Here is a 55,697-nt window from a genome sequence, read left to right on the forward strand (position 1 = left end):
GCCCTGGAGGAGTCCATCCGGCGCGCCCGTCTCGTCCACCGCGAGCAGCGCCGTACGACCCACACGACCCAGGTCGTGCCGGGCGGGACCGTGACCGAGAAGTGGGTCCCCGTCGACCGGGTCGGGCTGTACGCGCCCGGCGGGCGGGCCGTCTACCCGTCCTCCGTGATCATGAACGTGGTCCCGGCCCAGGAGGCCGGCGTCGAGTCGCTCGCCCTCGCCTCCCCGGCGCAGGCCGAGTTCGGCGGGCTGCCGCACCCGACGATCCTCGCCGCCTGCGCGCTGCTCGGCGTGGACGAGGTGTACGCCGCCGGTGGCGCGACCGCCGTCGCGATGTTCGCGTACGGCACCGAGTCCTGCCCGCCCACCGACATGGTCACCGGCCCCGGCAACATCTGGGTCGCCGCCGCCAAGCGCTACTTCACCGGCAAGATCGGCATCGACGCCGAGGCCGGCCCGACCGAGATCGCGATCCTCGCGGACGACACCGCCGACCCGGTGCACGTGGCCGCCGACCTGATCAGCCAGGCCGAGCACGACCCGCTCGCGGCGGCCGTCCTGGTCACCGACTCCGTGGCGCTCGCCGACGCGGTCGAGAAGGAACTGGAGCCGCAGGTCGCGGCCAGCAAGCACGTCGAGGACCGGATCCGCCCCGCCCTCGCGGGCCGGCAGTCCGCGATCGTCCTGGTCGACGGCGTCGAGGAGGGGTTGCGGGTCGTCAACGCCTACGGCGCCGAGCACCTGGAGATCCAGACGGCCGACGCGGCCGCCCTGGCCGACCGGGTGCGCAACGCCGGCGCGATCTTCATCGGCCCCTGGGCGCCGGTCTCCCTCGGCGACTACGCCGCCGGGTCCAACCACGTCCTGCCCACCGGCGGCTGCGCCTGCCACTCCTCCGGACTGTCCGTGCAGTCCTTCCTGCGCGGCATCCACATCGTCGACTACACCGAGGACGCGCTGGCGGACGTCGCGCACCACGTGGTGACGCTGGCCGACGCGGAGGACCTGCCGGCGCACGGCGCGGCGATCAAGGCCCGGTTCGGCTGGAAGGTGCCCGGCAAGTGACCTTCGGTATCGACGATCTCCCCGTACGGGACGAGCTGCGCGGCAAGTCCCCCTACGGCGCGCCCCAGTTGGACGTCCCCGTACGGCTGAACACCAACGAGAACCCCTACCCGCTGCCCGAGCCGCTGGTCGAGCGGATCGCCGAGCGGGTCCGTGAGGCCGCCCGCACCCTCAACCGCTACCCGGACAGGGACGCGGTCGAACTGCGCACACGGCTCGCCGCGTACCTGACGGACACCACCGGTCACCACGTCGGGCTCGCCAACGTCTGGGCCGCGAACGGCTCCAACGAGGTCCTCCAGCAGCTGCTCCAGACCTTCGGCGGACCCGGGCGCAGGGCGATCGGCTTCGAGCCGTCGTACTCCATGCACGCGCTCATCTCGCGCGGCACGGGCACGGGCTGGATCTCCGGCCCGCGGGGCGAGGACTTCACCATCGACCTGCCCGCGGCCGAGAAGGCGATCGCCGAGGAGCGGCCCGACGTCGTCTTCGTGACCACCCCCAACAACCCCACCGGCACCGCGGTCCCCGCCGAGACGGTCCTCGCCCTGTACGAGGCCGCGCAGGCGGCGAAACCCTCGCTGGTCGTGGTCGACGAGGCGTACATCGAGTTCAGCCACGGCGCCTCGCTGCTGCCGCTCATCGAGGGCCGGCCCAACCTCGTCGTCTCCCGGACCATGTCGAAGGCGTTCGGCGCGGCCGGACTGCGCCTCGGCTACCTCGCCGCGCACCCGGCGGTCGTGGACGCCGTCCAGCTCGTACGGCTGCCCTACCACCTCTCCGCGATCACCCAGGCGACCGCGCTGGCCGCCCTGGAGCACACCGACACGCTGCTGAAGTACGTCGAGCAGCTGAAGTCGGAGCGGGACCGGCTGGTCACCGCGCTGCGGGAGACCGGCTACGCGGTGGTGGAGTCCGACGCGAACTTCGTGCAGTTCGGGCTGTTCGAGGACTCCCACGCCGTCTGGCGGCAGATCCTCGACCGGGGCGTCCTGGTCCGGGACAACGGCATCCCGGGCTGGCTGCGGGTCACCGCCGGAACCCCCGAAGAGAACGACGCGTTCCTCGACGCGGTCCGTGACATCAAGAAGGAGCAGAGCGCATGAGCCGCGTAGGACGTGTGGAGCGCGTCACGAAGGAGACCTCCGTGCTCGTCGAGATCGATCTCGACGGCAGCGGCAAGGTCGACGTGTCGACAGGGGTCGGCTTCTACGACCACATGCTCGACCAGCTCGGCCGGCACGGCCTGTTCGACCTCACCGTGAAGACCGAGGGCGACCTGCACATCGACTCGCACCACACCATCGAGGACACCGCCCTCGCCCTCGGCGCCGCCTTCAAGCAGGCGCTCGGCGACAAGGTCGGCATCTACCGCTTCGGCAACTGCACGGTCCCGCTGGACGAGTCCCTCGCCCAGGTCACCGTGGACCTGTCCGGCCGCCCCTACCTCGTGCACACCGAGCCCGAGAAGATGGCGCCGATGATCGGCGAGTACGACACCACGATGACCCGGCACATCCTGGAGTCCTTCGTCGCCCAGGCCCAGATCGCGCTGCACGTGCACGTGCCCTACGGCCGCAACGCCCACCACATCGTGGAGTGCCAGTTCAAGGCCCTGGCCCGCGCCCTGAGGTACGCCTCCGAGCGCGACCCGCGCGCGGCCGGCATCCTCCCGTCCACGAAGGGCGCGCTGTGAACGGCCTGTCGACCGTCCTGATCGTCGTCGGCCTCTTCCTGGTCGGCGGGATCATCTCCTTCGTCAAGCAGGGCATGCCCAAGCAGCTCATCGTGCTGCTCTCCGTCGGCGCCGCGATGTGTCTCGTCGCCGGCGTCCTGAGGCTGGAGGTGTGGAATTGAGCGCGACGTCCGGCAAGAAGGTCGTCGTCTTCGACTACGGCTTCGGGAACGTGCGGTCCGCCGAACGCGCCCTCGCCCGTACCGGCGCCGACGTCGAGATCACGCGTGACTTCGACAGGGCCATGAACGCCGACGGACTGCTGGTGCCGGGCGTCGGCGCCTTCGCCGCCTGCATGAACGGCCTCAAGCAGGCGCGCGGCGACTGGATCATCGACCGCCGGCTCGCCGGCGGGCGCCCGGTCCTGGGCATCTGCGTCGGCATGCAGATCCTCTTCGCGCGCGGCATCGAGCACGGCGTGGAGACCGAGGGCCTCGACGAGTGGCCCGGCTCGGTCGAGCCGCTCCAGGCCGAGATCGTGCCCCACATGGGCTGGAACACCGTGGACGCGCCGGCCGGCTCCGAGCTGTTCGCCGGCCTGGACGCGGACGCCCGCTTCTACTTCGTGCACTCCTACGCCGTCCACGACTGGAACCTGGAGACCGCGAACCCCGCGATGCAGGCCCCGCTCGTGACCTGGTCCACGCACGGCAAGCCGTTCGTGGCCGCCGTGGAGAACGGCACCCTGTGGGCCACGCAGTTCCACCCCGAGAAGTCCGGCGACGCCGGTGCGCAGCTGCTGAACAACTGGATCGGAACCCTCTGATGCCCGCCACGCTTGAACTGCTCCCCGCCGTCGACGTCCGCGACGGCCAGGCCGTCCGCCTCGTGCACGGCGAGTCCGGTACCGAGACCTCGTACGGCTCCCCGCTCCAGGCCGCGCTCGCCTGGCAGTCGGCGGGTGCCGAGTGGCTGCACCTGGTCGACCTGGACGCGGCCTTCGGCACCGGCGACAACCGGGACCTGGTCCGCCAGGTCACCGAGGCGATGGACATCAAGGTCGAGCTGTCCGGCGGCATCCGCGACGACGCCTCCCTGGCGGCCGCCCTCGCCACCGGCTGCACCCGGGTGAACCTCGGCACGGCCGCCCTGGAGAGCCCGGAGTGGGTCGCCAAGGTCATCGCCGAGCACGGCGACAAGATCGCGGTGGGCCTCGACGTCCGGGGCACGACCCTCAAGGGCCGCGGCTGGACCAGTGAGGGCGGCGACCTCTACGAGGCGCTGGAGCGGCTCGACAAGGAGGGCTGCGCGCGGTACGTCGTCACCGACATCGCCAAGGACGGCACGCTCCAGGGCCCCAACCTGGAGCTGCTGCGCAACGTCTGCGCGGCGACCGACCGCCCGGTGGTCGCCTCCGGCGGGGTGTCCTCGCTGGACGACCTGCGGGCCATCGCCGAGCTGGTCCCCCTCGGTGTCGAGGGCTCCATCGTCGGGAAGGCGCTGTACGCGAAGGCGTTCACCCTGGAAGAGGCTTTGGAGGCGGTGGCTCAGTGAGTGATCTGCGACGCGTCGCGACCGGTGCGCCCTGGGAGGAGACCTTCGGGTACTCCCGCGCGGTCGAGCTGCCGAACGGCCTGGTGCTGGTCTCCGGCTGCACCTCGGTGGTGGACGGCGAGATCGCCGCGGGCGACCCGTACGAGCAGACGGTCAACGCCTTCAACGTCGCGTTCGCGGCACTGAAGGAGCTGGGGCTCGGCCGGGACGACGTGGTGCGCACGCGGCTTTACATCACCCACGCCCGGGACGTCGACGAGATCGGACGCGCTCACAAGGAGCTGTTCGACACCGTCCGGCCCGCCGCATCCATGATCATCGTCTCCGGCTTCGTGGACCCCAGCCTGGTCGTCGAGGTCGAGGTGGAGGCGTTCCGAGGAGACACCCCAGCATGACCCTCGCCGTACGAGTCATCCCCTGCCTGGACGTGGACAACGGCCGGGTCGTCAAGGGCGTCAACTTCCAGAACCTGCGGGACGCGGGCGACCCCGTCGAGATGGCCAAGGTCTACGACGCCGAGGGCGCCGACGAGCTGACGTTCCTGGACATCACCGCCTCCTCGGGCAACCGCGAGACCACGTACGACGTGGTGCGCCGCACCGCCGAGCAGGTCTTCATCCCGCTGACGGTCGGCGGCGGCGTGCGCACCGCCGAGGACGTGGACAAGTTGCTGCGGGCCGGCGCGGACAAGGTCGGCGTCAACACCGCCGCCATCGCCCGCCCCGACCTGATCCGCGAGATCGCCGAGCGGTTCGGCCGCCAGGTCCTGGTCCTGTCGGTGGACGCGCGGCGCACCGAGTCGGGTTCCTTCGAGGTCACCACCCACGGCGGCCGCCAGGGCACCGGCATCGACGCCGTCGAGTGGGCCCACCGGGCCGCCGAGCTGGGCGCGGGCGAGATCCTGCTCAACTCGATGGACGCGGACGGCACGAAGGACGGCTACGACCTGGAGATGATCGCCGCCGTCCGCAAGCACGTGACGGTCCCGGTGATCGCCTCCGGCGGCGCCGGCCGTCTGGCCGACTTCGCCCCGGCCATCGAGGCAGGCGCCGACGCGGTCCTCGCCGCCTCGGTCTTCCACTTCGGCGACCTGCGGATCGGCGAGGTCAAGGACACCCTGCGGAGGGCCGGGCACCCCGTGCGGTGACGTGTGCGAGACGTCGGGACAAGCCCCGGGCACTTGGTGCCCGGGGCTTGCTCATGGGTGGATGCGAAAGGAAAGTTGCGCAAAACTAATTGCGCAATGTTTCTTTCGCATCTACGGTGACGGTATGACAGGCAAAGAACGGGACCGCCGGATCACCGACCTGGGCACCCTCAAGGCGCTCGCGCACCCGTTGCGGATGAGGCTGTACCGGAACCTGACCCTGGCCCGGGTCGCCACCGCCTCGCAGCTGGCCGAGACGGTCGACGAGGCCGTCTCCCTCGTCAGCTACCACCTCCGCAAGCTCGCCGAGCACGGCCTGATCGAAGAGGCCCGGCCGCAGAGCGCGGACGGCCGGGAGAGATGGTGGCAGCCCGCCTCGCACGGCGTGAGCATCCGCGACGAGGACTTCCGCGACGCCCCCGAGGAAGCGGCCGCGCACACCGCGGCCAGCAGGCTCTTCGCCGAGCAGCGCATGGACATGTACCGCCGCTGGCTCGACGAACGCGCCCACTGGGGCCGCGAGTGGAACCGGACGGCCGAGTCCTCCGAGGCCGCACTGCGCCTCACCGCCGACGAACTGGCCGAGTTCAACCAGGAGATGCTCGCGCTGCTGCACAAGTACGACGAGCAGGGCCGGGCCGCCGACGCCGCAGGAGACACCGAGGGCCGCGAGAACGTCGCGGTCCACACGTACGCGTTCCCGTTCCGCGCCTGAGAGGACCCGGTCCCGTGCCCGCCACCCTGCTGTCCCCGCCCGGCACCACCCCTCGCCCCGCCCACCGCGACGGCAACGTCCTGCGCTGGCTCGCCGCCTACACCTCCTCGATGGTCGGCGACAGCGTGTACTACATCGCCCTGTCCTGGGCCGCCGTACAGGCCGGCAGCCCCACGCAGGCCGGCCTCGTGATGTCGGCGAGCGCGCTGCCGAGGGCCGTGCTGATGCTGGGCGGGGGAGTGATCGCCGACCGGTTCGGGCCACGCAGGGTGGTCATCGCGAGTGACGTGGTGCGCTGCGCGGCGGTGCTCGCGGTGGCGGCGCTGCTGTTCCTCGTCGGCCCGGGCCTGTGGCCGCTGGCCGTGCTCGCCCTGGTCTTCGGCGCCGTCGACGCCGTGTTCGTGCCGGCCGTCGGCGCCCTCCCCGCGCGCGTGACGTCACGCGACCAGCTCGCGCGCGTGCAGGGCCTGCGAGGTCTGGGCATCCGCTTCGCGAGTGTCGTCGGCGGACCGCTCGGCGGGTTCGCCGTGGCGTTCGGCGGCTCGGCGGCGGCCTTCGGCGTCGCGGGACTGCTGATCGCGATGTCCGTGCCCCTGCTGGTCCGTGTACGCCTACGGGAGGTGCCCGCCGACGACAGGGCGCCCGGGGTCCGGGGCACCGCCTGGAGCGACCTGACGGCCGGTCTGCGCCACATCCGCGGTCACCGGGTCCTCGCCCCGCTGATGTTGGCCATCGCCCTCGGCGACCTCGGCTTCGTGGGCCCCCTGAACGTCGGGCTGACGCTCCTGGCCGACGAGCGCGGCTGGGGCGCGGCGGGGATGGGTTCGATGCTCGCCGGGTTCGGTGTCGGCGCGGGTGCCGCGTCCCTGCTGCTGGCGGTGCGCGGACGGCTGCCGCACGCGGGGCGGGTGGCGGCGGTCACGATCATCGCAGGCTCGATCGCGATCGGGGCCCTCGCCCAGGCGCCGAGCATCGCCGTCGCCGTCGGCACGGCCCTGCTGGTCGGGCTGCTCGCCGGGCTCAGCGGCGCGATGTGCGCGGCCCTGCTCCAGACGCAGGCCGAGCCCGCCTACCTGGGCCGGGTCACCGCCGTGGCCAGTCTGGTGAGTCTGGGGCTCGCCCCGCTGAGCATGCCGCTGTCCGCCGCGGCCGTCTCGGCGTGGGGGACCGGCCCCGTGTTCGCCGTGAGCGCGGCGGTCTGCGGGCTCGGCGGGGTCGTGGCCCTGTGCGCACGGGACCTGCGCCGCGCCGAGCTCCCGACGTAGCCCCTAGATCCCCAGCTCCTTCGCCTCGTACAGCCGGGCGATCGCGTCCTTCTCGCCGTCCAGGTCCACCTTCGCGGCGCTGTGGCGGCCGTACAGGAACAGCAGCAGCTCCGAGGGTTCGCCGGTGGCGGTGACGACCGGAGTGCCTCGGTGGGCCACCGCAGTCTGGCCGTCCGGGCGGCGCAGGACGAGGCCGGTGGGGACGCCCCGGCCCATGAGGCGGGCGGTGCGCTCCAGGCGGCTCCACAGGGCGTCCTGGAAGACGGGGTCGAGCTCGCGCGGGGTCCAGTCGGGCTGGGCGCGGCGGACGTCCTCGGTGTGGACGTAGAACTCGACCGTGTTGGACGCCTCGTCGATCTGCTTGAGGGAGAACGGGGAGAAGCGCGGCGGGCCGGTACGGATCAGCTGGATCAGTTCCTCGTACGGCTTGGCCGCGAACTCCTCCATCGCCTTGTCCAGGCGGGCGGAGAGCTGCTTGATGAGCAGCCCCGCGGAGGCGTCGGGCCGGCGCTCGCGCACCACCACGTGCGCGGCGAGGTCACGGGTGCGCCAGCCCTCGCACAGCGTCGGCCCCTCCGGGCCGGCGGTCTCCAGAAGGTCGGCGAGCAGAAGTCGTTCACGCTTGGCGAAAGTCGACATGCCGTCAGCCTACGACCGCGGCGGCGGTCCGCACAGTGGACACCGCGCCGGTCCTGTCAGTGGCGCGCGGCACAATGGCACCCATGACCAGCACGACCGGTACGCCCCGGCCCAGCAGCCTCGACCCCGAGATCGCCGCGCGCCTCAAGCGCGGCGCCGACGGGCTCTTTCCAGCCGTCGCCCAGCAGTACGACACCGGCGAGGTGCTCATGCTCGGCTGGATGGACGACGAGGCGCTGCACCGCACGCTGACCACCGGCCGCTGCACCTACTGGTCGCGCAGCCGCCAGGAGTACTGGGTCAAGGGCGACACCTCCGGCCACTTCCAGTGGGTGAAGTCGGTCGCGCTGGACTGCGACGCGGACACCGTGCTGGTCAAGGTCGACCAGGTCGGCGCCGCCTGCCACACCGGCGCCCGCACCTGCTTCGACGCCGACGTGCTCCTCGACGACGGCCCCGCCGGCGACCAGGGCGCCGCCGATTCCGGCACACCCGCCTCGGATCAGTAAGGTCAGCGGCCATGGACCTCGAGACCTTCCGCAAGCTCGCCACCGACCGACGCGTCATCCCGGTCACGCGCAAGCTCCTCGCCGACGGCGACACCCCGGTCGCGCTCTACCGCAAGCTCGCCGCCGAGCGCCCCGGTACCTTCCTGCTGGAGTCCGCGGAGAACGGCCGCACGGCTTTTCGATGGTCTCGCTACTCCTTCGTGGGCGTCCGCTCCGCCGCCACCCTGACGGCGCGTGACGGCCAGGCCCACTGGCTGGGCACCCCACCGGTCGGCGTTCCCGTCGACGGCGACCCCCTCGCCGCCCTGCGCGCCACCATCGAGGCCCTGCACACCCCCCACCAGGAGGGCCTGCCGCCCTTCACCGGCGGCATGGTCGGCTACCTCGGCTACGACATCGTGCGCCGCCTGGAGAAGATCGGCCCCGGCGAGCGCGACGACCTGCAGCTCCCCGAGCTGACCATGCTCCTGACCAGCGACCTCGCGGTGATGGACCACTGGGAGGGCTCGGTCCTGCTGATCGCCAACGCGATCAACCACAACGACCTCGACACCGGCGTCGACGAGGCCCACGCCGACGCGGTGGCCCGCCTGGACGCCATGGAGGCGGACCTCTCCCGAGCGGTGGCCCAGCCGCCCGCCGTCCTCCCGCCCTCCGAGCTGCCCGAGTACACGGCCCGCTGGGGCGGCCCGGACTTCCAGGAGGCCGTCGAGGACATCAAGGAGCGGATCCGCGCGGGCGAGGCCTTCCAGGTCGTCCCCTCGCAGCGCTTCGAGACACCGTGCACGGCGAGCGCGCTGGACGTGTACCGGGTCCTGCGGGCCACCAACCCCTCGCCGTACATGTACCTGTTCCGGTTCGACGGTTTTGACGTCGTCGGATCCAGCCCCGAGGCCCTGGTCAAGGTCGAGGACGGACGGGCCATGGTCCACCCCATCGCCGGCACCCGGTGGCGCGGGGCGACCCCGCAGGAGGACCAGGCCCTCGCCGAGGAGCTGCTCGCCGACCCCAAGGAGCGCGCCGAGCACCTGATGCTCGTCGACCTCGGCCGCAACGACCTGGGGCGGGTCTGCGAGCCGGGCTCGGTGGAGGTCGTGGACTTCATGTCCGTCGAGCGCTACTCCCACGTCATGCACATCGTCTCGACGGTGACCGGCAGGGTCGCGCCGGGCCGCACCGCCTTCGACGTCCTCACCGCCTGCTTCCCCGCGGGCACCCTCTCCGGCGCCCCCAAGCCCCGCGCGATGCAGATCATCGACGAACTCGAGCCGTCCCGGCGCGGGTTGTACGGCGGCTGCGTCGGCTACCTCGACTTCGCGGGCGACTCCGACACGGCCATCGCCATCCGCACGGCCCTGCTGCGCGACGGCACCGCCTACGTCCAGGCCGGCGCCGGCATCGTCGCCGACTCCGACCCGGTCGCCGAGGACACCGAGTGCCGCAACAAGGCGGCGGCGGTGCTGCGCGCGGTGCACACGGCGAACCGCCTCGGCGCATAGGCCGCGCGGGAGCGCCTCCGCGACGAATGGGGCGCTTCTCATACGGCCCCGGGTGACGGTTCGCCCGGGGTTCGGGCGATAGTGGGGTACGTGACTGCCGTACCTCACCCCCGTTCCGAAGCCGCGGGCCCCGCCAGGGCCGGCCGCGTCAGCCTCGCCGTAGCCCTGCTGTCCGGCGCGCTCGGCGCGGCCGTGGCGCTGCTCGCGACCCGACAGCAGTGGTCGGAGGGCACCGCCACCGTGGCCGGCGGCGACTTCCCGCTGACCGCCCGGGGCAGCGACGTCACCGGCGTCCCCGCCGCCCTCGCCATAGTGGGCCTCGCCGCGCTCGTCGCCGTCTTCGCCGTCCGCAGGGCCGGCCGCCTCGCCGTCGCCGGACTGCTCGCGCTCTCCGGCGCGGGCATCGTCGCCGCCTCCTTGCTCGGCGCGTCCGACAGCTCCGCGCTCGACGAGCAGGCCGCGAAGGCCTCCGGCGACGCGTCCGCCACGGTCGGTGCCCTGAGCCACACCGCCTGGCCCTACGTCGCCGCCGTCGGCGGGGCGCTGATCCTGCTGGCCGGGCTGCTCGCCCTGCGGTACGGGCGGCTGTGGCCCGCGATGTCCGGCCGGTACGAGCGCAACGGCGCGCCGCGTCCCGCTCGCAGGCCGAAGGCCGCGGACCCCGACCGGCCCGAGGAGATGTGGAAGGCCCTGGACCGAGGAGAGGACCCCACGGGCGCCTGAGGGCCGGTCCCCGACCGCCGTCCGGCGAGGGCCGGCGCGCCCGGCGCGCCCGGCTCGGTCGGGCCACCCCCGATCACGTCGCACGCGCGCGTACGGGACAATGGTCGCGAGCGTCCGGCTCAGACACGTTTACAGCAACGAGGAGCAAGTCATGGCGGGCAGCAGCCACGGTCACACCCCGGCCGCCTGGACCGGTGTCACTATCGCCTTCATCGGTTTCTGCGTCGCGGGCGCCTTCATGGTCCTGGCCAGCCCGGTCGGCTTCTGGGCGGGCATGGCGATCGTGGTCCTCGGCGGCATCGTCGGCTGGATCATGAGCGCGATGGGCATGGGCATGCCGAAGGATGCTCACAAGCCGCTGGTCACCTCCACGCCGGAGACGGCCGGCTCGAAGAGCTGATCGCCGTACGGCAGTCGCGTACGACCACTCGAGGGGCGGCCCGTGCCGCCCCTCACGCGCGTCCGGGGCCCGGCGGGGGCACAATGCAAGGCGTGAACGCCGACAGCCACAGGGTGACGCCGTACGCGGCGCGAGCGGGCCGCCTGGCCGTGCCCGCGGGGGTCCTCGCGGCCGTCGCCGGGGCGTTCGGGTACGTCGCCGCCGTCGACCCCAACGAACCGGGCCACTACCCCGTCTGCCCGCTCCTGCGCCTCACCGGCCTGTACTGCCCCGGCTGCGGCGGACTGCGCAGCGCCCACGCTTTCGCGCACGGGGACTTCCTGACGGCCCTCCAGGCCAACGCGCCCGCCGTGCTCGGCTATCTGGGGTTCGCGGTGCTGTGGACCGTCTGGGTGGTCCGCACCGCGCGCGGACGGCCGCTGCGGCTCGACGCCGGGCCGGCGCTCCTGTGGACCGCGGGCACGTTGCTGCTGGTCTTCACCGTTGTCCGGAACCTGCCCTTCGGTGGCTGGTTGCACCCTTGATCAATGGGTGAACGTCCAGGTAGTGGGACCGCCGTCAACCGGATGTGAGGCCTTGGCCCTCCTCCGGATACCATCGCAGTGACCACCTGTTCTCTGGTCGCTGGAACTGTCAACCGTCTGGAAGGGGGCCGCTCGCGTGAGTGTGCTCGACGAGATCATCGACGGAGTCCGTGCCGACCTCGCGGAGCGGCAGGCGCGCGTCAGCCTCGACGAGCTCAAGGAGCGCGCGGCGAAGGCTCCCGCGGCCAAGGACGGGGTGGCCGCCCTCCGCGGCGACGGCGTCAAGGTCATCTGCGAGGTCAAGCGCTCCAGCCCCTCCAAGGGCGCGCTGGCCGCGATCGCCGACCCCGCCGGACTCGCCGCGGACTACGAAGCGGGGGGCGCGGCCGTCATCTCCGTCCTCACCGAGCAGCGCCGCTTCGGCGGCTCGCTGGCCGACCTGGAGGCGGTCCGCGCACGCGTGGACATCCCCGTCCTGCGCAAGGACTTCATCGTCACCTCGTACCAGCTCTGGGAGGCTCGCGCGTACGGCGCCGACCTCGCCCTGCTGATCGTGGCCGCCCTGGACCAGCCCGCCCTGGAGTCCCTCGTCGAGCGCGCGGTGTCCATCGGACTCACCCCGATCGTCGAGGTCCACGACGAGGACGAGGTCGAGCGCGCGGTGGACGCCGGCGCCAAGGTCATCGGCGTCAACGCCCGCAACCTCAAGACCCTCGAGGTCGACCGCGGCACCTTCGAGCGCGTCGCCCCCGAGATCCCCGACCACATCGTCAAGATCGCCGAGTCCGGCGTCCGCGGCCCGCACGACCTCATCGCGTACGCCAATGCCGGCGCCGACGCGGTCCTGGTCGGCGAGTCCCTGGTCACCGGCAAGGACCCCAGGTCCGCGGTCTCCGACCTGGTCGCGGCGGGCGAGCACCCCGCACTGCGCCACGGGCGCGGATGATCTTTCGCTAGGCTAGGCGTCGATGACACTGACTCTGACCACTGTGGACCGGCACGCGCGCCTCGCGCGCGGCTGCCGGCCGCGAGGCTGCCGCGCCCCGGCCCGCCGGGTGCACGGCCGCAGGGTCAGGTACGTCATCGGAGACGAACCCGGGCAGGTCAACGGGCGTCGATGGCAGCGCCCCTTCGGGGGCGCGGGGAACTGCGCGACCAGCCACTGACGGCCCGCAGTCGACAGACCATCTCCGCCCCCACGGCGATCAGTGTTTCTTCCACGCACTCACCGTGAGGTCCAGCCATGCCCAGCGAGTTCTTCATCCCCGACCCCGAGGGTCAAGTCCCCAGCGCCGAAGGCTACTTCGGCGCGTTCGGCGGCAAGTTCATCCCGGAGGCCCTCGTCGCCGCCGTGGACGAGGTCGCCGTCGAGTACGACAAGGCCAAGCACGACCCCGAGTTCGCCCGCGAGCTCGACGACCTGCTCCTCAACTACACGGGCCGCCCGTCGGCGCTCACCGAGGTCCCCCGCTTCGCGGAGCACGCGGGCGGCGCCCGGGTCTTCCTCAAGCGGGAGGACCTCAACCACACCGGCTCGCACAAGATCAACAACGTGCTCGGCCAGGCCCTGCTCACCAAGCGCATGGGCAAGACCCGGGTGATCGCCGAGACCGGCGCCGGTCAGCACGGTGTCGCGACGGCCACCGCCTGCGCCCTGTTCGGCCTCGAGTGCACGATCTACATGGGCGAGATCGACACCCAGCGCCAGGCCCTCAACGTGGCCCGGATGCGCATGCTCGGCGCCGAGGTCGTCGCGGTGAAGTCCGGCAGCCGCACGCTGAAGGACGCGATCAACGAGGCGTTCCGCGACTGGGTCGCCAACGTCGACCGCACGCACTACCTCTTCGGCACGGTCGCCGGCCCCCACCCCTTCCCGGCCATGGTCCGCGACTTCCACCGCGTGATCGGCGTCGAGGCCCGCCGCCAGCTCCTGGAGCGGGCCGGCCGACTCCCCGACGCGGCCATCGCCTGCGTCGGCGGCGGCTCCAACGCCATCGGCCTCTTCCACGCCTTCATCCCCGACACCGACGTACGCCTCATCGGCTGCGAACCCGCCGGGCACGGGGTGGACACCGGCGAGCACGCGGCGACCCTCACCGCGGGCGAGCCCGGCATCCTGCACGGCTCCCGCTCCTACGTCCTCCAGGACGACGAGGGCCAGATCACCGAGCCGTACTCCATCTCGGCCGGGCTCGACTACCCGGGCATCGGCCCGGAGCACTCCTACCTCAAGGACTCCGGCCGCGGCGAGTACCGCGCGGTCACCGACGACGCGGCCATGCAGGCGCTGCGCCTGCTGTCGCGCACCGAGGGCATCATCCCGGCCATCGAGAGCGCGCACGCGCTGGCCGGTGCCCTGGAGGTCGGCAAGGAGCTCGGCAAGGACGGGCTGATCGTCGTCAACCTGTCCGGCCGCGGCGACAAGGACATGGACACGGCCGCGCGGTACTTCGGCCTGTACGACACCGACGCCGAGGTCGCGGCCGACGCCGCCGACCTCGCCGAGATCGAGGGGGACGCCAAGTGAGCGGGGCTGTGTCGAACAGTAAGAAGGGCCAACTGCTGTCGGACACCCTCGCCGCCGCCAGGGCCGAGGGCCGAGCCGCGCTCATCGCCTACCTCCCGGCCGGGTTCCCGACCGTGGACGGCGGCATCGAGGCGATCAAGGCCGCCTTCGACGGCGGCGCGGACGTCGTCGAGGTCGGACTGCCGCACAGCGACCCCGTCCTCGACGGCCCCGTCATCCAGACCGCCGACGACATCGCCCTGCGCGGCGGCGTCAGGATCGCGGACGTCATGCGCACGGTCAGGGAGACCTACGAGGCCACCGGGAAGCCGGTGCTCGTGATGACGTACTGGAACCCCATCGACCGGTACGGCGTCGAGCGCTTCACCGCCGAACTCGCCGAGGCGGGCGGCGCGGGCTGCATCCTGCCCGACCTGCCGGTGCAGGAGGCGGCCCTGTGGCGGGAGCACGCCGAGAAGCACGGGCTCGCCACGGTCTTCGTGGTGGCGCCCAGCAGCAAGGACGCGCGGCTCGCCGAGATCACCGCGGCGGGCAGCGGCTTCGTCTACGCCGCCTCGCTCATGGGGGTCACCGGCACCCGCGAGTCCGTGGGCGCGCAGGCCCAGGACCTGGTCGAGCGCACCCGCGCCACCCGGGCCGACCTGCCCGTCTGTGTCGGGCTCGGGGTCTCGAACGCCCGGCAGGCCGCCGAGGTCGCCGGCTTCGCCGACGGCGTGATCGTCGGCTCGGCCTTCGTGAAGCGGATGCTGGACGCGCCCGACGCCAAGGCCGGCGTCGAGGCGGTGCGCGAACTCGCCGGTGAACTGGCGAAGGGCGTGCGCGGACAGGCGTAGCACCGCACGCAGGGCCCGGCCGCGGTCGGGACATGTCGTACAGGTCACTCGAACGGGTGGACCTGGGGCCGGGGAGGCGCGCTGCGCCTCCCCGGTTCGTTCTGCGGGTGTGAGCGAGAAGAACCGAGACGGAAAGCGCACCGCCCGCGAGCGGCTGGCGGTCGAGCGCGAGAAGCAGAAGGCCTCGGAGAAGCGTCGACGGACGTTGATCGTGGGCGCGAGCGTGGTCTGTGTGCTGGGCCTGGCGGCGGTGATCGGAGTGGTCGCCGCCAACGCGGGCAAGGACGACGGCAGCGACTCCGCGGGCCCGGTCGTCGCGCCCTCGGGGGCCAACGGCGACGACAACCTCGCCATCCCGGTCGGAAAGACGAGCGCCAAGGCCTCGCTCACCATCTGGGAGGACTTCCGCTGCCCGGCCTGCAAGTCCTTCGAGGACGCCTACCGCTCGACGATCCACGAGCTGACGGACTCCGGACAGCTCAAGGTCGACTACCACCTCGCGACCATCATCGACGGCAACATGGGCGGCACCGGCTCCCGCAAGGCGGCCAACGCGGCGGCCTGCGCCCAGGACGCGGGCGCGTTCACCGCGTACCACGACGTGCTGTACGCGAACCAGCCGGCGGAGACCGACGACGCCTACGCCGAGAACAGCAAGCTCATCGAGCTGGCGAAGAAGGTCGACGGACTGGACACCCCCGCGTTCCGCACCTGCGTCGAGGACGGCACCCACGACAGCTGGGTCGAGAAGTCCGCCGCGGCCTTCCGCAACGGCGGCTTCAGCGGCACCCCGACCGTCCTCCTCGACGGCAAGAACATCTACCAGGACCAGACGATGACCCCGGCCAAGCTGAAGAAGCAGGTGCGGGAGGCGAACAAGGGGTAGGAGTCTTAGCCCCTCCCGTTATGGACCCGTAGCCGGGCTGCCTGCCGTGCGCGGCGCCCGGCACGGTAGCGTCGGTCCTGCCATGGAACTTGCCTACATTCCCAGCCCGTCGCACGGGGTTTACCACCTCTTCGGCCTCATTCCGCTGCGCGGCTATGCGTTCTGCATCATCATCGGCGTCTTCGTCGCGGTCTGGCTCGGCAACAAGCGCTGGGTCGCCCGGGGCGGGCGGGTCGGCACGGTGGCCGACATCTCCGTCTGGGCCGTGCCGTTCGGCCTGCTCGGCGGCCGCCTTTACCACGTGATCACGGACTACGAGCTGTACTTCAGCGCGGGCCGCGACTGGGTGGACGCCTTCAAGATCTGGGAGGGCGGCCTCGGCATCTGGGGCGCGATCGCGCTCGGCGCGCTGGGCGCCTGGATCGGCTGCCGCCGCCGGGGCATCCCGCTGCCGGCCTACGCCGACGCCATCGCTCCCGCCATCGCCCTCGCCCAGGCGATCGGCCGCTGGGGCAACTGGTTCAACCAGGAGCTGTACGGGCGGGAGACGGACCTGCCGTGGGCCCTGCACATCACGTCCACGACGGACGGCCGCGTGCCGGGCTACTACCACCCGACCTTCCTGTACGAGTCCCTGTGGTGCGTGGGCGTCGCCCTTCTCGTCATCTGGGCCGACCGCCGCTTCAAGCTCGGGCACGGACGGGCGTTCGCGCTGTACGTCGCCGCGTACTGCGTGGGCCGGTTCTGGATCGAGTACCTCCGCGTCGACGACGCCCACCACATCCTCGGCCTGCGTCTGAACAACTGGACCGCGCTGATCGTCTTCCTGCTCGCGGTGGCCTACATCGTGGTGTCGGCGAAGAAGCGGCCCGGCCGGGAAGAGGTCGTGGAGCCGGGCGCCCCCGACGGTGAGGCCGAGAAGGCCGACGGCGACGGCGACACCGAGGACGCGGCAGACCCGGAGACCGCCGAGGTGAAGGACGAGGCCGTCTCCATGGACAAGGCCACGTCGACGGACGAGGCCGGGTCGGCCAAGAAGAGCTGACGGCTGGTCGTACGACGACTGCTGGTCGTACGAGGACGAGGGGCGCCCGGGATCTGCCGGGCGCCCCTCGTCGTCCGCGGCCGGTCGCGGTCGTGCCGCGGGGCCGGTCAGGGGCGGTGGGCGAGGGACAGGGTGCGGTGTGCCGCGGCCACCACCGCCGGGTCGATGAACCGGCCGTCCGGCAGTGCCTGGGCGCCCGGCCTCGTCGCCGCCGCCCTCACGATCGTCTCCGCCCGCTCGATCTCCAGTGGTGTCGGCAGGTAGGCCCGCTCGATCACCGGGAGTTGGCACGGGTGGATGGCGGCCCGGCCCAGGAAGCCGAGGGCGCGGCCGTGGGCGCAGGAGGCCGCCAGGCCTTCGAGGTCGCGGATGTCGGGGTGGACCGACTGGGGCGGCGGAGGCAGGCCCGCCGCCCGCGCCGCCACGACGACCCGGGAACGCGCCCAGTCGAGGCCCGCGTCGTCCCGTACGCCGAGGTCGGCGCGGAGGTCCGCCTCGCCGAGGGCGATGCCGCGCAGGGCGGGGTGGGCCGCGGCGATCGGGTACGCCTGCTCCACCCCGAGGGCCGTCTCCAGGAGGGCGTACAGGGCGGGGGCGCCGCCGTCGGCGGGGGGCGTGCGCTCGGCGACGGCGGTGATCTGCCGGGGCGAGGACACCTTGGGCAGGCGGAGGCCGCCGAGCCCGGGGAGGGCGGACACCGCCGCCAGGTCCGCCGCCGCCCAAGGGGTCTCCAGGGCGTTCACACGGACGTGGACGGGCCGTGGCTGAGGCTCCGCGAGGAGGTCGGCGGTGGCGTCCCGGGCGTACGCCTTGCGGTCGGGGGAGACCGCGTCCTCCAGGTCGATCACCACCACGTCGGCACCGGCCGTCAGCGCCTTGGCCACCACCTGGGGGCGGTCGCCGGGGACGTACAGCCAGGTCAGTGCGGTCATACCGCCCCTTCCGCGCGCAGGGCCGCCAACTCGGCCTCCGTCAGGCCCAGTTCGGTGAGGACCTGCGTGGTGTCCGCGCTGTGCGGGCGGCCCGCCCAGCGGATCGCGCCGGGGGTGTCGGAGAGACGGAAGAGGACGTTCTGCATGCGCAGCGGGCCCAGCTCCGGGTCGTCGACGGTGGTGATGGTGTCGAGGGCCTGGTACTGGGGGTCCGTCATCACCTCCCGGACGTCCTGGACCGGGGCCGCCGCGGCCTCCGCCTTCTCGAAGGCCGCCAGGACCTCGGTCAGGGGGCGGGCTGCGATCCAGGTGCCGACCGCGTCGTCGAGGACGTCGGCGTGGCGGGCGCGGTCGGCACCGGTGGTGAACCAGGGCTCGGCGGTCAGGTCCTCGCGCCCGACCAGGCGCATCACCCGCTCGGCGACCGACTGGGCCGAGGTGGAGACGGCCACCCACCTGCCGTCCGCGGTGCGGTAGGTGTTGCGCGGGGCGTTGTTGGCGGAGCGGTTGCCGGTGCGCTGCTGGACGTAACCCAGCTGGTCGTACCAGGTCGGCTGGGGGCCGAGGACGCTGAGGATGGGCTCGATGATCGCCATGTCCACGACCTGGCCGTGGCCGGTGCGGTCGCGGGCGGCCAGCGCCGTCAGCACCGCGTACGCCGTCGCGAGGCCCGCGACGGAGTCGGCGAGGCCGAACGGCGGGAGCGTCGGCGGTGCGTCCGGCTCGCCGGTGACCGCGGCGAAGCCGCTCATCGCCTCGGCGAGGGTGCCGAAGCCGGGGCGGTGGGCGTACGGGCCGAACTGACCGAAGGCGGTGACCCGGGTGAGGATCAGCCGGGGGTTGGCGGCCGAGAGCTCCTCCCAGCCGAGGTCCCATTTCTCCAGGGTGCCCGGGCGGAAGTTCTCGATGACGACGTCGGCGCTCGCCGCGAGGCGGAGGAGGGTGGCGCGGCCGCCCGGCCTCGACAGGTCCAGGGTGATCGTGCGCTTGTTGCGGCCGAGGAGCTTCCACCACAGGCCGATGCCGTCCTTGGCGGGGCCGTGACCGCGGGACGGGTCCGGTTTCGTGGGGTGCTCGACCTTGACGACCTCCGCGCCGAAGTCACCGAGCATCGTGGCGGCGAGGGGGCCGGCGAAGAGGGTGGCGAGGTCCAGGACGCGGAGGCCGGAGAGGGGGGCCGCCCGGGGGTGTGCGGCCGTCATGACGTGGCCTGCTTGTCGATCTCCGGGCGGTACGGCATGGACGCCGACGCGCCGGCCCGCTGGACCGACAGAGCCGCCGCCCTGGCCGCCCACTGGAGCGCCTCGCGCATGGGGCGGCCCTCGCCGAGCGCCACCGCGAGGGTGCCGACGAACGTGTCACCGGCGCCGGTCGAGTCGACGGCGGTCACCTGCGGGGCGGGGACGGTGAGCGGTTCGCGGTCGCGGGCCAGGTACAGACTGCCCGCGGAACCGAGGGTGACGACCACCTCCGGCACCTCCTCGAGGAGGGCGGTGGCCGCGGCCATGGGGTCGACGCGGCCGGTGAGGGTGGTCGCCTCGTACTCGTTGGGGACCAACAGGTCGGTGGCGGCGAGGAGTTCGATGGGCAGCGGCTGGGCGGGGGCGGGCGTCAGGATCGTCCGGACGCCGTGGGCGCGGGCCGCCTCGGCGCCCGCCACGACCGCGGCCAGCGGGATCTCCAGCTGGAGCAGCAGGGCGTCGGCGCCGGCGATGAGACTGTCGTCGCCGGGGGCGAGGTGGTCGACGGTGCCGTTCGCGCCGGGGATCACGACGATCGCGTTGCCGCCCTCGTCGTCGACGACGATGTGGGCGGTGCCGGAGGGCCCCTCCATGGTGCGCAGGTGGTCGGTGTCGACGCCGGAGTGTTCGAGGGTGGAGCGCAGTTGGGTGCCGTAGGCGTCGTTGCCGACCGCGCCGATCATCGAGACGGTGGCGCCGGCGCGGGCCGCGGCGATCGCCTGGTTGGCGCCCTTGCCGCCGGGGATCGTGCGGAACTCCCGTCCGGTCACGGTCTCCCCGCGCTGCGGGGCCTTCCCGACGTAGGCGACGAGGTCCATGTTGGTGCTGCCGAGCACGGCGATATGGGTCATGGGCGGGAAGCCTCCACGTGGGTGAGGTGGGCGAGGGCGTCGAAGCCGGTGCCGTCGAGGTCGGCGACGGAGGTGGTGAGGCGGTTCTTCAGGGGAGCGGTCCAGCGGTCGGGGAGCCGGCGTGGGGTGCCGGCGAGGAGGGCGGCGATGCTGCCCGCGGTGGCGCCGTTGGAGTCGGTGTCCCAACCGCCGCTCACCGCCTTGCAGATGGAGGCGGTGAAGTCGCCGTCCGCGTGGGTGAGGGCGGCGGCGATCAGGGCGGTGTTGGGGACGGCGTGGACCCAGTGGTGGGTGTCGGCGTAGGTGGCGTGGAGTTCGTCCACGACCGTGTCGAAGTCGGCGCACCGCCGCGCCAGTTCGATCGCGTGCCGGATCGCCCGGGAGAGGCGGGAGGCCGGCGGGATCACGGTCAGGCCGGTGCGGAGGCAGGCGTGGATGTCGTGCGTGCCGGTCGCCGCGGTGGCGATGGTGGCCGCCGCGAACATCGCCGCGTAGACGCCGTTGGCGGTGTGGGTGAGGGTGGCGTCGCGGTGGGCCTGCTCGGCCGCGGCCGCGGGGTCGCCCGCGTTGGTCCAGCCGTGCACGTCGGCCCGGATCAGGGCGCCGATCCACTCGCGGAAGGGGTTGCGGTGGCGGGCCGTGTGCGGGGGGTCCAGGCCGAGGAGGAGGTTGCGGTAGGCGACGCGTTCGGCGGTGAAGATGCGGCCGGCGGGGAGTTCGTCGAGCCAGAGGGCGGCGACGTCCGCGGTCGTGAACCGTCTGCCGTGGCGTTGGAGCAGGAGGAGGTTGAGCAGGGGGTAGTTGAGGTCGTCGTCCTCGGGCATGCCGTCGATGTTCTCGGCGAGGGAGGTGGAGGCCGAGCGGCGGTTCCAGGGGTGGGAGCGCAGCAGGGGTTCGGGGACGCCCTGTGCCGTGAAGTACGTGTTTAGGGGCCAGTTGCCGGTGGCCGCGGCCAGCCGGCGGATGGCTTCCAGCGGGAGTTTCTCGACGGGCTTGCCCAGGAGGCATCCGACCGCCCGGCCCAGCCAGGCCGCTTCGAGGGCCGAGCGGGTGGGGGGCGCTGTGGGGGTGGGTGCGGGCCAGGCCGGACAGGCGGCCTTGATCCTCTCCAGGTCGGTCGGCTCCTGGTCCGTCAAGGTGCCGGGCAGGTCCGCGAGTTCGTCCAGCAGGTCTCCGGCCAGTCGCCGCAGGTATCCCGAGGGCCGATCCGGGGAGGCTCCGGCGCTCGGCGGGGCCTCGTTGCCGCCCGCCGTTCTCCAGCGTGCGGCGATCGTCCCGGCCTCGCGGCCGTCCAGGGCCGCCTGGCGCAGTTCGTGGCCCAGGAGGTCCTCCGGTTGGACCCAGGTCAGCCGGAGCATCGGGGGCCTCCGATCGCGGCGAAGGCGGACTCGTGGGCCCTGCGGCGGCGTACGTCCCGTTCGTGGATCTCCCGGGTCACCTCGGTGAGGGTGCGCGCCGGTTCCCAGAGGTCCAGGCGGCTGGCCTCCGCGACCGTCTTCGACCAGTCGTCCGGGACCGGGGAGCCCAGGGCGCCCGCGAGCGCGCCCGCCATCGTCGCGATCGAGTCGCAGTCGCGGCCGTAGTTGACCGAACCGAGCACCGCGTGGCGGTAGTCGCCGCCGGCCACCAGCACCATCCCCAGGGCGATGGGGAGTTCCTCGATCGTGTGGAGGCGGGAGGGGCGGCGGGCGCCCAGGGAGGGGGAGCGGTAGTCCGGGCCCACCGTGTCGTAGGGGGCCACCGCCTCTCGCAGGGGCTTGAGGGCGGACTCGTAGTCGGTGTGGGCGTGGGCCGTCTCGCAGACCTTCAGGATCGCCGTGCGGGTGCCGTCCTTCGCCAGGGACAGACAGGTGGTGACGACGGATTCCGGGGTAGCGTCGGGCGCGCAGGCCGCCGCCACCGCCGCCGCGAAGACCGCCGCCGCCTCGCGGCCGTACGAGGACTGGTGGGCGCCCGCGATGTCCAGGGCCTCCGTGTAGGCGGCCCTGGGGTTGGCCGCGTTGACCAGGCCGACGGGGGCCATGTACATCGCCGCGCCGCAGTTGACGATGTTGCCGACGCCCGCCTCGCGGGGATCGACATGGCCGTAGTGCAGCCGGGCCACCAGCCACTTCTCCGCCAGGAAGACGCGGTGGAGGGGGAGGGCCTCCTGTTCGAGTTCCGGGATCCAGCGGGGCGTCGTCATCAGGTCCGGGACCAGGTGCTCGGCGATCGCGTACGCGTCGAGGTGGTCCCGGACCCGGGCGTAGACCCTGATCAGGGCGTGGGTCATCAAGGTGTCGTCGGTGACGTGGCCGTCGCCCTTGTGGTACGGGGCGATGGGGCGTGCGGTGCGCCAGGCGTCGCCGTTCCAGGGGCCGACGACGCCGTGGACGCGGCCGGCGTGGCGTTCGAGGATCTGGTCGGGGGAGTAGCCCTCCACCGGGCCGCCCAGGGCGTCGCCGACCGCCGCGCCCACGAGGGCGCCGGAGATCCGGTCGTCCAGGCTGATTTCTTCTTCTTTGGGCGTCATGCCCGAATCATCCTCCCGGTGGGGCCGGTGGCGTGGCTTCCAGGAGTCCGGCGAGTTCCACGAGGTCGGTGCCGGTGAGGCGGGGGAGGGCGCAGCCGGAGAGGGTGCGGCAGGCGTCCCGCCAGGTCGCGGGGATCGCGCCGCCGCCGCTCAGCGCGCCGGTGAGGGCGCCGGTCAGGGCGGGGGCCGAGTCGGCGACCCGGGAGAGGCAGGCGGCTGCCGGGATCGCCTCGCCGATGCGGCCGTCGGCGGCCGTGGCGAGGGCCAGGGCCACCGGGACCGTTTCGGCCGCCGCGATGCCGTAGCTGTAGACGTGGTCGACGATCTGGTGTTCGAGGAGGGGGATCAGGGCGAAGGCGCTCTCGGCCTGCCGGGCCAGCTTCAGGGCGTGGCGGGCGTTGCGGCCGATCTCCGTCTCCGCGGGGAGTTCGCCGAGGGCGGCCGTGGCGCAGGCGTGGATGTCCGCGCCGGCGAGGGCGAGGGAGAGGGCCGCGGCCATGGCCCTCGCGCCGTGCACGCCGTCGCCGTCCTGGGTGTAGCGGGCGTCGAACTCGGCCAGTTCCGCGGCGAGTCGGGGGTCGCCGGGGTGGGCCGCGGCGAGGACGCAGGCGCGGACGCAGGCGGCGTCGTCGAAGTAGTGGGGGTTGTCGTGGCCGGTGGCGGGCGGGCGCAGGCCGGTGGCGAGGTTGCCGAGGCCCGCCCGCACGGAGATGCGGGCGCGCAGGGGGAGTACGGCGGACTCGACCTCGGGGGCGCGGTCGGCCGCCGCCGCCACCTCGGCGGCCAGTCCGTTCCAGGCGAGGTCGATCGCGGCGCGGGTCCTGCGTGCCCGGCTCAGGTCGCCCAGGGCGGTGTCGTCGCCCGCGCGCAGGAGGGCCTCGGCTGCGAAGGCCGCCCACTCCGCGTCGTCCGAGGGCCCCAGGCGGAGGGGTTCGGGGGGCTGGTTGAGGGCGATGGGGACGGGGAGGGTGGTGGTGGCGTTCTGTTCGGCGAAGGTGTCGAGCTCGCGGGTGAGGCGGCGGGTCCAGTCGGGCATGCGGGCGGCCCGGTGGCGGGCGGCGGGCCAGCCGGCGGCGTCGCCTGCGGCGAGACCGAGGAGGAGGCCCTCGATGCGGCGCGGGTTGATGGACGCGGTCACCCGTGCCGCCCCTACGCCTTCTCGTCCTCCAGGGGCTGCCGCCCCTCCGCCCCCGCCTCCAGGGGGCTCCGCCCCCTGGACCCCCGTCGGCCCTGAACGGGCCTCGTCCTCAAACGCCGGACGGGCTGAAATGCGTACCCCCGTCGGGCCCGAAGGGGTCTCGTCCTCAAGCGCCGGACGGGCTGGAAGGCGTACCTCCGTCGGGCCCGAAGGGGTCTCGTCCTCGGGCGCCGGACGGGCTGGAAGGCGTGTGTTCATCGGGGTGCCCCCGGCTCCTCGTCCGCCGCCAGTGTGAATGCCGTCGGGTCCGGGGGTGGCCAGGGGGTCTCGGGTGTGGGAGTCGCTTGGCGGGCCGTCTCTGTCAGTCGGTCCGCCACGTCGAGGACGTGATGGCCGGCCATCGCCGGGAGGCAGCTGCCGCGGGCCGGGCCGATGGCCGCCGCCCAGTCCGCCGGGATCGAGGAGGCGCCCCGTGTCGCACCCGCCAGGGCCCCCGCCACCGCCGCCGTGGTGTCGGCGTCCCTGCCCATGTTCACCGCGGTGAGGACCGCCTCCACGAAGTCGCCGTCGGCCGCCGCGTACGCGCCGAAGGCCAGGGCGACCGCCTCGGGGGCCAGGTCGGTCCACGGGTAGCCGCCGATCACCACCGCCGAGCGGACCGCTCGTTCGCCCCGGTGCGCCACCGCCACCGCACGGCGCAGGGACCGGGCCGTCCAGGAGTCGTCGGGGACGACCGCCAGGGCCGATGCCACCACCGCGATCGTCGGGGCGCCCGCCATCGCCGCGGCCACGCCCGCCGCGACCGCCTGGCCGCCGTAGATGCCCTCGCCCTCGTGGCTGACCGAGCCGTCGATCGCCACCAGGCGGGCCGCCTCCGCGGGACGGCCCGCGGCGAAGACGCCGAAGGGGGCCGCCCGCATCGCCAGGCCGTCGCTCCAGGCGTGGCGGTGCTGGGCCGAGATGGGGGCGGCAAGGCCCCGGCGGAGGTTCTCCAGGGTGCCGCGCTCGCTGAAGCCGGCGCCTCGGAAGGGGCCCTCGTCCCGGTCGGCGATCCACTCGTGCCAGGCCGCTCCCACGTCCGCCGGTGTCAGTGCCGAGCCGTGGCGGGCCAGCAGGAGGCCGGAGAAGATCGCGTACTCGGTGTCGTCCGTGCCCGCGGGGCTGTCGGCCACATAGCCCGTGATGCGGCCCCAGCGGGCCCGGATCTCGGAGGGCTTCATGTTCTCGGCGGGGGCGCCGAGGGCGTCGCCGACGGCCAGGCCCAGCAGTGCCCCGCGGGCCCGGTCGCTGAGTCCGGCGGCGTCCGCGGGCGCCGGGACCGGGGGGATGCAGGCGATGGATGCCATACGCGGCCTCTCCTACGGGGGCTCCGCACAGGGCGCGGGGCCTTTGCGGATGTGTCCCACCGGCGCACGACGGCAGAGCATCGGGGGGCTCAGCATCACCCGGTCGACATCTGAGCGGCTGCTTGATCGTATGCGCATTCGAGGGTAAAGCCGCAGGTTAGCGCAGCCTTTCCTTTCTGGCGGGAAGGGAATGTCGCGGCGTACAGTATGGTTTCCATAATTAGAATCAGTCCAAAGTTAGCTTTGGCTTAGCTATCTGGGGGAGCCGCATGGCCATCATCGAGACCGAGGCGCCACTGCACGAGGCGCACCGCGACAACCACACCCACCGGGACGTGAACGGCGGCTGGCTGCGGCCCGCCGTCTTCGGCGCCATGGACGGGCTGGTCTCCAACCTCGCCCTGATGACCGGCGTCGCCGGCGGGTCGGTCGGGCGGGAGGCCATCGTGCTGACCGGACTCGCGGGGCTGGCCGCCGGCGCCTTCTCCATGGCCGCGGGCGAGTACACCTCCGTCGCCTCGCAGCGCGAGCTCGTCGAGGCCGAGCTGGACGTCGAGCGGCGGGAGCTGCGCAAGCACCCGCAGGACGAGGAGGCCGAACTCGCGGCGCTCTACGAGGCCCGCGGTGTGGAGCCCGGCCTCTCCCGGGAGGTCGCCCGGCAGCTGTCCCGCGACCCCGAGCAGGCCCTGGAGATACACGCGCGCGAGGAGCTCGGGATCGACCCCGGGGACCTGCCCTCGCCGCTGGTCGCCGCCGTGTCCTCGTTCGGGGCGTTCGCGCTGGGGGCGCTGCTTCCCGTGCTGCCGTACCTGCTCGGGGCGAGCGCGCTGTGGCCGGCGGTGCTGGTGGCGCTGGTCGGACTGTTCACCTGCGGTGCCGTGGTGGCCAGGGTGACCGCGCGGAGCTGGTGGTTCAGCGGACTGCGGCAGCTCGCGCTCGGCGGTGCCGCGGCCGGTGTGACGTACGCCCTGGGCAGCTTCTTCGGGACGGCCGTAGGATAGGACGGCTGCATGTTATGCGTTGGGCCGCATAAGTAGCCGTTACTCACTGGTTTCGAACGCTTAACCACTGGGCATGAGCCGTAAGCGCTGTGGGCAATGACGCCTGCCGTGCATCGGCGAGGTGGGCGACGACGCCTCTCTCGCCCCTCGGGTCGGCGGACATCGATCTGTCCTGACGGCCCCCACACACACTTCAGGCCACGTGCGCGATACCCCCGCCGCACCCCCGTGGCGTCCGCATGTTGGAACGGGGTATCCGCTTCCCGAGATTCGCTCCATCATGTAATCTGCACGAAATTTTGCGCACACGCAGAGGGCCAACGTCGTCCCTCGGCACGCAGATATGCCACTTGAGACGACGACGGGAGAGCCGATGCGTACGCCGCGCCAGCCGTCCCAGCACTCCGCGAATGGCCAGAACTGGTCCTTCATGGATGCTCGCCCTGCTGCGCAGGGTATGTACGACCCCCGCAACGAGAAGGACGCCTGTGGCGTCGGTTTCGTGGCCACCCTCACCGGCGAGGCGAGCCATGCGCTGGTCGAGCAGGCGCTCACCGTTCTGCGCAACCTGGAGCACCGCGGTGCCACCGGCTCAGAGCCGGACTCGGGCGACGGCGCGGGCATCCTGACCCAGGTCCCGGACGCGTTCTTCCGCGAGGTGACCGACTTCGAGCTGCCCGAGGCCGGCGCGTACGCCGTCGGTATCGCCTTCCTCCCGGAGGACGGGATCGCGGAGGCCGTCTCACGGATCGAGACGATCGCCGCCGAGGAGAACCTCACCGTCCTCGGCTGGCGCGAGGTCCCGGTCGCCCCCGAGCTGCTCGGCGCCACCGCCCGGTCGACCATGCCGGTCTTCCGCGAGATCTTCGTCGCCGACGGTGCCAGCACCGGCATCGACCTCGACCGCAAGGCGTTCGTGCTGCGCAAGCGCGCCGAACGCGAGGTCGACGTCTACTTCCCCTCGCTCTCCGCGCGCACGATCGTGCACAAGGGCATGCTGACCACCGGCCAGCTCGAACCGTTCTTCCCGGACCTGTCCGACCGCCGCTTCGCCTCGGCCGTCGCCCTCGTCCACTCGCGCTTCTCCACGAACACCTTCCCCTCGTGGCCGCTCGCACACCCCTACCGTTTCGTCGCGCACAACGGTGAGATCAACACCGTCAAGGGCAACCGCAACTGGATGGCGGCCCGCGAGTCGCAGCTCGTCTCGGACCTGTTCGGCAACGACGACAAGGCCCTCGAGCGCGTCTTCCCGGTGTGTACGCCGGACGCCTCCGACTCGGCGTCCTTCGACGAGGTGCTGGAGCTGCTCCACCTCGGTGGCCGCTCCCTGCCGCACTCCGTGCTGATGATGATCCCGGAGGCGTGGGAGAACCACGACTCCATGGACCCCGACCGGCGCGCGTTCTACCAGTTCCACTCCAACCTGATGGAGCCCTGGGACGGCCCGGCCTGCGTCACCTTCACCGACGGCACGCAGGTGGGCGCGGTCCTCGACCGCAACGGTCTGCGTCCCGGCCGCTACTGGGTCACCGACGACGGCCTCGTCGTCCTCGGCTCCGAGGTCGGCGTCCTCGACATCGACCCCGCCAAGGTCGTCCGCAAGGGCCGCCTCCAGCCCGGCCGGATGTTCCTCGTCGACACCGCCGAGCACCGCATCATCGAGGACGACGAGATCAAGGCGCAGCTCGCCGCCGAGGCCCCCTACGCGGAGTGGCTGGAGGCCGGCGAGATCGAGCTCTCCGACCTGCCCGAGCGCGAGCACATCGTCCACACCCACGCCTCGGTCACCCGCCGCCAGCAGACCTTCGGCTACACCGAGGAGGAGCTGCGCGTCATCCTCGCGCCGATGGCCAAGGCGGCCGCCGAGCCGATCGGTTCGATGGGCACCGACTCGCCGATCGCCGCGCTGAGCGAGCGTCCGCGCCTGCTCTTCGACTACTTCACCCAGCTGTTCGCGCAGGTGACCAACCCGCCGCTGGACGCGATCCGCGAGGAGCTCGTCACCTCGCTGCGCAGCGCCCTCGGTCCGCAGGGCAACCTGCTCGACCCGACGGCCGCCTCCTGCCGCAGCGTCGTCCTGCCCTTCCCGGTCATCGACAACGACGAGCTCGCCAAGCTCATCCACATCAACGCCGACGGCGACATGCCCGGCTTCAAGGCCGCGACCCTCTCCGGTCTGTACCGGGTCTCCGGCGGCGGTGACTCCCTCGCCGCCCGCATCGACGAGATCTGCGCCGAGGCCGACGCCGCCATCGACAACGGCGCCCGTCTGATCGTCCTGTCGGACCGGCACTCCGACGCCGAGCACGCGCCGATCCCCTCGCTGCTGCTCACCGCGGCCGTCCACCACCACCTCATCCGCACCAAGCAGCGCACCCAGGTGGGGCTGCTGGTCGAGGCCGGTGACGTCCGCGAGGTCCACCACGTCGCGCTGCTCATCGGGTTCGGCGCCGCGGCCGTCAACCCGTACCTCGCCATGGAGTCGGTGGAGGACCTGCTGCGCGCGGGCACCTTCCTGAACGGCATGGAGCCCGAGCAGGCCATCCGCAACCTGATCTACGCGCTCGGCAAGGGCGTGCTGAAGGTCATGTCCAAGATGGGCATCTCGACCGTCGCCTCCTACCGCGGCGCCCAGGTCTTCGAGGCCGTCGGACTCGACGCGGCCTTCGTGGAGAAGTACTTCAACGGCACCGCCACCAAGATTGGCGGCGTCGGCATCGACGTCATCGCCCAGGAGGTCGCCGCCCGGCACGCCAAGGCCTACCCGGCCTCCGGTATCGCGCCGGCCCACCGCGCCCTGGACATAGGCGGCGAGTACCAGTGGCGCCGCGAGGGCGAGCCGCACCTGTTCGACCCGGAGACGGTCTTCCGCCTCCAGCACTCCACGCGCACCGGCCGCTTCGACATCTTCAAGATGTACACGGACCGGGTGAACGAGCAGTCCGAGCGCCTGATGACCCTGCGCGGGCTCTTCGGCTTCACGTCGGACCGCCCGTCGATCCCCCTCGACGAGGTCGAGCCGGCCAGCGAGATCGTCAAGCGCTTCTCCACCGGCGCCATGTCGTACGGCTCCATCTCCAAGGAGGCGCACGAGACCCTCGCCATCGCCATGAACCAGCTGGGCGGCAAGTCCAACACCGGTGAGGGCGGCGAGGACCCGGAGCGCCTGTACGACCCGGCGCGCCGGTCGTCCATCAAGCAGGTCGCCTCCGGCCGCTTCGGTGTCACCTCCGAGTACCTGGTCAACGCGGACGACATCCAGATCAAGATGGCCCAGGGCGCCAAGCCCGGCGAGGGCGGCCAGCTGCCCGGCCACAAGGTCTACCCGTGGGTCGCCAAGACCCGGCACTCCACCCCGGGTGTCGGCCTGATCTCCCCGCCGCCGCACCACGACATCTACTCCATCGAGGACCTGGCCCAGCTGATCCACGACCTGAAGAACGCGAACCCGCAGGCGCGGATCCACGTGAAGCTGGTCTCCGAGGTCGGCGTCGGCACGGTCGCGGCGGGTGTGTCCAAGGCCCACGCGGACGTGGTGCTCATCTCCGGCCACGACGGCGGTACCGGCGCCTCCCCGCTCACCTCGCTCAAGCACGCCGGTGGCCCCTGGGAGCTCGGCCTCGCCGAGACCCAGCAGACCCTGCTGCTCAACGGCCTGCGCGACCGGATCGTCGTCCAGACCGACGGCCAGCTCAAGACCGGCCGTGACGTCGTCATCGCCGCGCTGCTCGGCGCCGAGGAGTTCGGTTTCGCGACCGCGCCGCTCGTCGTCTCCGGCTGCGTCATGATGCGCGTCTGCCACCTGGACACCTGCCCGGTCGGCATCGCCACCCAGAACCCGACGCTGCGCGACCGGTTCGCCGGCAAGGCCGAGTACGTCGTGAACTTCTTCCAGTTCATCGCCGAAGAGGTCCGCGAGATCCTCGCCGAGCTGGGCTTCCGCTCCATCGAGGAGGCCGTCGGCCACGCCGAGACCCTCGACGTGACCCGCGCGGTCGACCACTGGAAGGCGCAGGGCCTGGACCTGTCCCCGCTCTTCTACGTGCCCGAGCTGCCCGAGGGCACCCCGCTGCACCAGGTCATCGAGCAGGACCACGGCCTGGAGAAGGCCCTCGACAACGAGCTGATCAAGCTCGCCGCCGACGCGCTCGCCGCCGACTCGGCGACCGACGCCCAGCCGGTGCGCGCCCAGGTCGCCATCCGCAACATCAACCGCACGGTCGGCACCATGCTCGGCCACGAGGTGACCAAGAAGTTCGGTGGCGCGGGCCTGCCCGACGACACCATCGACATCACCTTCACCGGCTCGGCCGGTCAGTCCTTCGGCGCCTTCCTCCCGCGCGGTGTCACGCTGCGCCTGGAGGGCGACGCCAACGACTACGTCGGCAAGGGCCTCTCCGGCGGCCGGGTGATCGTCCGTCCCGACCGGGGCGCCGACCACCTCGCCGAGTACTCGACGATCGCGGGCAACACCATCGCCTACGGCGCGACCGGCGGCGAGCTGTTCCTGCGCGGCCGTACCGGCGAACGGTTCTGCGTCCGCAACTCCGGTGCGCTGGTGGTCTCGGAGGGCGTGGGCGACCACGGCTGCGAGTACATGACCGGCGGTCACGCGGTGGTCCTGGGCGAGACGGGCCGCAACTTCGCGGCCGGCATGTCCGGCGGTGTCGCCTACGTCATCGACCTGAACCGCGACAACGTCAACGTGGGCAACCTCGGCGCGGTCGAGGAGCTGGACGACAGCGACCGGCAGTGGCTGCACGACGTGGTGCGCCGCCACGCCGAGGAGACCGGCTCGACGGTCGCCGAGAAGCTGCTCGCCGACTGGGACGCGTCCGTGGAGCGCTTCAGCAAGATCATCCCCAGCACGTACAAGGCAGTGCTCGCCGCCAAGGTCGCCGCCGAGCAGGCCGGTCTCTCCGAGACCGAGATCACCGAGAAGATGATGGAGGCGGCGATCAATGGCTGACCCGAAGGGCTTTTTGAACCACGGCCGTGAGGTCGCCAAGTCCCGCCCCGTCGACGTGCGCCTGAAGGACTGGAACGAGGTCTACGTCCCCGGCTCCCTGCTGCCGATCATCAGCAAGCAGGCCAGCCGCTGCATGGACTGCGGCATCCCGTTCTGCCACAACGGCTGTCCGCTGGGGAACCTCATCCCCGAGTGGAACGACTTCGCCTACCGCGAGGACTGGTCCGCCGCCTCCGAGCGGCTGCACGCGACCAACAACTTCCCGGAGTTCACCGGGCGGTTGTGCCCGGCCCCGTGCGAGTCGGCGTGCGTGCTCGGCATCAACCAGCCGGCCGTGACCATCAAGAACGTCGAGGTCTCGATCATCGACAAGGCGTGGGACAGCGGTGACGTCGAGCCGCAGGCCCCCGAGCGCCTGTCCGGCAAGACCGTCGCGGTCATCGGCTCGGGCCCGGCCGGTCTCGCCGCCGCCCAGCAGCTCACGCGGGCCGGTCACACCGTCGCCGTCTACGAGCGCGCCGACCGCGTCGGCGGCCTCCTCCGGTACGGCATCCCCGAGTTCAAGATGGAGAAGCGGCACATCAACCGCCGTATCGAGCAGATGCGCGCGGAGGGCACCCGCTTCCGTACCGGGATCGAGATCGGCCGCGACCTCAAGGCGACCGACCTCAAGAAGCGCTACGACGCGATCGTCATCGCCGCCGGTGCCACGACCGCCCGTGACCTGCCGGTCCCCGGCCGGGAGCTCAAGGGCATCCACCAGGCCATGGAGTACCTGCCGCTGGCCAACAAGGTGCAGGAGGGCGACTTCGTGGCGCCCCCCATCACCGCCGAGGGCAAGCACGTCGTGGTCATCGGCGGTGGCGACACCGGCGCCGACTGCGTGGGCACCGCCCACCGCCAGGGCGCGGCCTCGGTCACGCAGCTGGAGATCATGCCGCAGCCGGGCGCGGAGCGTGCCCCGCACCAGCCGTGGCCGACCTTCCCGATGCTCTACAAGGTCACCTCCGCGCACGAGGAGGGCGGCGAGCGGGTCTACTCCGTCTCGACGACCCACTTCGAGGGCGACGAGGACGGCAACGTCCAGTGGCTGCACCTCACCGAGGTCGAGTTCATCGACGGCAGGCTGACCCCGAAGCCGGGCACCGAGCGCAAGATCCCCGCCCAGCTGGTCACCCTCGCCATGGGCTTCACCGGCACCGACCGGGAGAACGGCCTGGTCGAGCAGTTCGGCCTGGAGCTCGACGAGCGCGGCAACATCGCCCGCGACGCCGACTTCCAGACCAACGTTCCCGGCGTGTACGTCGCCGGTGACGCCGGTCGCGGCCAGTCGCTCATCGTGTGGGCCATCGCGGAGGGCCGCTCGGCCGCCCGTGGGGTCGACCGCTTCCTGACCGGTGCCAGCGACCTGCCGGCCCCGATCCGTCCGACGGACCGCTCCCTGGTGGTCTGATCCGGCGTCCGCTCCGGCGGCACCCCAGACGTCCCGTACAAAGGCGTACGGAACACTGACGGCGCGCGCCCTCCCTGTCCCCGACCGGACGGAGGGCGGGCGCCGTCGCATGCGCGGACCCCGTACGCCAGGCGTCCCCCCAAGGCACCCCGCGCCCCCTAAGGCACCCTGAACGTCTCCCCGTACACCTGCCACGTCAGCGGCGTCTTCAGGTCCAGGTTCCCGTCGTACAGGAAGCGCCGCTGGGCGGTGTCGACGCGGCTGGTGTCTATGTCGGCCTTCCTGGTGCGCATCGCCTTCACGCGGATGTCCAGGAAGATGTCGAGGTAGGCCTTCTCGGAGCCGCCCTCGGAGGGCAGGTCGGCCTCGTGCAGGGCGCGTTCGCGCAGGCCGTAGAAGCTGGTGGCGCCGGTGCCGGGGCCGTGGAAGACCATGGCGTCGTAGTAGACGAACTGGCCCAGCGTGCCCAGGCCGTCGAGCTTGGCGAGGCGGACCGCGGGGTCGAAGTAGACGCGGTCGCGCTCGGCGTCCTGGGCGTCCCGGAAGGCCTCGACCTGGGCCTCCGCCTTCCAGGCCTTCGTGAAGCCGGGGTCCAGGCCCTCGTGGGAGTCCGTGCCGTCGACCTCGCGCAGGGCGGGGAGGTAGCGTGCCAGGCCGTTGCCGGGGTGGGCCTCGGTGTAGCGCTCGACCAGGGTCAGCAGGTCGTGGGTGCCGGTGCAGAAGCCGATGATGCCGGCGGTGTAGCCCTGGCCGTCCCCGATGTCCTCGATGTAGCCGTAGGCGGAACGCCAGTCGAGGGTGGAGTTCTCGGCGCTCGCCACGATCTGCTGGGCCAGCTCCTTCTTCGCGGGCGCGGCGAGCCCGGCCGGCAGCGCGGCGATCGCCTTGTCGTCCGCCGACCGCTCCTGTTCGGCCCGGTCCTTGGCCTCCGCGAGCGCCGCCTGCGAGGCGGACACCGGCGGTCGCACCGGAGCGTCCCCCGAGTCCGTGGGGGCGAGGAGGTAGGCCGCCGCGGTGATGACGACGGGTACGGCGGTCACGACGAGCAGGACGCGCGGTCGTCTCACTGGCTCAGCTCCGAGATTCTCAGGACGGACAGGGCCACGAGCAGCGCCAGCAGCGCCACACACGCGCTCGCCTGGACCAGACCGCGCCGGGGCCCCGGGGGAGCGTACGCGTACGCCAGCGTCACCGCACCACCCGTGAGCAGGCCGCCGAGGTGGCCCTGCCAGGAGGTGAGGCCGGCGGAGAGCAGCAACCACAGCAGGAGGAAGCCCACGAAGCGGTTGACCGGCCCCATGTCCGCGCCCACCCGGCGGGCCAGCACGTAGTACGCCGCGCCCAGCCCGAAGATCGCCCCCGACGCGCCCAGCGACTGCGTCCCGGGATCGGCGAGGAGCAGTTCGGCCACGGAACCGCCGACCGTGGCGAGGAGGTAGAGGGCCAGGAACCGGACCCGGCCCAGCATCGGCTCCACCGCCCGCCCGAGCTGCCACAGCGACAGCATGTTCATCACGATGTGCAGCAGGCCAAACGTTCCCTCAGTGGGCTCCAGGTGCAGGAACCCGCTGGTCAGCAGCCGCTCCCACTCGCCGGCCAGCACGCCCTCGGCGTGGAAGCCGGGCGGGTGGGCGGACTGGTAGACGTAGTGACCGCCGTCCGGGCCCACCAGACCGGCGGTGAGCATCGAGAAGCGGTCCACGATCCGCGGGAGCGCGATCTCGCCGGCATAGGCCACAATGTTGATCGCCATCAGGGCGTACGTCACGACCGGCACCGCCGAGACCCGGCCGCCGACGACCGTACGGGCCTGGCGGACCGACCGCGCGCCCTCCTTCACGCACTCCACGCAGTGGTGCCCGACGGCCGCCTCCCGCATGCAGTCCGGGCAGATGTACCGGTCGCAGCGGGTGCAGCGGACGTGGGACTCCACCGTGGGGTGGCGGTAGCAGGTGGTGAGAGTGGACTCGGGTTCCACGGCCGGCTCCTCGGGGACGGGACGATGGTTGAGCCGGTGGGGTCGGCGGCGACCCAAAATAGCCAATGGCCGTGTACAGAGCGAAAGTGGGGGAACATGGCGGCGATCAGTCTCAGCAAGGTGGAGGAGACGGCACCCGCGCTGGTCAGCCTGTACAAGAGCGCCGGTGTGTCGCTCCGCAAGCACGGGCTGGACGGGCTGCGCGCCGCGGTCTACCTGGTGATCGACTACTCCGGGTCCATGAAGCCGTACTACAAGGACGGCAGTGTGCAGGCGCTCGCCGACCGGGTGCTGGGGCTGTCCGCGCACCTCGACGACGACGGCAGGGTGCCGGTGGTGTTCTTCTCGACGGACGTGGACGCCGAGACGGAGATCGCGCTCGCCGACCACCAGGGGCGCATCGACCGGATCGTGGCCGGGCTCGGGCACATGGGCAAGACCAGTTACCACCTGGCCATGGACGCGGTCATCGACCACTACCTGGACAGCGGCTCGCGGGAGCCGGCCCTGGTCGTCTTCCAGACCGACGGCGGCCCGATCAACAAGCTCGCCGCGGAACGCTACCTGTGCAAGGCGGCCAGGCTCCCGCTGTTCTGGCAGTTCATCGGGTTCGGGGACACCAGCAGCAAGCAGTTCGACTATCTGCGCAAGCTCGACGAGCTGTCCGTGCCGGACAAGCGGGTGGTCGACAACGCCGGGTTCTTCCACGCCGGAGCGCAGCCGCGGAAGGTGTCCGACGCGGAGCTGTACGACCGGATCGTCGGGGAGTTCCCGAAGTGGCTGGTGGCGGCGCGGGCCCAGGGGATCGTCCCGCCGGGCGCCTGAACCGCCGTCTTCTCGGCGCGAGTTGGTCCCTCTCCCCCCGCAAGGGGTCGCACTTGTCCGGCCCGTCCGCCCCCGTGGCTCAGAAGCTGCTCCCGCCGTTGGCTAAGTCGCACCGCCGTGCCACTCTGAAAGTGATCCGGCGAAAGGCGACGGCCCATGGACGGCGCACGATCGGTGAACGAGACGCGGGGGCGCACGCCCGCGAAGGGCGAGAAACTCGCCGACTGGGCGGACGGGCGGCTCGGCCTGTTCGGACTGGCCAAGGCCAACATGCGCAAGGTCTTTCCCGACCACTGGTCCTTCATGCTCGGCGAGGTCTGTCTCTACAGCTTCCTCGTGATCATCCTCACCGGCATCTACCTCACCCTGTTCTTCGAGCCCAGCGGCGTCGAGGTCGTCTACAACGGCTCCTACGAGCCCCTCAACGGCATCGTCATGACCCGGGCGTTCGAGTCCACGCTCGACATCAGCTTCGACGTGCGCGGCGGGCTGCTGATCCGGCAGATCCACCACTGGGCGGCGCTGGTCTTCGTCACCGGCATGCTGGTGCACATGATGCGGGTGTTCTTCACCGGCGCCTTCCGCAAGCCGCGCGAGGCCAACTGGGTGTTCGGCTGGACCCTGTTGATGCTCGGCATCCTCACCGGGCTGACCGGCTACTCGCTCCCCGACGACCTGCTCTCCGGCACCGGCATCCGCTTCGCGCAGGGCGCGATCCTGTCGGTCCCGATCCTCGGGACGTATCTGTCCTTCTTCCTGTTCGGCGGGGAGTTCCCGGGCCACGACATCATCCCGAGGCTGTTCCCGATCCATGTCCTGCTGCTGCCCGGGATCATGCTGGGACTGGTGGTCGCGCATCTGATCCTGGTCTTCCACCACAAGCACACGCAGTACCCGGGGCCCGGACGGGACGAGCGGACGGTCGTGGGGATGCCGTTCCTGCCGGTCTACACGGCCAAGGCGGGCGGGTTCTTCTTCCTCGTCTTCGGCGTGCTGGCCCTCATGGGCGGCCTCGCGCAGATCAACCCCGTCTGGGCGTTCGGCCCCTACCGCCCGGACCTGGTCACCACGGGCGCACAGCCCGACTGGTACCTCGGCTTCTCCGAGGGGCTGATCCGGGTGATGCCGGGATGGGAGATCAGCGCCTTCGGCCACACCCTGGTACTGGGCGTCCTCATCCCCTTCTCGCTCTTCCCGCTGATCCTGCTCGCCATCGGCGTCTACCCCTTCGTCGAGGCGTGGATCACCGGCGACAAGCGCGAGCACCACATCCTGGACCGGCCGCGCAACGTCCCCGTGCGCACCGGGCTCGGCGTGGCCTGGCTGAGCCTGTACGGGGTGCTGCTGATCGGCGGCGGCAACGACATCGTGGCCCTGCATCTGCATCTGTCCATCAACGCCATCACCTGGTTCGTGCGGATCTCCGTGTTCGTGGTGCCGGTGCTCGCGTTCTGGGTGACCAAGCGGATCTGTCTGGGGCTCCAGCGCCGAGACCGGGACAAGGTGCTGCACGGCCGGGAGACGGGCGTCGTCAAACGGCTGCCGCACGGGGAGTACGTCGAGGTCCACCAGCCCCTCGCCCAGGAGCAGTTGCACACCCTCACCCAGCATGAGCAGAACCCGCCGTACGCGATCGGGCCGCTGGTCGACGGCAACGGGGTGCGGCGGCCGGTCACGGTCTCCGAGCGGGTGCGGGCGCGGCTGGCGCAGGCGATGTTCGGGCCGGAGACCCGGATCCCCAAGCCGACGGTGGAGGAGTACCGGCAGATCACCAGCGGCGACCGCCACTGAGGACGACGGCCCGGCACTCGTCCGGGCCGCCCCAGGCCGTGCGCAGGGCGCGGGCCTTGGTCAGCCAGAGGTGCAGGTCGTACTCCGCGGTGTAGCCGATGGCGCCGTGCAGTTGGAGCGCGGTACGAGCGGCCCCGTACGCCGCCTCGCAGGCGCCGACCTTGGCGGCGGCGACGTCGCGCTCGGTCAGGGTGAGCGCGGCGCCGAGGACGAGAGGGCGGGCGAACTCCAACGCGATCTTCACGTCGGCCAGTTGGTGCTTGACGGCCTGGAAGGAGCCGATGGGGGCGCCGAACTGGGTCCGCCGCCTGACGTGGGCGACCGTGCGGTCCAGCAGTGCCAGGCCGACACCGAGGGCTTGGGCGGCGGTGACGAGGCGGGCGAGGAGGAGGGCGGGCGGGAGGGACGGGGGGTCGGTGGCGAGGAGTTCGCCGGTGCGGGGGGTGGGGGAGAGACGACGGGCGGGGTCGAGGGAGCGGTGCGGGGGGCCGTCGGGTGGGGGTGCGAGGCGGAGTTCGGTGGGTGCGGGGGCCGGACGGGCCGGTGACACCCGGAGCGCTGTGAGGCGGATGTCGGACACGCTCGCGTCCAGCATGTACCGGCCTGTCGTCGTCGTGGCCATCGCCTCCCCGGCCGCCAGTGCGGGCAGCAGACGTTTCGCCGGGGCCGGATCGTCCAGCCCGGCGAGGAGCGTCGCCGCCGCGACCGTTTCCACCAGGGGGCCGGGTACCGCGTGGCGGCCCAGTTCGATGAAGGCCAGGGCCAGTTCCACGGGGCGCGGGCCCAGCCCCTCGTGCGCCTCCGGTACCGCCAGGGCGAAGACCCCGGCTTCGGCGACACGGGACCACAGGGCGCGCCCGCTCGCGTGGGCCCCCCGGCTCCAGTCCCGTATCACCGCCGGGGTGTCCGCGGCCGTGAGCATGGCGTCCAGCGAGGTGACGAAGGCGCGCTGCTCGGTGTCGAGGAGGAGGCGCATCACCGGCGTCCCTTCGGCAGGCCGAGCAGACGCTCGGCGATGATGTCGCGCTGGATCTCGTTGGTGCCCGCGTAGAGGGGGCCGGCGAGGGCGAAGACGTAGCGCTCGGACCAGGGGGTGTCGGCCAACTCGCCCGCCGGGCCCAGGAGATCGAGGGCCGTCTCGTGCAGGGCCAGGTCCAGCTCGGACCAGAAGACCTTGTTCAGGCTGGACTCCGGGCCGAGCGACGCGCCGTCCAGGACGCGGGAGGCGGCGGCGTAGGTGTACAACTCGTAGGCGCGGGCGCCGATCAGGGCGTCGGCCACACGGTGCGCGGCCCCCTCGGGCGCGCCCTCGGCCTGCCAGAGGGCGCGCAGCCGGTCCGCGGCGGTCAGGTAACGGCCCGGGGAGCGCAGCTTCAGCCCCCGTTCGTTCCCCGTCGTCGCCATCGCGATCCGCCAGCCCTGCCCCGGCTCGCCGATCACGTCCGCGTCCGGCACGAACACCTCGTCGAGGAAGAGCTCCGCGAAGGCCGGCCTGCCGTCGAGGCGGGCTATCGGGCGGACGGTGACGCCCGGGGCGTGGAGGTCGAACATCACGTACGTCAGGCCCTGGTGCGGCTTCGGGGCGTCCGGGTCGCTGCGGAACAGGCCGAACGCGCGGTCCGCGAAGGCCGCCCGCGACGACCACGTCTTCTGCCCGCTCAGCAGCCAGCCGCCGTCCGCGCGGACCGCCCTCGCCCGCAGCGACGCCAGGTCGGAGCCGGCCTCCGGCTCCGACCACGCCTGCGCCCAGACCACCTCGCCCGCGGCCATCGGCGGCAGCACCCGCGCGCGTTGCTCGGGCGTGCCGTGGTCGAAGAGCGTCGGGGCGAGCAGGCTGATCCCGTTCTGGTTGACGCGGCCGGGGGCGCCCGCCGCGTAGTACTCCTCCTCGAACAGCAGCCAGCGGACGAGTCCCGCCGCCCGCCCGCCGTACACCGTCGGCCAGTCGACCACCGACCAGCGGTCCGCGGCCAGTTCGGCCTCCCACGCGCGGTGCGCGGCGAAGCCCTCCGCCGTCTCCAGGGAGGGCAGCGGCTCGGAGGGCACGTGCGCGGCGAGCCAGGCGCGGGCCTCGGCACGGAAGGCCTCCTCGTCCCGCGTGAAGTCGAGGTCCATCGGCGGCAGCCCTTCGACGACGCTTCCCTAACAAGTGTTTGGTAGGTTAGCGTGGCCCTATGACAGGCGTCGAGAGTCCGGCGTACGAGCCAGGGCACGGGCTGCTGAGCGGGCGCACCGCCGTCGTCACCGCGGCGGCCGGCGCCGGCATCGGCGGGGCCACCGCGCGGCGCTTCCTGGAGGAGGGCGCGCGGGTGCTGATCAGCGACGCGCACACGCGCCGGCTCAAGGAGTGCGAGGCCGAGCTGGCGGCGGAGTTCGGCGCGGGCTCGGTGGCCGCGACGCCGTGCGACGTGACCGACGAGGCCCAGGTGCGGGCCCTGTTCGAGGCCGCCGCGGACGCCCACGGACGACTCGACGTCGTCGTCAACAACGCCGGCCTCGGCGGGACGTCGGACCTCGTCGACATGACCGACGAGCAGTGGTCCCGCGTCCTCGACGTCACACTGAACGGCACCTTCCGGTGCACCCGGGCCGCCCTGCGGGCGATGCGGGCGACCGGCGGCGGCGTGATCGTCAACAACGCCTCCGTCGTGGGCTGGCGCGCCCAGGCGGGACAGGCCCACTACGCGGCCGCGAAGGCCGGGGTCATGGCACTGACCCGGTGCGCGGCCATGGAGGCCGCCGCCTACGGCGTGCGCGTCAACGCGGTGGCGCCGAGCCTCGCGATGCACCCGCACCTCGCGAAGGTGACCACCGCGGAGCTGCTCGCGGAACTGACCGCGCGGGAGGCGTTCGGACGGTACGCGCAGCCCTGGGAGGTGGCCAACGTGATCGTGTTCCTGGCGTCCGGCTACTCGTCGTACATGACCGGGGAAGTTGTCGCTGTCAGCAGCCGGCATCCCTAGGGCCAGAATGATGTCGTGCCGACCAAGAAGAAGCCGCAGGTGACCCCCGCCGCGCCCGCCCGCCGCCGGGAACTCCTCGACACCGCCGCCGAGGTCTTCGCCGAACAGGGCTACAACGCCACCACCGTACGGAAGATCGCGGACCACGCGGGCATGCTCGCGGGCAGCCTCTACTACCACTTCGACTCCAAGGAGTCGATGCTCGAGGAGATCCTGCGGACCTTCCTCGACGAGCTCTGGGACGGCTACGACACCGTCCTCGCCGCCGAACTCGGGCCCCGCGAGACGCTGGAGGCCCTGGTCACCGAGTCGTTCCGGGAGATCGACCGGCACCGCGCCGCCGTCGCGATCTACCAGAAGGAGAGCAGGCACCTGGTCGCGCAGGAGCGGTTCGGGTTCCTCGCCGAGTCGCAGCGCAAGTTCGAGAAGGCGTGGCTGTCCACGCTGGAGCGCGGGGTCGCGGCCGAGGTGTTCCGGGCCGACCTCGACGTCCGGCTCACCTACCGCTTCGTCCGCGACACCGTCTGGGTCGCCGCGTCCTGGTACCGGCCCGGCGGACAGCACAGCCCGGAGGAGATCGCCCGGCAGTACCTGTCGATGGTGCTGGACGGGATCGCCGTACGCACCTAACCCACTGGGGAGTCGCCATGGCCGAGGCCTACATCGTCGAAGCGGTCCGGACGCCCGTCGGGCGGCGCGGGGGAGGACTGAGCGGGGTCCATCCGGCCGACCTGGGCGCGCACGTGCTCAGCGCGTTGATGGAGCGGGCGGGGGTCGACCCGGGGGCCGTGGAGGACGTCGTGTTCGGCTGCCTCGACGCCGTGGGACCGCAGGCCGGGGACATCGCGCGGACCTGCTGGCTGGCGGCGGGGCTCCCCGAGGAGGTGCCGGGCGTGACCGTGGACCGCCAGTGCGGCTCCTCGCAGCAGGCGGTGCACTTCGCGGCCCAGGGCGTGCTGTCCGGGACGCAGGACCTGGTGGTCGCGGGCGGGGTGCAGAACATGTCCATGATCCCGATCGCCTTCGCGACCCGGCAGGCCGCCGAGCCGCTCGGACTCACCCAGGGCCCCTTCGCCGGGAGCACCGGCTGGCAGGCACGGTACGGCGGCAAGCCGGTCAACCAGTTCGTCGGCGCCGAGATGATCGCCGCGAAGTGGGGGATCAGCCGTCAGGACCAGGAGGAGTTCGCGCTGCGGTCCCACCAGCGGGCGGTGCGGGCGATCGACGAGGGGCGCTTCACCCGGGAGACGGTGGCCCACGGGGACGTCGTCGTCGACGAGGGCCCGCGCCGGGACACCTCGCTGGAGAAGATGGCCGCGCTGAAGCCGGTCGTGGAGGGCGGCACCATCACCGCCGCCTGCTCCTCCCAGGTCTCCGACGGCGCGGCGGCCATGCTGCTGGCCTCGCAGCGGGCGGTACGCGAACACGGCCTGCGGCCACGGGCCCGGGTCCACCATCTGTCGGTGCGCGGCGAGGACCCCATCCGCATGCTCACCGCGCCCATCCCCGCCACCGCCCACGCCCTGAAGAAGACCGGCCTGTCCATCGCCGACATCGACCTCGTCGAGATCAACGAGGCCTTCGCCCCGGTGGTGCTGGCCTGGCTGAAGGAGACGGGCGCGGACCCCGAGAAGGTCAACGTCAACGGCGGCGCGATCGCACTCGGGCATCCACTGGGGGCCACGGGGGTGAAGCTGATGACGACCCTGCTGCACGAACTGGAGCGCACGGGCGGGCGGTTCGGGCTCCAGACGATGTGCGAGGGCGGGGGACAGGCGAACGTGACGATCATCGAGAGGCTGTGAGCCTGCGCGGCGCCGTCACCGAGGCAGGCCGTCCAGCGTCTCCTCCGCGGTGCCGTCACCGAGGCAGGCCCTCCAGCGTCTCCTCCGCCTCCTTCATGATCCGCTCCACCAGCTCCGCGCACGAGGGCAGGTCGTCGATCACCCCGGCGACCTGCCCGGAGGCCATGACGCCGAGATCCGTACGGCCGTCCACCATCGCCGACCTGAGCAGCATGGGGGTGTTCGCGGCGAGGAGGAGCTGGCTCCACGTCAGGTCCTTGCCGTGCCTCATCGCCAGGCCGTCGTGGACCATCTGGCGCCAGGTGAGTCCGGACAGGCGCCGGAAGCCGGTCGCGTGGCGGATCGCGCGCAGCAGGGACCGCGCGCGCCCCGAGTTCTCCAACCCGGTCACCAGGTCCGTACGCAGCATGCGGTGCGGCAGACCGTCCACGGCCTGTGTCACCGTCACGTCCTTGACCGTGGCCGCGAGATAGCGCGCCTTCACCGCCTGCGGCACCGTCGAGTCCGACGTGAGCAGGAACCGCGTGCCCATCGCGACGCCCGCCGCGCCGTACGCCAGCGCCGCGACCAGCCCCCGCCCGTCGAAGAAGCCCCCCGCCGCCACGACCGGGATGTCCACCGCGTCCACCACCTGCGGCAGCAGCACGGTCGTCGCCACGTCCCCGGTGTGTCCGCCGCCCTCCCCGCCCTGCACGATCACCGCGTCCGCACCCCAGGCGGCGACCTTCTCGGCGTGCCGCCGGGCGCCCACCGACGGGATGACGACGAGACCCGCCGCCTTCAGCTCGGCGATCAGCTCGGCGGAGGGCGCGAGGGCGAAGGACGCCACCCGCACGCCCTCCTCGATCATCAGGCGCACCCGGTCGCCGGCGTCCACCGCGTCCGCGCGGAGGTTGACCCCGAAGGGCGCGTCCGTGCGGGACCTGACCTCGCGCACCGCCTCCCGCAGCCGGTCCAGGCTCATGGTCGCCGAGGCCAGGATGCCGAGGGCGCCCGCGTTCGCCGCGGCCGACACCAGGCGGGGGCCCGCGACCCAGCCCATGCCGGTCTGCACCAGGGGATGGCTGACGCCGACGAGCCGGGTCAGTGCCGTGTCCATCAGGCGGCGACCTCCCGGGCGCGACCGCCGGCGGGGTCGAGCACCTCCCGGACCAACCTCAGCTCGTCGGCGGTCGGTTCACGCGTGTACGGCACGTCGTCCGGGACGCTCAGGGCGAACCCGGTCGCCTCGGCCACCTGCTCGACGGTCACCCCGGGGTGCAGCGAGGCCAGCCGCATGGAATGGTCGGGTGTGGCGAAGTCGAAGACACCGAGGTCGCTGACGACACGCGGGACGCGGTGGAAACGGGCGCCCGCCGCATGGTCGTACCCCACCCCGCACACCAGGTCGACCTTCTCCACGAAGACCCGCCGGGAGTGCCTGGGCACCCAGTAACTCGTCGGGTTGTTCAGCGTGTTGACCGGCGCGCCCCGCACCCCGAGCAGCTGCCGCCTCGGCCTCGCCCAGTCGCCGATGCAGGAGATGTTCTGGTTGCCGAACCGGTCGATCTGGCTCGCGCCCATCATCACGTGCCGTCGGCCGCCCGTGACCAGGGCCAGATGCTGCCGGTAGGGCAGCCAGCCCTCGACGGTGCCGTCCGGGCGGACCAGCATCGCCTCCCCGTCGGTCAGCAGCAGTTCCGGTGCGAAGGTCAGCCGGGCGAGCCGGGCACCGAGGGAGGGGATCAGACCCATGGGGCTCGCGAGGATCTCGCCGCTGTCCCGCCAGGCCTCGGCGCAGGCGATCACGCAGTACTCGGCGCGGGTGACCCCGTTCACGGCCCCTCCTTCAGGTAGCTCTCCGCGAACTCCGGCCACGGGGTGGTCGCGTACGCCTTCTGCGCGGACTCGTCCCGGCCGTAGTCGGGCGCGCAGGACGTGAAGTGCGCCCCGTTCGGCGCCTCCACGACACCGGTGACGGTGTGCCGCTTGATCAGCAGCGACTGCGGCGCCGCCTCCTTGGTCAACTCGGCGGTGTCGACGATCCGTTCGCACGAGACGTAGGCCGCGTCCGCCGCCTCGCAGAACAGGTCGTCGAAGTACGGGTCCGGGCCCAGGTACTGCCCGTTGCCCAGCCGGTCGGCGCGGTTGACGTGGACCAGGGCCGCGTCCAGGCGCAGGGCGGGCATCGCCACGAAGGTCTCCGCGTCGTTGTACGGTGAAGTCACCGTGCGCAGGCCGGGGTTGACCCGCATGACGTCCGAGCCGAGGCCCGCGCGCACGGGAAGGAAGGGCAGGCGGTGGGCGGCGGCGTGCAGCCCCCACATGAACATCGCCTCGTCGATCTCCGTCAGCTCCAGGCCGCCGCGCTCGCGGGCCGCCCGGTAGTGCGGGTCCAGGGGGATCGAGTCGAGGGTGACGAAGGCCGCCACCAGCGTGCGGATCCGTCCGGCCGCGGCCAGCATGCCGACGTCCGGGCCGCCGTAGGAGACGATCGTCAGGTCGGTGACATCCGACCGGAGCAGCGCCCTGACCAGGGCCATCGGCTTGCGGCGGGAGCCCCAGCCGCCGATGCCGAGGGTCATGCCGCTGTGCAGCCGGGCCACGGCCTCGTCCGCGCTCATGGTCTTGTCACTCACCTAGCGGCCCTCCTTCCCGAACCGGTCACGGACGCGGTCGGCGACCCCGAGGACGCTCGCCTCGTAGGTGAAGCCCTGCTCGAAGCGGTAGCTGCGGCGTACGTCGACGGGGTCGACACCATTGATGGCGGCCTTGGCCAGGCGCAGCAGCTCACCGTCCTTGGCGGCGATCTCACCCGCCAACTCCATTGCCGTACCGCGCAGTTCGGTGTGCGGTACGACGCGCCACACCGACCCGTGCGCGTGCAGCTCGGCCGCGGTCACCGTGCGCGAGGTGAAGTACAGGGCCCGCATGAGGTGGGGCGGGACCAGCCGGGCCAGATGCGTGGCCGCGCCCAGCGCGCCCCGGTCCAGCTCGGGCAGCCCGAAGGTGGCGTCCTCGCTCGCCACGACCACGTCCGCGTTGCCCACGAGACCGATGCCGCCGCCCAGGCAGAAGCCCTGCACCGCCGCCACCACCGGGACCTCGCAGTCGTACACCGCCGAAAAGGCCTCCTGGCAGCCGCGGTTGGCGCCCACCAGCGCGCGCTGCCCGTGGGCCTGGATCTCCTTGATGTCGACGCCCGCGTTGAACCCCCGGCCCTCGGCGGCCAGCACCACGCACCGCACGTCGGGGTCGCGGCCCGCCGTGCGCACGGCGTCGGCGAGGGCGAACCAGCCGTCCACCGGCAGGGCGTTCACCGGCGGGAAGTCGACCGTGACGACGGCGACGCCGCCCTTCTCGGGCCCCTTTTCCGGGGCGGAGGTGGAGACACCCATGGAAGCATCAGCTACCTTTCCACCAAACGTTTGTTAGGTGGAGGGTAGCGGCGAATGGAGCTCAAGGGGAAGGTCGCGGTCGTCACGGGCGGTACGCGCGGAGTGGGCGCCGGGATCGCGCGCGCGTTCGCGGAGGCGGGCGCGACGGTCGTGGCGTGCGCCCGCAGGGCACCCGAAGTGCCGCTCGACGGGGTGGAGTTCGCCCCCCTGGACGTACGGGACCCGGCCGCCGTGCACGCCTTCGTCACCGGGCTGCCCCGCCTCGACGTCCTCGTCAACAACGCGGGCGGCGGACCGTACCGGCTGCTGGCGGACGCGGAGGCCGAGCGCCACGCCCGCGTCGTGGAACTCAACCTCCTCGCCCCGCTGGCGGTCTCCCTCGCGGCGTACGAGCACCTGAGACGGTGCAAGGGCAGCGTCGTCATGATCGGCAGCGTCAGCGGCGGCCGCCCCTCACCCGGCTCGGCGGCGTACGGGGCCGCGAAGGCGGGGCTGGAGAACCTGGCCCGGTCGATGGCGGTGGAGTGGGCGCCGGACGTTCGGGTGAACACGCTGGTCGTGGGCATGGTGCGCACCGAGCGGGCGCACCTCCACTACGGCGGCGCCGACGGGGTCGCGGCGGTGGCCTCCACGGTCCCCCTCGGACGTCTCGCCGAACCCTCGGACATCGGCGCCGCTGCCGTCTTCCTCGCCTCCGACGCCGCCGCGTACATCACCGGGGCCTCGCTGCCGGTGCACGGGGGCGGGGAGCGACCGCTGTACCTGGACGCCGCAACCGCCCGCAAAGGGGGCCGGGATGACGCAACCGCCCAGGAAGGGAGCTGAGATGAGCGGAATCTGCGAGGGCAGGGTCGTCGTCGTCACCGGGGCGGGCCGGGGACTGGGCCGGGCGCACGCGCTCGCCTTCGCCGCCGAGGGGGCGCGCGTCGTGGTCAACGACCTCGGCGTCGGCCTCGACGGCTCGCCGGGTGCCGACAGCCCCGCCGCCCAGGTCGTCGCCGAGATCCGGGCGACCGGCGGCGAGGCGATCGCCCACGGCGGCGACATCGCCACGACGGACGGGGCCCGCTCCCTGATCGCCACCGCCCTGGAGGCGTACGGCCGGCTCGACACCCTGGTCAACAACGCCGGGTTCCTGCGCGACCGGATGCTGGTCAACCTGGACGAGGACGACTGGGACGCCGTGCTACGGGTGCATCTCACGGGGCACTTCCTGCCCCTGAGGCACGCGGCGGCGCACTGGCGAGCGGAGACCAAGGCGGGGCGTACACCGCAGGCCCGGGTCGTCAACACCAGCAGCGGGGCGGGGCTGTCGGGCTCGGTCGGGCAGGGGAACTACAGCGCGGCGAAGGCGGGGATCGTCGGCCTGACGCTGGTGGCCGCCGCCGAGTTCGCACGCTACGGCGTCCAGGTCAACGCGATCGCCCCGGCGGCCCGGACCCGGATGACGGAGCGCGCCTTCGCCGAGACCATGGCGGCACCGGACGCGGGCTTCGACGCGATGGCCCCGGAGAACGTCTCCCCGCTGGTCATCTGGCTGGGATCGGCGGCGAGCGCGGGGGTCACGGGGAGGGTCTTCGAGGCGGAGGGCGGCCGCATCACGGTGATGGAGGGCTGGAGACCAGGCCCGAGCGCCGACAAGGGAGCGAGGTGGACACCGGCGGAGGCGGGGGAGACGGCACGGAGACTGCTGGTCGAGGCGGAGGTACCGAGGCCGGTGTACGGGGCGTAGGCCTCCGCGGAGGGGCGCGGCCGGGCCCCACCGCCGGCAGTCGGCGACGCACCCCCTCGTGAGGGGGCGGGGCCAGGCCCCACTGCCCGCAGCCGGAGGCGCACCCCCTACGTGTCGCACTCCAGCACGGTCCGGCACACCGCGCACCGCGCCCTCATCCGCCCCTGGACCGGCACCCTGATCCGCTGATGGCAGGTCGGGCAGGGGAAGGACACGCGCAGCCCGCCTGCCTCACCCTCCGGCGAGAAGGCGTACGGCGCCCCCGGATGCGGCGTCCGCGCCCGCCGGTCCCGCGCGTACCGCCGCCGCCCCGCCCACCCCGCGGCGGTCAGCGGGGGCTGCTGCTCGTCCTCCCGCGCCCGGCCCATGCCCTTCACGTACGCCGTGTAGGCCTGCGGACTGGTGAACCACACCGACGGGTCCTCACCGAACATCAGCGCCCGCTTGGCCAGCACGTACCCGAACTCCTCCGGGGTCAGATACCCCAGCTTCTGCGAGGACGCCGCGTCCTCCCGGTACGCGTCCAGAAGCAGCCACCCGGCGCCCAGGTACGTCGTCGCCGTGTCCGTGAGGATCTCGTTCTCCCTGAGGTCGGGGAACGACAGCCCGAGCCGATGCAGGTACACGTGCATCACCTCGTGCGCGAGAGCCGCTCCGATGTCCCGCCGATGGGTCCGGAAACGGTCGTTCAGCTCGACGAAGTACTCGGGACCGGCGGCCAGTTCGACATTGGCCGCGTAGGTCATCTCCCGGAAGCCGACGATCATCCGGGCGTCCGGGAGCCGGTAGTGTCGCACCAGCTCGCGGGCCACCCGCTGCGCACCGAGATGGAGATCGTCCGTGTCGCAGAACGCCACGTCGGCGGGGGCCACGCTGGCCGAGAACGTCTGCACGGTGTCGTACGACAGCCGCTTCCAGAGCGCGGTGATCGAGGCCCGCACCGTCTCCAGGTGCGGGTAGCCGTGCTCGACCGGTCCGTCGTTCGCCACGCCCGTACCCCCAAGAGGCCGTGAACCCGGTTCCACTCTACGAGGGTGCGCGCGCTGTATCCCCAGCCGCGACCCGAGACGCGCCCCAGTCGCGCCGCTGGGCCGGGGCCCGGGTCACCGGCTCCTGACGTACGGCGCCCGCGCCGCCGTCCCCGCCAGTTCCAGCAGCCACACGTCGTTGCCGCCCTCCCGGAGCACCGGGCCGGGGACGAACAGCGTGCGCTGGGGGCCGGTGGACCAGTAGCGGCCCAGGTTGCAGCCGTTGATCCAGACGAACCCCCGCGTCCAGCCCGGCAGTTCGAGCAGCGCGTCACCCGCGCCGCGCACGGTGAGGGTGCCGCGGTAGAGCCCCGGGGCGCCGGGCTCGCCGCGCGGCCCGGGAGCGCCGGGCCCGGTGAGGGGGAGGAGGGGCACCCGCTCGACGTCGGCCGGGGCGTCCAGCGCGTCCAGACGCAGCCCACGCGCGCGTACCCCGTGCAGATACTGCCGCTCGTGCAGCAACCCCCCGGTGATCCCCTTCGCCTCACCGGTCCGCGGTCCGTAGGTGACCCGGCCCAGGGACTCCACCCACAGCTCCACACGCGCGTGCCCGCCGACCGGCTCCCTCAGCCGCTCGTCCCCCTCGGTGAGCACCCCGGCCGGTTCCCCGTCGACGTACACCACCGCCAGGTCCCGCAGTCCGCGCGCGGTCAGCGGGTACGGCTGCCGGGGCCCGGGGACGGTCACCTCGTAGCGCACCACACCCCGGTCCACGTCCAGTTCCTCGAAGGTGGGCGGCACGGGGGAGAGGGTCTCCGGGCCGCCGAGGGTCTCCAGCACCCGTCCCAGGGGCGCCCAGTCGGTGAGCGCGACCTCGGCGGGAGCAGCCAACTGCGCCGGGTGCGCCGGGAGTTCCGGCAGGGGCGCGTCGGCGTACTCGGCAAGCACCTCACGGAAGGCCCAGAACTTCTCCGTCGGGAGGCCGAGTTCGTCGATCGGCGCGTCGTAGTCGTACGACGTCACGTCCGGCTCCAGCGTGCCGTCGTGCAGATCACCGCCCCGGTTCGCCCCCGCCCACCCGGCGAAACTCGTCCCGCCGTGCGCCATGTAGAGGTTCACGGACGCCCCGCACTCCAGGATCTCCCTGAGGGCCGCCGCCGCGTCGCCCGGATCACGTACGACGTGCTCGGCGCCCCAGTGGTCGAACCAGCCGCACCAGAACTCCATGCACATCAGCGGCCCGCCCGGGCGGTGCCGGCGCAGGGTGTCGAAGGCGGCGCGGGCGCGGGAGCCGAAGTTGACCGTGGCGAGGACGCCCGGGAGCGAGCCGCCGCTCAGCATGTGGTCCTCGGGTCCGTCGGAGGTGAACAGCGGGACCGTGACGCCCTCGGCCCGCAACAGGTCGGCGAGCCACCGCAGGTACCCGGCGTCCGAGCCGTAACTGCCGTACTCGTTCTCCACCTGCACCAGGATCACCGGACCGCCGCGGCCCCACTGCCGGTCGACCACCTGAGGCAGCAGCCTGCGGAACCAGCGCTCCACGTGCCCCAGGTACTCCTCGTCCCCCGTGCGGGGCCGCCCCGTCAGCCAGTGCGGCAGGCCGCCGTTCTCCCACTCGGCGCAGATGTACGGGCCCGGCCGCACGATCGCCCACAACCCCGCCTCGCGGGCCGCGTCCAGGAAACGACCGAGGGCCCCCACGTCGTCGTAGGCGCCCGGCCGGGGCTCGTGCAGGTTCCACGGCACGTAGGTCTCCACGCAGTTCAGGCCCATCGCCCGCAGCATCGCCAGCCGGTGCCCCCACTGGGCCTCGTGCACCCGGAAGTAGTGCAGCGCACCGGACAGCAACCGCACCGGCCGCCCGTCCAGCAGGAAATCGGTGTCCCCGACCGTGAACTCGCTCATGCCGCCACCCTCGCCTCTGGCGCGCGTCGGGGTCCATGGACAAAGATCGGCGCAGCTTGGACGGAACGAGAGGGACCGCGCCGATGTACCAGACCTGGATGCGGTTCCTCACTCCCGGCCCCGCCCACCACCGCCTCGGCCTCGTCTGCCTCGGCGTCGGCCTCCAGCACGGCGCCCTGCCGACCGTCGGACCCCGCACCCTGGACCACCACGTCGCCGTCGTCGTCAGCACCGGCGGCGGCTGGTACGAGGACGCGCGCGGCCGGCGTACGACCGTGACCGCGCCCGCGCTGCTGTGGCTCACCCCCGGCGTCCCGCACCACTACGCGCCCGACCCGGACACCGGCTGGGACGAGGGCTTCGTCGACTTCACCGGGCCCGCCGCCGACACCTACACCGAGCTCGGCTACATCGAGCCCGACCGGCCCGTCGTGCCCCTCCTGGACGCCGCCGGACCGCGTGCCGTCATCGGCCGCATGGCCCGCGCCGCCCGCCGCGACAACCCGCTGCTGGAGGTCGAGACCGGCGCCGCCGTCCACGAACTCCTCGTCGCCCTGCGCCGGGCCCGCGCCGACCTCACCCCCCACGGCCACCAGGTCCTCAAGGCCCTCGCCCGGGACGCCTGCACGCCGATGACGGTCGCCGACCACGCCGCCCGGCACGGCATGACCCTCGCCGAACTGCGCACCGCCGTCCGCCGCGGCGCCGGTTGCAGCCCCAAGGACTACCTCCTCGGCATCCGCCTCGGCCGCGCCAAGGAACTCCTCGCCGGCACCGAACTCCCCGTCGCCGCCGTCGCCCGCCGCGTCGGCTACGACGACCCCGCCTACTTCTCCCGCCTGTTCACCCGCCGCGTCGGCACCGCCCCCGTCCGCTTCCGCGCCCAGCAGAGCCGCACCGTCCCCGGCGGCTGGAGCGACCGGACACCCGACCCCGCCGACCCGCCACGGCTGCCGGGGACGGACCCGGACGCCCTGTGAGGCGTCCGGTGTCGGTGATCCGCCCGAGATCTCCCGCCGCGGCGCCACGTAGGCTGGTCCGCCATGACCACCAGCAACAACGCAACCGGTGACGTCGACCCCGCCGTGCGCGAGGAACTCAGCCGGCTGCGCGACAGCATCGACAACATCGACGCCGCCGTCGTCCACATGCTCGCCGAGCGCTTCAAAGCCACCCAGCAGGTCGGCCACCTCAAGGCCAAGCACCAGCTCCCGCCCGCCGACCCCGCGCGCGAGGCCCGGCAGATCGAGCGGCTGCGCAGCCTCGCCGAGAACGCCCGACTCGACCCGGCGTTCGCCGAGAAATTCCTCAACTTCATCATCGCCGAGGTCATCAGGCACCACGAGCGGATCGCCGACGGCACGGCCGACAGCAGCCCGACCCCAGGCAACTGACCTCGGCGTACCGCACAAGGACGTGACAGGCGGGCCCGCGGGAGGCATGCTGCGCTGTGCACTCCTTGTCAGCTGACGAGCACTCCCCGTCAGCACCTCGGACCCAAGGTGGTTGTCCCACGCGGGAGGGACGTCGGGCCATGCCGTCGGATGCCAGGATCCTCATCGTCGACGATCACGAGGACACGCTGTACGCGCTGGAGAGCGCCCTCGCCCCGCTGGGGTACCGGCTCGGCCGCGCCACCAGCGGCGACGAGGCACTCAAGCAGGCCCTGCGCGGAAAAGTCGGCCTGCTGCTCCTCGACGTCCGCATGCCCGGCGTCAACGGCCTCGACGTGGTCCGCTACATGCGCCGCCTGGAACAGACCCAGCACATCCCCGTCGTCCTGCTCACCGGCTTCGGACCCGACCACGAACTGGCCGCCACCGCCTTCGCACTCGGCGTCGCCGACCTGATCAGGAAACCCGTCGACCCCTGGGCCCTACGCACCAAGGTCCGCCACCTCTACGACAGCCACCGCCGCCAGCTCCTGCTTGAAGAAGAGATCCGCGAACTGCGCGCCCTCGTCAAGGGCCACGACGAGACCGGCGACCGCCCCGCGCGACCCGCCCCGCCCCACCCGGACACCCGGGTCCCGTCCCAGCGCGCGGACGGGGCGCGCGACGGCAGCCTGGAGCAGGACCGGACATAGGCCGCGTACCGATCCGCCCCTGTGCCCGGCCGCCCCCATCAGGCAGCATGTCGTGCATGTCCGTACTGACGCGCGACGAAGCGCAGACCCGTGCCAAGCTCCTCGACGTCCACCGGTACACGATCGACCTCGATCTGACCACCGGGGACGACACCTTCGACTCCCGCACCGTCATCCGCTTCACCGCGACGACCGACGCGGACACCTTCGTCGAGCTGAAGCCCGCCGAACTGCGCTCCGTCACCCTCGACGGACAACCCCTCGACCCCGACTCCCTCGACGCCGACCGGCTGCCCCTGAAGAACCTCACCGCCGGCGAACACGAACTCCACATCGACGCCCGCATGCGCTACTCCCGCACCGGCGAAGGCATGCACCGCTTCACCGACCCCGCCGACGGCGAGACCTACCTCTACACGAACCTGTGCATGGACGACGCCCCCCGCGTCTTCGCCGCCTTCGACCAGCCCGACCTCAAGGCCGTCTTCGAACTCACCGTCACGGCCCCCGAGAACTGGACCGTCCTCGCCAACGGCCGCACCGAACACCTCGGCGACGGCCGCTGGCAGGCCACCCCCACCCCGCGGATCTCCACCTACCTCGTCGCCCTCGCCGCCGGCCCCTACCACTCCGTCACCACCGAACACCGCGGCCTGCCCTTCGGCCTGCACTGCCGCCGCTCCCTGGCCCCCTACCTCGACCCGGACGCCGACGAACTGTTCGAGATCACCAAGCAGTGCTACGACCGCTACCACGAGAAGTTCGACGAGCCCTACCCCTTCGACTCCTACGACCAGGCGTTCGTCCCCGAGTTCAACGCCGGCGCCATGGAGAACCCCGGACTGGTCACCTTCCGCGACGAGTTCGTCTACCGCTCCGCCGTCACCGACGCCGAGCGCCAGACCCGCGCCATGGTCATCGCCCACGAGATGGCCCACATGTGGTTCGGCGACCTCGTCACCCTGCGCTGGTGGGACGACATCTGGCTCAACGAGTCCTTCGCCGAGTACATGGGCTACCAGACCCTCACCGAGGCCACCCGCTTCACCGACACCTGGACCGACTTCGGCGTCGCCCGCAAGGCCTGGGGCTACGAGGCCGACCAGCGCCCCTCGACCCACCCCGTCGCCCCCGACCCCGAGCTGGTCCCGGACACCGCCTCCGCCATGCTCAACTTCGACGGCATCTCCTACGCCAAGGGCGCCTCCGCACTACGGCAGTTGGTGGCCTGGCTCGGCGAGAAGGACTTCCTCGCCGGCATCAACACCCACTTCGCCCGGCACAAGTTCGCCAACGCCACCCTCGCCGACTTCGTCGACTCCCTCGCCAGCAGCACCGAACGCGACGTCCACGCCTGGGCCGAGACCTGGCTGCGCACCACCGGCGTCGACACCCTCAAACCCGAGGTGACCCCCGGCGACGAAGGCACCTGCACCCTCCGCGTCGAGCACCTCGGCAGCCGCCCGCACCGCATCCGCGTCGGCCTCTACGACCAGGACGTCACCGACGAAGGCCGCCAGCTCGTGCTGCGCGAACGCCTCGACCTCGACATCCCGCACAGCACGCCGCAGCCCATCGGCAAACGCCCCGCGCTCCTGCTGCTCAACGACGGCGACCTCAGCTACGCCAAGGTCCGCTTCGACACCGCCTCCTTCGACACCGTCCGCGCGAACCTGTCCGGGCTGCCCGACCCGCTCACCCGCGCCGTCGTCTGGAACGCCCTGCGCGACTGCGTCCGCGACGGCGAACTGGCCCCCACCGCCTACCTGGAGGCCGCCCGCACCCACCTCCCGCACGAGACCGACCTCGCCCTCGTCCAAGGCGTCCTCGCCTTCGCCTCCGTCCAGGTCGCCGGCCGCTACCTCACCGCCGAGGAACGCCCCGCCGCCCTCGCCACCCTCACCGACCTGTGCCGCGACCTGATCCGCCGCACCGAGGACGGCGACCACCCCGGCCTGCGCCTGATCGCCGTACGCCACTTCATCGACGTCGCCGCCCACCCCGACACCATCGCCGCCTGGCTCGCCGACGGCACCGTCCCCGGCGGCCCCGAACTCGACCCCGAGCTGCGCTGGCGCGTCCTGGCCCGGCTCGCCGTCCTCGACGCCACCGACGAGGCCGCCATCGCCGCGGAGTTGGAGCGCGACCCGTCCGCCACCGGGCAGGAGGGCGCCGCCCGCTGCCGGGCCGCCCTGCCCGACGCGGACGCCAAGCGCACCGCGTGGGAGGCCATGTTCACCGGCGACGACCTGTCCAACTACCTGTTCATCGCCACCGCCCAGGGCTTCTGGCAGCCCGAACAGGCCGAACTCCTGGAGGAGTACGTCCCGCGCTACTTCGAGGACGCCGTCGCCCTCGCCACCCGCCGCGGCCCCGCCATCGCCGACGCCGCCGGCCGCTGGGCGTTCCCCGCCCACGCCGTCGACGCGGCCACCCTGACCGCGGGCGAGGCCTGTCTGCGCGACGCCGATCCCCTCCCCGCCCTGCGCCGCAAACTCGCCGACCAACTCGACGACCTGGCACGCGCATGGCGAGTACGGCAGGCCTAGGGCCTGTGGTGAAGGTGGCCTCGTCGTCGGAGGGCGGCCGCGAGAGCGCGTGCCGGGCGTCGCGCGGCAGAGGCCACTCTCGCAACCGGCCCTAGGACCTCAGACGTAGGCCGCGGTTGCTCCCGGGAGACGACGCGGGAAGGCGATCGTCCGCTCTAGGCTACGGACAGTCAACGACGATCCACCCTGGGAGACAGCCCCGTGATCTTAGTAACCGGCGCCACCGGAAACGTCGGCCGTGCCCTCGTCGACCGCCTCCTCGCCGCAGGCCGACCCGTACGCGCCCTCACCCGCGACCCCCACAAGGCCGCACTGCCCGACGGGGTGGAGGTCACGCGCCTCCACCCCGACCCGGCCGCCTTCGCGGGCGCCACCGAACTCTTCCTCTACGTCCAGGCCGCGAACGCCGACCTCCTCACGGCCGCCCGCGAGGCCGGCGTCCGCCACGTCGTGCTGCTGTCCGCCGGATACGTCAAGGAGGGCGCCGACGACCACAACCCCCTGCGGATCATGCACGCCGACGCCGAACAGGCGGTCCGCGACAGCGGCCTGGAATGGACCTTCCTGCGCCCTCACGCCTTCGCCGTCAACGCCCTCTCCTGGGCCGGCCAGATCCGCGCCGGCGACACCGTCCGCGGCGTCTTCGCCGACGCGACGAGCGCACCCATCCACGAGGACGACATCGCCGCCGTCGCCGAACGCGCCCTCCTCGACATCGGCCACGAAGGCGCCGTCCACATCCTCACCGGACCCGCCGCCACCAGCAACAAAGACCAGATCGCCGCGATCGGCCGAGCCCTCGGCCGCGACCTGGAGTACGTCGAACTCCCCCCGGAACAGGCCGCCACCGAACTCTTCTCCCACCTGCCGCCCCACCTCACGCAGTTCCTGCTCAAGAGCTGGGCCGCCACCGTCGGCGCGACCCCGGAGATCACCCACACCGTCGAGAAGATCACCGGCGCCCCCGCCCGCACCTTCGAGCAGTGGGCCCACGGCCACGCCGAGGACTTCCGGGGCTGACCCCGCCACGAAGTACCCCCTTTCGGGTCTGAATCGCCGAACCCCCCGGGCGCGCCCACGCAACCGCGTACAAGCTGGCACCATGCGCACCCCGCCACTGGCCTCAGGACCCGAAGGCCCCCGCGCCCTGCGCCCGTTGCTCACCACCGTCCTCGACGCACTCAGCGACGGCACACGAAAGCGCGGGGGCCCACTCCCGGCCGGCGGCCCCGAGACAGTCGCGGCACGAGTACGGGACGCGGTCGG

Annotated in this window: 55 protein-coding genes (2 of these 55 cut by a window edge); 37 read left to right on the forward strand and 18 right to left on the reverse strand. The window is 72.4% G+C overall.

The annotated features are described in order from the left end of the window. The 10 genes from hisD to ACH41F_RS03240 all read left to right on the forward strand — a co-directional run. A protein-coding gene (gene hisD, locus ACH41F_RS03195; protein ID WP_398832512.1) for a histidinol dehydrogenase crosses the window boundary here: on the forward strand, positions 1–1,065 show its 3' portion. The gene continues 258 nt to the left of window position 1, outside the view; the window shows 1,065 of its 1,323 coding nt (coding positions 259–1,323); the start codon falls outside the window, past its left edge; it ends in the stop codon at positions 1,063–1,065. After that, entirely contained in the window at positions 1,062–2,171 is a 1,110-nt protein-coding gene (locus ACH41F_RS03200; RefSeq protein WP_391230064.1) for a histidinol-phosphate transaminase, read from the forward strand. The genes hisD and ACH41F_RS03200 overlap by 4 nt, the downstream gene beginning before the upstream one ends. Then, the gene (hisB, locus tag ACH41F_RS03205) at positions 2,168–2,761 is read left to right on the forward strand and encodes an imidazoleglycerol-phosphate dehydratase HisB (protein WP_020137489.1); all 594 of its coding nucleotides are present in this window, start codon (positions 2,168–2,170) and stop codon (positions 2,759–2,761) included. The genes ACH41F_RS03200 and hisB overlap by 4 nt, the downstream gene beginning before the upstream one ends. Beyond that, positions 2,758–2,922, forward strand: coding sequence for a hypothetical protein (locus ACH41F_RS03210; RefSeq protein WP_289915760.1), 165 nt, complete (start codon positions 2,758–2,760; stop codon positions 2,920–2,922). Before hisB ends, ACH41F_RS03210 begins: the two co-directional genes overlap by 4 nt. Continuing rightward, a complete protein-coding gene (gene hisH / locus ACH41F_RS03215) occupies positions 2,919–3,566 on the forward strand; it encodes an imidazole glycerol phosphate synthase subunit HisH (RefSeq protein ID WP_398832516.1) in 648 nt (215 codons plus the stop codon). Before ACH41F_RS03210 ends, hisH begins: the two co-directional genes overlap by 4 nt. Beyond that, positions 3,566–4,294: a bifunctional 1-(5-phosphoribosyl)-5-((5-phosphoribosylamino)methylideneamino)imidazole-4-carboxamide isomerase/phosphoribosylanthranilate isomerase PriA gene (gene priA / locus ACH41F_RS03220; RefSeq protein ID WP_391230071.1), complete on the forward strand. Its 729-nt coding sequence runs from the start codon at positions 3,566–3,568 to the stop codon at positions 4,292–4,294. The genes hisH and priA overlap by 1 nt, the downstream gene beginning before the upstream one ends. Then, on the forward strand, positions 4,291–4,689 hold the full coding sequence (locus tag ACH41F_RS03225) for a Rid family hydrolase (RefSeq protein ID WP_391230075.1): 399 nt from the start codon (positions 4,291–4,293) through the stop codon (positions 4,687–4,689). Before priA ends, ACH41F_RS03225 begins: the two co-directional genes overlap by 4 nt. Next, the gene (hisF, locus tag ACH41F_RS03230) at positions 4,686–5,441 is read left to right on the forward strand and encodes an imidazole glycerol phosphate synthase subunit HisF (RefSeq protein WP_398832520.1); all 756 of its coding nucleotides are present in this window, start codon (positions 4,686–4,688) and stop codon (positions 5,439–5,441) included. Before ACH41F_RS03225 ends, hisF begins: the two co-directional genes overlap by 4 nt. Before the next feature lie 124 nt (positions 5,442–5,565). After that, complete coding sequence (locus tag ACH41F_RS03235) at positions 5,566–6,156, forward strand: ArsR/SmtB family transcription factor (RefSeq protein WP_398832523.1); 591 nt, start codon at positions 5,566–5,568, stop codon at positions 6,154–6,156. A gap of 14 nt (positions 6,157–6,170) precedes the next feature. Then, positions 6,171–7,421: an MFS transporter gene (locus tag ACH41F_RS03240; protein ID WP_398832525.1), complete on the forward strand. Its 1,251-nt coding sequence runs from the start codon at positions 6,171–6,173 to the stop codon at positions 7,419–7,421. A 3-nt stretch (positions 7,422–7,424) separates the two neighbouring features. On the opposite strand, the gene ACH41F_RS03245 is transcribed toward ACH41F_RS03240, so the two are convergent. Beyond that, the gene (locus ACH41F_RS03245) at positions 7,425–8,060 is read right to left on the reverse strand and encodes a TIGR03085 family metal-binding protein (protein ID WP_391230080.1); all 636 of its coding nucleotides are present in this window, start codon (positions 8,058–8,060) and stop codon (positions 7,425–7,427) included. Positions 8,061–8,143: 83 nt separating this feature from the next. Between ACH41F_RS03245 and hisI the strand changes: the two genes are divergently transcribed. The 11 genes from hisI to lgt all read left to right on the forward strand — a co-directional run bounded on the left by hisI (position 8,144) and on the right by lgt (position 17,006). Continuing rightward, positions 8,144–8,569 carry a phosphoribosyl-AMP cyclohydrolase gene (gene hisI / locus ACH41F_RS03250; protein WP_391230082.1) on the forward strand — a complete coding sequence of 142 codons (426 nt, stop codon included), beginning with the start codon at positions 8,144–8,146 and terminating at the stop codon, positions 8,567–8,569. 11 nt (positions 8,570–8,580) lie between these two features. Next, a complete protein-coding gene (locus tag ACH41F_RS03255) occupies positions 8,581–10,068 on the forward strand; it encodes an anthranilate synthase component I (protein ID WP_398832528.1) in 1,488 nt (495 codons plus the stop codon). Positions 10,069–10,149: 81 nt separating this feature from the next. Continuing rightward, positions 10,150–10,791, forward strand: a complete 642-nt coding sequence (locus ACH41F_RS03260; protein ID WP_398832530.1) for a TIGR02234 family membrane protein — start codon at positions 10,150–10,152, stop codon at positions 10,789–10,791. Positions 10,792–10,942: 151 nt separating this feature from the next. Next, on the forward strand, positions 10,943–11,191 hold the full coding sequence (locus ACH41F_RS03265; RefSeq protein ID WP_391230087.1) for an HGxxPAAW family protein: 249 nt from the start codon (positions 10,943–10,945) through the stop codon (positions 11,189–11,191). A gap of 83 nt (positions 11,192–11,274) precedes the next feature. Further along, positions 11,275–11,715, forward strand: coding sequence for a DUF2752 domain-containing protein (locus ACH41F_RS03270; RefSeq protein ID WP_398832533.1), 441 nt, complete (start codon positions 11,275–11,277; stop codon positions 11,713–11,715). 136 nt (positions 11,716–11,851) lie between these two features. Next, the gene (gene trpC, locus ACH41F_RS03275) at positions 11,852–12,661 is read left to right on the forward strand and encodes an indole-3-glycerol phosphate synthase TrpC (protein WP_391230090.1); all 810 of its coding nucleotides are present in this window, start codon (positions 11,852–11,854) and stop codon (positions 12,659–12,661) included. Positions 12,662–12,683: 22 nt separating this feature from the next. Continuing rightward, complete coding sequence (gene trpM / locus ACH41F_RS03280) at positions 12,684–12,881, forward strand: tryptophan biosynthesis modulator TrpM (protein ID WP_391230091.1); 198 nt, start codon at positions 12,684–12,686, stop codon at positions 12,879–12,881. A 77-nt stretch (positions 12,882–12,958) separates the two neighbouring features. After that, positions 12,959–14,242 (forward strand): tryptophan synthase subunit beta, encoded by a 1,284-nt coding sequence (trpB, locus tag ACH41F_RS03285; protein WP_398832536.1) that lies wholly within the window; start codon positions 12,959–12,961, stop codon positions 14,240–14,242. A gap of 8 nt (positions 14,243–14,250) precedes the next feature. Next, the gene (trpA, locus tag ACH41F_RS03290; RefSeq protein ID WP_398832538.1) at positions 14,251–15,075 is read left to right on the forward strand and encodes a tryptophan synthase subunit alpha; all 825 of its coding nucleotides are present in this window, start codon (positions 14,251–14,253) and stop codon (positions 15,073–15,075) included. A gap of 109 nt (positions 15,076–15,184) precedes the next feature. Next, the gene (locus tag ACH41F_RS03295; RefSeq protein WP_391230096.1) at positions 15,185–15,961 is read left to right on the forward strand and encodes a thioredoxin domain-containing protein; all 777 of its coding nucleotides are present in this window, start codon (positions 15,185–15,187) and stop codon (positions 15,959–15,961) included. A gap of 82 nt (positions 15,962–16,043) precedes the next feature. After that, positions 16,044–17,006, forward strand: coding sequence for a prolipoprotein diacylglyceryl transferase (gene lgt, locus ACH41F_RS03300; RefSeq protein WP_391230098.1), 963 nt, complete (start codon positions 16,044–16,046; stop codon positions 17,004–17,006). A 107-nt stretch (positions 17,007–17,113) separates the two neighbouring features. Here lgt and ACH41F_RS03305 read toward each other — a convergent pair whose 3' ends face one another. From ACH41F_RS03305 to ACH41F_RS03335, 7 genes are all read right to left on the reverse strand, one after another. After that, the gene (locus ACH41F_RS03305) at positions 17,114–17,938 is read right to left on the reverse strand and encodes an aldolase/citrate lyase family protein (RefSeq protein ID WP_391230100.1); all 825 of its coding nucleotides are present in this window, start codon (positions 17,936–17,938) and stop codon (positions 17,114–17,116) included. After that, positions 17,935–19,140: a CoA transferase gene (locus ACH41F_RS03310; RefSeq protein WP_391230103.1), complete on the reverse strand. Its 1,206-nt coding sequence runs from the start codon at positions 19,138–19,140 to the stop codon at positions 17,935–17,937. The genes ACH41F_RS03305 and ACH41F_RS03310 overlap by 4 nt, the downstream gene beginning before the upstream one ends. Further along, entirely contained in the window at positions 19,137–20,030 is an 894-nt protein-coding gene (gene rbsK / locus ACH41F_RS03315; RefSeq protein ID WP_391230105.1) for a ribokinase, read from the reverse strand. The genes ACH41F_RS03310 and rbsK overlap by 4 nt, the downstream gene beginning before the upstream one ends. Then, positions 20,027–21,388, reverse strand: a complete 1,362-nt coding sequence (locus ACH41F_RS03320; RefSeq protein WP_391230107.1) for an ADP-ribosylglycohydrolase family protein — start codon at positions 21,386–21,388, stop codon at positions 20,027–20,029. Before ACH41F_RS03320 ends, rbsK begins: the two co-directional genes overlap by 4 nt. Beyond that, positions 21,376–22,542, reverse strand: coding sequence for an ADP-ribosylglycohydrolase family protein (locus tag ACH41F_RS03325; protein ID WP_391230109.1), 1,167 nt, complete (start codon positions 22,540–22,542; stop codon positions 21,376–21,378). The genes ACH41F_RS03320 and ACH41F_RS03325 overlap by 13 nt, the downstream gene beginning before the upstream one ends. A gap of 7 nt (positions 22,543–22,549) precedes the next feature. Next, positions 22,550–23,668: an ADP-ribosylglycohydrolase family protein gene (locus tag ACH41F_RS03330; RefSeq protein WP_391230585.1), complete on the reverse strand. Its 1,119-nt coding sequence runs from the start codon at positions 23,666–23,668 to the stop codon at positions 22,550–22,552. A gap of 266 nt (positions 23,669–23,934) precedes the next feature. Next, positions 23,935–25,026 carry an ADP-ribosylglycohydrolase family protein gene (locus ACH41F_RS03335; protein ID WP_398832544.1) on the reverse strand — a complete coding sequence of 364 codons (1,092 nt, stop codon included), beginning with the start codon at positions 25,024–25,026 and terminating at the stop codon, positions 23,935–23,937. A gap of 269 nt (positions 25,027–25,295) precedes the next feature. Here ACH41F_RS03335 and ACH41F_RS03340 point away from each other — a divergent pair, with 269 nt between their 5' ends. The 3 genes from ACH41F_RS03340 (at position 25,296) to ACH41F_RS03350 (ending at position 32,452) form a co-directional block, all read left to right on the forward strand. Next, complete coding sequence (locus ACH41F_RS03340) at positions 25,296–26,027, forward strand: VIT1/CCC1 transporter family protein (RefSeq protein ID WP_391230113.1); 732 nt, start codon at positions 25,296–25,298, stop codon at positions 26,025–26,027. A gap of 373 nt (positions 26,028–26,400) precedes the next feature. After that, a complete protein-coding gene (gltB, locus tag ACH41F_RS03345; protein WP_398832547.1) occupies positions 26,401–30,999 on the forward strand; it encodes a glutamate synthase large subunit in 4,599 nt (1,532 codons plus the stop codon). Beyond that, positions 30,992–32,452, forward strand: coding sequence for a glutamate synthase subunit beta (locus tag ACH41F_RS03350; RefSeq protein WP_398832549.1), 1,461 nt, complete (start codon positions 30,992–30,994; stop codon positions 32,450–32,452). The genes gltB and ACH41F_RS03350 overlap by 8 nt, the downstream gene beginning before the upstream one ends. 158 nt (positions 32,453–32,610) lie before the next feature. On the opposite strand, the gene ACH41F_RS03355 is transcribed toward ACH41F_RS03350, so the two are convergent. Continuing rightward, positions 32,611–33,519, reverse strand: a complete 909-nt coding sequence (locus ACH41F_RS03355) for a chitosanase (protein ID WP_391230118.1) — start codon at positions 33,517–33,519, stop codon at positions 32,611–32,613. Next, positions 33,516–34,430 (reverse strand): rhomboid family intramembrane serine protease, encoded by a 915-nt coding sequence (locus tag ACH41F_RS03360; protein WP_391230119.1) that lies wholly within the window; start codon positions 34,428–34,430, stop codon positions 33,516–33,518. The genes ACH41F_RS03355 and ACH41F_RS03360 overlap by 4 nt, the downstream gene beginning before the upstream one ends. 96 nt (positions 34,431–34,526) lie before the next feature. Between ACH41F_RS03360 and ACH41F_RS03365 the strand changes: the two genes are divergently transcribed. Both ACH41F_RS03365 and ACH41F_RS03370 read left to right on the forward strand, forming a co-directional pair. After that, complete coding sequence (locus ACH41F_RS03365) at positions 34,527–35,255, forward strand: VWA domain-containing protein (RefSeq protein WP_391230121.1); 729 nt, start codon at positions 34,527–34,529, stop codon at positions 35,253–35,255. 156 nt (positions 35,256–35,411) lie between these two features. Continuing rightward, positions 35,412–37,046 (forward strand): cytochrome b N-terminal domain-containing protein, encoded by a 1,635-nt coding sequence (locus tag ACH41F_RS03370; protein ID WP_391230123.1) that lies wholly within the window; start codon positions 35,412–35,414, stop codon positions 37,044–37,046. On the opposite strand, the gene ACH41F_RS03375 is transcribed toward ACH41F_RS03370, so the two are convergent. Then, positions 37,024–38,022 carry an acyl-CoA dehydrogenase family protein gene (locus ACH41F_RS03375; protein ID WP_398832552.1) on the reverse strand — a complete coding sequence of 333 codons (999 nt, stop codon included), beginning with the start codon at positions 38,020–38,022 and terminating at the stop codon, positions 37,024–37,026. The genes ACH41F_RS03370 and ACH41F_RS03375 overlap by 23 nt on opposite strands. Next, positions 38,022–39,161 (reverse strand): acyl-CoA dehydrogenase family protein, encoded by a 1,140-nt coding sequence (locus ACH41F_RS03380; protein WP_391230126.1) that lies wholly within the window; start codon positions 39,159–39,161, stop codon positions 38,022–38,024. The genes ACH41F_RS03375 and ACH41F_RS03380 overlap by 1 nt, the downstream gene beginning before the upstream one ends. 59 nt (positions 39,162–39,220) lie before the next feature. Between ACH41F_RS03380 and ACH41F_RS03385 the strand changes: the two genes are divergently transcribed. The 3 genes from ACH41F_RS03385 to ACH41F_RS03395 are packed head-to-tail and all read left to right on the forward strand — an operon-like array spanning position 39,221 to position 41,814. After that, a complete protein-coding gene (locus ACH41F_RS03385; RefSeq protein ID WP_398832556.1) occupies positions 39,221–40,009 on the forward strand; it encodes an SDR family oxidoreductase in 789 nt (262 codons plus the stop codon). 15 nt (positions 40,010–40,024) lie between these two features. Continuing rightward, entirely contained in the window at positions 40,025–40,639 is a 615-nt protein-coding gene (locus ACH41F_RS03390) for a TetR family transcriptional regulator (protein WP_391230131.1), read from the forward strand. Positions 40,640–40,656: 17 nt separating this feature from the next. Continuing rightward, positions 40,657–41,814, forward strand: coding sequence for an acetyl-CoA C-acetyltransferase (locus ACH41F_RS03395; RefSeq protein ID WP_398832558.1), 1,158 nt, complete (start codon positions 40,657–40,659; stop codon positions 41,812–41,814). 55 nt (positions 41,815–41,869) lie between these two features. On the opposite strand, the gene ACH41F_RS03400 is transcribed toward ACH41F_RS03395, so the two are convergent. The 4 genes from ACH41F_RS03400 to ACH41F_RS03415 are packed head-to-tail and all read right to left on the reverse strand — an operon-like array spanning position 41,870 to position 45,191. Next, the gene (locus ACH41F_RS03400) at positions 41,870–42,913 is read right to left on the reverse strand and encodes an NAD(P)H-dependent flavin oxidoreductase (protein WP_398832561.1); all 1,044 of its coding nucleotides are present in this window, start codon (positions 42,911–42,913) and stop codon (positions 41,870–41,872) included. After that, the gene (locus ACH41F_RS03405) at positions 42,913–43,632 is read right to left on the reverse strand and encodes a CoA-transferase subunit beta (RefSeq protein WP_398832563.1); all 720 of its coding nucleotides are present in this window, start codon (positions 43,630–43,632) and stop codon (positions 42,913–42,915) included. The genes ACH41F_RS03400 and ACH41F_RS03405 overlap by 1 nt, the downstream gene beginning before the upstream one ends. Continuing rightward, positions 43,629–44,432 (reverse strand): CoA transferase subunit A, encoded by an 804-nt coding sequence (locus tag ACH41F_RS03410; RefSeq protein ID WP_398832565.1) that lies wholly within the window; start codon positions 44,430–44,432, stop codon positions 43,629–43,631. The genes ACH41F_RS03405 and ACH41F_RS03410 overlap by 4 nt, the downstream gene beginning before the upstream one ends. After that, on the reverse strand, positions 44,433–45,191 hold the full coding sequence (locus ACH41F_RS03415) for an enoyl-CoA hydratase family protein (RefSeq protein ID WP_398832567.1): 759 nt from the start codon (positions 45,189–45,191) through the stop codon (positions 44,433–44,435). A gap of 54 nt (positions 45,192–45,245) precedes the next feature. Here ACH41F_RS03415 and ACH41F_RS03420 point away from each other — a divergent pair, with 54 nt between their 5' ends. Together ACH41F_RS03420 and ACH41F_RS03425 are read left to right on the forward strand one after the other, a co-directional pair. Beyond that, complete coding sequence (locus ACH41F_RS03420; protein ID WP_398832570.1) at positions 45,246–46,016, forward strand: SDR family oxidoreductase; 771 nt, start codon at positions 45,246–45,248, stop codon at positions 46,014–46,016. 1 nt (position 46,017) lies between these two features. Further along, positions 46,018–46,923: an SDR family oxidoreductase gene (locus ACH41F_RS03425; RefSeq protein WP_398832572.1), complete on the forward strand. Its 906-nt coding sequence runs from the start codon at positions 46,018–46,020 to the stop codon at positions 46,921–46,923. 107 nt (positions 46,924–47,030) lie between these two features. Here the strand turns inward: ACH41F_RS03425 and ACH41F_RS03430 are convergent, their stop codons facing one another. Beyond that, positions 47,031–47,912, reverse strand: coding sequence for a hypothetical protein (locus tag ACH41F_RS03430; protein ID WP_398832575.1), 882 nt, complete (start codon positions 47,910–47,912; stop codon positions 47,031–47,033). 114 nt (positions 47,913–48,026) lie between these two features. Continuing rightward, positions 48,027–49,796, reverse strand: a complete 1,770-nt coding sequence (locus ACH41F_RS03435; protein ID WP_398832577.1) for a beta-galactosidase family protein — start codon at positions 49,794–49,796, stop codon at positions 48,027–48,029. A gap of 83 nt (positions 49,797–49,879) precedes the next feature. Here ACH41F_RS03435 and ACH41F_RS03440 point away from each other — a divergent pair, with 83 nt between their 5' ends. The 6 genes from ACH41F_RS03440 to ACH41F_RS03465 form a co-directional block, all read left to right on the forward strand. Continuing rightward, positions 49,880–50,776 (forward strand): helix-turn-helix domain-containing protein, encoded by an 897-nt coding sequence (locus ACH41F_RS03440; protein ID WP_391230152.1) that lies wholly within the window; start codon positions 49,880–49,882, stop codon positions 50,774–50,776. 63 nt (positions 50,777–50,839) lie between these two features. Further along, entirely contained in the window at positions 50,840–51,190 is a 351-nt protein-coding gene (locus ACH41F_RS03445; RefSeq protein WP_391230154.1) for a chorismate mutase, read from the forward strand. 140 nt (positions 51,191–51,330) lie between these two features. After that, positions 51,331–51,882: a response regulator gene (locus ACH41F_RS03450; protein ID WP_391230156.1), complete on the forward strand. Its 552-nt coding sequence runs from the start codon at positions 51,331–51,333 to the stop codon at positions 51,880–51,882. Positions 51,883–51,938: 56 nt separating this feature from the next. Beyond that, positions 51,939–54,431, forward strand: a complete 2,493-nt coding sequence (pepN, locus tag ACH41F_RS03455) for an aminopeptidase N (protein ID WP_398832580.1) — start codon at positions 51,939–51,941, stop codon at positions 54,429–54,431. A gap of 201 nt (positions 54,432–54,632) precedes the next feature. Further along, positions 54,633–55,451 (forward strand): NAD(P)H-binding protein, encoded by an 819-nt coding sequence (locus tag ACH41F_RS03460; protein WP_398832581.1) that lies wholly within the window; start codon positions 54,633–54,635, stop codon positions 55,449–55,451. A gap of 82 nt (positions 55,452–55,533) precedes the next feature. Next, a protein-coding gene (locus tag ACH41F_RS03465; RefSeq protein WP_398832583.1) for a pyridoxal phosphate-dependent decarboxylase family protein crosses the window boundary here: on the forward strand, positions 55,534–55,697 show its 5' portion. The gene runs 1,282 nt beyond the window's last position; only the first 164 of its 1,446 coding nucleotides appear in the window; it begins with the start codon at positions 55,534–55,536; the stop codon falls past the right edge of the window.

The organism is Streptomyces sp. NPDC020489 (assembly GCF_044386545.1).
Taxonomy (GTDB): Bacteria; Actinomycetota; Actinomycetes; order Streptomycetales; family Streptomycetaceae; genus Streptomyces.

What these genes read in the sequence shown, in the direction of transcription:
- ACH41F_RS03310 (WP_391230103.1), bottom strand. Translation starts at nt 19,140, where the DNA reads ATGACGGCCGCACACCCCCGGGCGGCCCCCCTCTCCGGCCTCCGCGTC.
- ACH41F_RS03420 (WP_398832570.1), top strand. Translation starts at nt 45,246, where the DNA reads ATGGAGCTCAAGGGGAAGGTCGCGGTCGTCACGGGCGGTACGCGCGGA.
- ACH41F_RS03380 (WP_391230126.1), bottom strand. Translation starts at nt 39,161, where the DNA reads ATGGACCTCGACTTCACGCGGGACGAGGAGGCCTTCCGTGCCGAGGCC.
- ACH41F_RS03335 (WP_398832544.1), bottom strand. Translation starts at nt 25,026, where the DNA reads ATGGCATCCATCGCCTGCATCCCCCCGGTCCCGGCGCCCGCGGACGCC.
- ACH41F_RS03370 (WP_391230123.1), top strand. Translation starts at nt 35,412, where the DNA reads ATGGACGGCGCACGATCGGTGAACGAGACGCGGGGGCGCACGCCCGCG.
- ACH41F_RS03270 (WP_398832533.1), top strand. Translation starts at nt 11,275, where the DNA reads ATGCAAGGCGTGAACGCCGACAGCCACAGGGTGACGCCGTACGCGGCG.
- ACH41F_RS03440 (WP_391230152.1), top strand. Translation starts at nt 49,880, where the DNA reads ATGTACCAGACCTGGATGCGGTTCCTCACTCCCGGCCCCGCCCACCAC.
- priA (WP_391230071.1), top strand. Translation starts at nt 3,566, where the DNA reads ATGCCCGCCACGCTTGAACTGCTCCCCGCCGTCGACGTCCGCGACGGC.
- ACH41F_RS03245 (WP_391230080.1), bottom strand. Translation starts at nt 8,060, where the DNA reads ATGTCGACTTTCGCCAAGCGTGAACGACTTCTGCTCGCCGACCTTCTG.
- ACH41F_RS03350 (WP_398832549.1), top strand. Translation starts at nt 30,992, where the DNA reads ATGGCTGACCCGAAGGGCTTTTTGAACCACGGCCGTGAGGTCGCCAAG.
- ACH41F_RS03400 (WP_398832561.1), bottom strand. Translation starts at nt 42,913, where the DNA reads ATGGACACGGCACTGACCCGGCTCGTCGGCGTCAGCCATCCCCTGGTG.
- hisB (WP_020137489.1), top strand. Translation starts at nt 2,168, where the DNA reads ATGAGCCGCGTAGGACGTGTGGAGCGCGTCACGAAGGAGACCTCCGTG.
- ACH41F_RS03425 (WP_398832572.1), top strand. Translation starts at nt 46,018, where the DNA reads ATGAGCGGAATCTGCGAGGGCAGGGTCGTCGTCGTCACCGGGGCGGGC.
- trpB (WP_398832536.1), top strand. Translation starts at nt 12,959, where the DNA reads ATGCCCAGCGAGTTCTTCATCCCCGACCCCGAGGGTCAAGTCCCCAGC.
- ACH41F_RS03235 (WP_398832523.1), top strand. Translation starts at nt 5,566, where the DNA reads ATGACAGGCAAAGAACGGGACCGCCGGATCACCGACCTGGGCACCCTC.
- ACH41F_RS03320 (WP_391230107.1), bottom strand. Translation starts at nt 21,388, where the DNA reads ATGCTCCGGCTGACCTGGGTCCAACCGGAGGACCTCCTGGGCCACGAA.
- ACH41F_RS03395 (WP_398832558.1), top strand. Translation starts at nt 40,657, where the DNA reads ATGGCCGAGGCCTACATCGTCGAAGCGGTCCGGACGCCCGTCGGGCGG.
- ACH41F_RS03365 (WP_391230121.1), top strand. Translation starts at nt 34,527, where the DNA reads ATGGCGGCGATCAGTCTCAGCAAGGTGGAGGAGACGGCACCCGCGCTG.
- lgt (WP_391230098.1), top strand. Translation starts at nt 16,044, where the DNA reads ATGGAACTTGCCTACATTCCCAGCCCGTCGCACGGGGTTTACCACCTC.
- rbsK (WP_391230105.1), bottom strand. Translation starts at nt 20,030, where the DNA reads ATGACCCATATCGCCGTGCTCGGCAGCACCAACATGGACCTCGTCGCC.
- ACH41F_RS03325 (WP_391230109.1), bottom strand. Translation starts at nt 22,542, where the DNA reads ATGACGCCCAAAGAAGAAGAAATCAGCCTGGACGACCGGATCTCCGGC.
- gltB (WP_398832547.1), top strand. Translation starts at nt 26,401, where the DNA reads ATGCGTACGCCGCGCCAGCCGTCCCAGCACTCCGCGAATGGCCAGAAC.
- pepN (WP_398832580.1), top strand. Translation starts at nt 51,939, where the DNA reads ATGTCCGTACTGACGCGCGACGAAGCGCAGACCCGTGCCAAGCTCCTC.
- ACH41F_RS03340 (WP_391230113.1), top strand. Translation starts at nt 25,296, where the DNA reads ATGGCCATCATCGAGACCGAGGCGCCACTGCACGAGGCGCACCGCGAC.
- ACH41F_RS03450 (WP_391230156.1), top strand. Translation starts at nt 51,331, where the DNA reads ATGCCGTCGGATGCCAGGATCCTCATCGTCGACGATCACGAGGACACG.
- ACH41F_RS03265 (WP_391230087.1), top strand. Translation starts at nt 10,943, where the DNA reads ATGGCGGGCAGCAGCCACGGTCACACCCCGGCCGCCTGGACCGGTGTC.
- ACH41F_RS03255 (WP_398832528.1), top strand. Translation starts at nt 8,581, where the DNA reads ATGGACCTCGAGACCTTCCGCAAGCTCGCCACCGACCGACGCGTCATC.
- hisF (WP_398832520.1), top strand. Translation starts at nt 4,686, where the DNA reads ATGACCCTCGCCGTACGAGTCATCCCCTGCCTGGACGTGGACAACGGC.
- hisI (WP_391230082.1), top strand. Translation starts at nt 8,144, where the DNA reads ATGACCAGCACGACCGGTACGCCCCGGCCCAGCAGCCTCGACCCCGAG.
- trpM (WP_391230091.1), top strand. Translation starts at nt 12,684, where the DNA reads ATGACACTGACTCTGACCACTGTGGACCGGCACGCGCGCCTCGCGCGC.
- ACH41F_RS03415 (WP_398832567.1), bottom strand. Translation starts at nt 45,191, where the DNA reads ATGGGTGTCTCCACCTCCGCCCCGGAAAAGGGGCCCGAGAAGGGCGGC.
- ACH41F_RS03385 (WP_398832556.1), top strand. Translation starts at nt 39,221, where the DNA reads ATGACAGGCGTCGAGAGTCCGGCGTACGAGCCAGGGCACGGGCTGCTG.
- ACH41F_RS03435 (WP_398832577.1), bottom strand. Translation starts at nt 49,796, where the DNA reads ATGAGCGAGTTCACGGTCGGGGACACCGATTTCCTGCTGGACGGGCGG.
- ACH41F_RS03305 (WP_391230100.1), bottom strand. Translation starts at nt 17,938, where the DNA reads ATGACCGCACTGACCTGGCTGTACGTCCCCGGCGACCGCCCCCAGGTG.
- ACH41F_RS03375 (WP_398832552.1), bottom strand. Translation starts at nt 38,022, where the DNA reads ATGCGCCTCCTCCTCGACACCGAGCAGCGCGCCTTCGTCACCTCGCTG.
- ACH41F_RS03445 (WP_391230154.1), top strand. Translation starts at nt 50,840, where the DNA reads ATGACCACCAGCAACAACGCAACCGGTGACGTCGACCCCGCCGTGCGC.